At 68.3% G+C, this 44162-nt stretch carries 36 protein-coding genes (1 of these 36 only partly in view); 22 read left to right on the forward strand and 14 right to left on the reverse strand.

What is annotated here, in order from left to right; genetic code table 11:
* A protein-coding gene (locus tag RN51_RS17910; protein ID WP_156149067.1) for an HtaA domain-containing protein crosses the window boundary here: on the forward strand, positions 1 to 3386 show its 3' portion. It extends 13 nt beyond the left edge of the window; 3386 of the gene's 3399 nt are visible here — the last part of the coding sequence; the start codon falls outside the window, past its left edge; it ends in the stop codon at positions 3384 to 3386.
* Between the two features lie 73 nt (positions 3387 to 3459).
* On the opposite strand, the gene RN51_RS18785 is transcribed toward RN51_RS17910, so the two are convergent.
* A complete protein-coding gene (locus tag RN51_RS18785; RefSeq protein WP_052674554.1) occupies positions 3460 to 4773 on the reverse strand; it encodes a VCBS repeat domain-containing M23 family metallopeptidase in 1314 nt (437 codons plus the stop codon).
* Positions 4774 to 4928: 155 nt separating this feature from the next.
* Here RN51_RS18785 and RN51_RS03020 point away from each other — a divergent pair, with 155 nt between their 5' ends.
* Positions 4929 to 5243: a hypothetical protein gene (locus RN51_RS03020; RefSeq protein ID WP_045262568.1), complete on the forward strand. Its 315-nt coding sequence runs from the start codon at positions 4929 to 4931 to the stop codon at positions 5241 to 5243.
* A 3-nt stretch (positions 5244 to 5246) separates the two neighbouring features.
* On the opposite strand, the gene RN51_RS03025 is transcribed toward RN51_RS03020, so the two are convergent.
* Genes RN51_RS03025 through RN51_RS03040 form a run of 4 tightly spaced genes read right to left on the reverse strand, consistent with a single transcriptional unit; the run spans position 5247 to position 9542 of the window.
* Positions 5247 to 5852 carry a hypothetical protein gene (locus RN51_RS03025; protein WP_045262569.1) on the reverse strand — a complete coding sequence of 202 codons (606 nt, stop codon included), beginning with the start codon at positions 5850 to 5852 and terminating at the stop codon, positions 5247 to 5249.
* Positions 5853 to 5896: 44 nt separating this feature from the next.
* On the reverse strand, positions 5897 to 6721 hold the full coding sequence (locus RN51_RS03030) for an enoyl-CoA hydratase/isomerase family protein (protein ID WP_052674555.1): 825 nt from the start codon (positions 6719 to 6721) through the stop codon (positions 5897 to 5899).
* Complete coding sequence (locus tag RN51_RS03035) at positions 6718 to 8010, reverse strand: membrane protein (protein WP_045262570.1); 1293 nt, start codon at positions 8008 to 8010, stop codon at positions 6718 to 6720. Before RN51_RS03035 ends, RN51_RS03030 begins: the two co-directional genes overlap by 4 nt.
* Entirely contained in the window at positions 8007 to 9542 is a 1536-nt protein-coding gene (locus tag RN51_RS03040; RefSeq protein WP_052674556.1) for an amino acid adenylation domain-containing protein, read from the reverse strand. Before RN51_RS03040 ends, RN51_RS03035 begins: the two co-directional genes overlap by 4 nt.
* A 248-nt stretch (positions 9543 to 9790) precedes the next feature.
* On the opposite strand from RN51_RS03040, the gene purM reads away from it, so the two are divergent.
* From purM to RN51_RS03055, 3 genes are read left to right on the forward strand one after another with little or no spacing between them, the layout of a single operon-like run.
* The gene (gene purM, locus RN51_RS03045; protein WP_045262571.1) at positions 9791 to 10921 is read left to right on the forward strand and encodes a phosphoribosylformylglycinamidine cyclo-ligase; all 1131 of its coding nucleotides are present in this window, start codon (positions 9791 to 9793) and stop codon (positions 10919 to 10921) included.
* Between the two features lie 6 nt (positions 10922 to 10927).
* Positions 10928 to 12400, forward strand: a complete 1473-nt coding sequence (gene purF, locus RN51_RS03050; RefSeq protein ID WP_045262572.1) for an amidophosphoribosyltransferase — start codon at positions 10928 to 10930, stop codon at positions 12398 to 12400.
* The gene (locus RN51_RS03055) at positions 12397 to 13713 is read left to right on the forward strand and encodes a CynX/NimT family MFS transporter (protein WP_045262573.1); all 1317 of its coding nucleotides are present in this window, start codon (positions 12397 to 12399) and stop codon (positions 13711 to 13713) included. Before purF ends, RN51_RS03055 begins: the two co-directional genes overlap by 4 nt.
* 9 nt (positions 13714 to 13722) lie before the next feature.
* Here RN51_RS03055 and RN51_RS03060 read toward each other — a convergent pair whose 3' ends face one another.
* The gene (locus RN51_RS03060) at positions 13723 to 14757 is read right to left on the reverse strand and encodes a LacI family DNA-binding transcriptional regulator (RefSeq protein ID WP_045262574.1); all 1035 of its coding nucleotides are present in this window, start codon (positions 14755 to 14757) and stop codon (positions 13723 to 13725) included.
* 94 nt (positions 14758 to 14851) lie between these two features.
* Here RN51_RS03060 and RN51_RS03065 point away from each other — a divergent pair, with 94 nt between their 5' ends.
* From RN51_RS03065 to RN51_RS03080, 4 genes are all read left to right on the forward strand, one after another.
* Entirely contained in the window at positions 14852 to 16672 is a 1821-nt protein-coding gene (locus RN51_RS03065) for a glycoside hydrolase family 35 protein (RefSeq protein WP_082066310.1), read from the forward strand.
* Between the two features lie 266 nt (positions 16673 to 16938).
* Complete coding sequence (locus tag RN51_RS03070; RefSeq protein ID WP_045262598.1) at positions 16939 to 22128, forward strand: endo-alpha-N-acetylgalactosaminidase family protein; 5190 nt, start codon at positions 16939 to 16941, stop codon at positions 22126 to 22128.
* A gap of 203 nt (positions 22129 to 22331) precedes the next feature.
* Positions 22332 to 22565 carry a hypothetical protein gene (locus RN51_RS03075; RefSeq protein WP_052674557.1) on the forward strand — a complete coding sequence of 78 codons (234 nt, stop codon included), beginning with the start codon at positions 22332 to 22334 and terminating at the stop codon, positions 22563 to 22565.
* Positions 22562 to 22960: a type II toxin-antitoxin system VapC family toxin gene (locus RN51_RS03080; protein WP_045262575.1), complete on the forward strand. Its 399-nt coding sequence runs from the start codon at positions 22562 to 22564 to the stop codon at positions 22958 to 22960. Before RN51_RS03075 ends, RN51_RS03080 begins: the two co-directional genes overlap by 4 nt.
* Before the next feature lie 7 nt (positions 22961 to 22967).
* Here the strand turns inward: RN51_RS03080 and RN51_RS03085 are convergent, their stop codons facing one another.
* From RN51_RS03085 to RN51_RS03105, 5 genes are all read right to left on the reverse strand, one after another.
* A complete protein-coding gene (locus tag RN51_RS03085) occupies positions 22968 to 23888 on the reverse strand; it encodes a carbohydrate ABC transporter permease (RefSeq protein ID WP_052674558.1) in 921 nt (306 codons plus the stop codon).
* Positions 23885 to 24862: a carbohydrate ABC transporter permease gene (locus RN51_RS03090; protein WP_156149068.1), complete on the reverse strand. Its 978-nt coding sequence runs from the start codon at positions 24860 to 24862 to the stop codon at positions 23885 to 23887. The genes RN51_RS03085 and RN51_RS03090 overlap by 4 nt, the downstream gene beginning before the upstream one ends.
* A 90-nt stretch (positions 24863 to 24952) precedes the next feature.
* On the reverse strand, positions 24953 to 26266 hold the full coding sequence (locus RN51_RS03095; protein WP_045262576.1) for an ABC transporter substrate-binding protein: 1314 nt from the start codon (positions 26264 to 26266) through the stop codon (positions 24953 to 24955).
* 195 nt (positions 26267 to 26461) lie between these two features.
* Positions 26462 to 27283 (reverse strand): MOSC domain-containing protein, encoded by an 822-nt coding sequence (locus RN51_RS03100; RefSeq protein ID WP_045262577.1) that lies wholly within the window; start codon positions 27281 to 27283, stop codon positions 26462 to 26464.
* A gap of 127 nt (positions 27284 to 27410) precedes the next feature.
* Positions 27411 to 27596 (reverse strand): DUF3073 domain-containing protein, encoded by a 186-nt coding sequence (locus tag RN51_RS03105; protein WP_029259537.1) that lies wholly within the window; start codon positions 27594 to 27596, stop codon positions 27411 to 27413.
* 149 nt (positions 27597 to 27745) lie between these two features.
* Between RN51_RS03105 and RN51_RS03110 the strand changes: the two genes are divergently transcribed.
* On the forward strand, positions 27746 to 28291 hold the full coding sequence (locus RN51_RS03110; RefSeq protein WP_045262602.1) for a universal stress protein: 546 nt from the start codon (positions 27746 to 27748) through the stop codon (positions 28289 to 28291).
* Positions 28292 to 28357: 66 nt separating this feature from the next.
* Here the strand turns inward: RN51_RS03110 and RN51_RS03115 are convergent, their stop codons facing one another.
* The gene (locus RN51_RS03115) at positions 28358 to 28990 is read right to left on the reverse strand and encodes a PadR family transcriptional regulator (RefSeq protein WP_045262578.1); all 633 of its coding nucleotides are present in this window, start codon (positions 28988 to 28990) and stop codon (positions 28358 to 28360) included.
* Positions 28987 to 29826, reverse strand: coding sequence for a DUF4097 family beta strand repeat-containing protein (locus RN51_RS03120; RefSeq protein WP_045262579.1), 840 nt, complete (start codon positions 29824 to 29826; stop codon positions 28987 to 28989). Before RN51_RS03120 ends, RN51_RS03115 begins: the two co-directional genes overlap by 4 nt.
* A 156-nt stretch (positions 29827 to 29982) precedes the next feature.
* On the opposite strand from RN51_RS03120, the gene RN51_RS03125 reads away from it, so the two are divergent.
* The 3 genes from RN51_RS03125 to RN51_RS03135 all read left to right on the forward strand — a co-directional run bounded on the left by RN51_RS03125 (position 29983) and on the right by RN51_RS03135 (position 32147).
* On the forward strand, positions 29983 to 30780 hold the full coding sequence (locus tag RN51_RS03125) for a MerR family transcriptional regulator (RefSeq protein WP_045262580.1): 798 nt from the start codon (positions 29983 to 29985) through the stop codon (positions 30778 to 30780).
* Positions 30781 to 30927: 147 nt separating this feature from the next.
* Positions 30928 to 31302: a hypothetical protein gene (locus tag RN51_RS03130; RefSeq protein ID WP_231579196.1), complete on the forward strand. Its 375-nt coding sequence runs from the start codon at positions 30928 to 30930 to the stop codon at positions 31300 to 31302.
* Positions 31303 to 31307: 5 nt separating this feature from the next.
* On the forward strand, positions 31308 to 32147 hold the full coding sequence (locus RN51_RS03135; RefSeq protein WP_045262582.1) for a nitroreductase family protein: 840 nt from the start codon (positions 31308 to 31310) through the stop codon (positions 32145 to 32147).
* On the opposite strand, the gene RN51_RS03140 is transcribed toward RN51_RS03135, so the two are convergent.
* The gene (locus RN51_RS03140) at positions 32116 to 33642 is read right to left on the reverse strand and encodes an FAD-dependent oxidoreductase (RefSeq protein WP_045262603.1); all 1527 of its coding nucleotides are present in this window, start codon (positions 33640 to 33642) and stop codon (positions 32116 to 32118) included. The two genes, RN51_RS03135 and RN51_RS03140, sit on opposite strands and share 32 nt — an antisense overlap.
* A gap of 87 nt (positions 33643 to 33729) precedes the next feature.
* Between RN51_RS03140 and RN51_RS03145 the strand changes: the two genes are divergently transcribed.
* The 9 genes from RN51_RS03145 (at position 33730) to RN51_RS03185 (ending at position 44006) form a co-directional block, all read left to right on the forward strand.
* Positions 33730 to 34104 carry a fluoride efflux transporter FluC gene (locus RN51_RS03145; protein WP_045262604.1) on the forward strand — a complete coding sequence of 125 codons (375 nt, stop codon included), beginning with the start codon at positions 33730 to 33732 and terminating at the stop codon, positions 34102 to 34104.
* Complete coding sequence (locus tag RN51_RS03150) at positions 34101 to 34460, forward strand: fluoride efflux transporter FluC (protein ID WP_045262583.1); 360 nt, start codon at positions 34101 to 34103, stop codon at positions 34458 to 34460. The genes RN51_RS03145 and RN51_RS03150 overlap by 4 nt, the downstream gene beginning before the upstream one ends.
* A 183-nt stretch (positions 34461 to 34643) precedes the next feature.
* Positions 34644 to 35912, forward strand: coding sequence for an ABC transporter substrate-binding protein (locus tag RN51_RS03155; protein WP_045262584.1), 1269 nt, complete (start codon positions 34644 to 34646; stop codon positions 35910 to 35912).
* A gap of 4 nt (positions 35913 to 35916) precedes the next feature.
* The gene (locus RN51_RS03160; RefSeq protein ID WP_045262585.1) at positions 35917 to 36876 is read left to right on the forward strand and encodes a carbohydrate ABC transporter permease; all 960 of its coding nucleotides are present in this window, start codon (positions 35917 to 35919) and stop codon (positions 36874 to 36876) included.
* Positions 36869 to 37756 (forward strand): carbohydrate ABC transporter permease, encoded by an 888-nt coding sequence (locus RN51_RS03165; protein ID WP_082066313.1) that lies wholly within the window; start codon positions 36869 to 36871, stop codon positions 37754 to 37756. Before RN51_RS03160 ends, RN51_RS03165 begins: the two co-directional genes overlap by 8 nt.
* Positions 37757 to 37759: 3 nt before the next feature.
* A complete protein-coding gene (locus RN51_RS03170; RefSeq protein ID WP_045262586.1) occupies positions 37760 to 38815 on the forward strand; it encodes a LacI family DNA-binding transcriptional regulator in 1056 nt (351 codons plus the stop codon).
* Between the two features lie 42 nt (positions 38816 to 38857).
* Positions 38858 to 40039: a Gfo/Idh/MocA family protein gene (locus RN51_RS03175; RefSeq protein WP_197073170.1), complete on the forward strand. Its 1182-nt coding sequence runs from the start codon at positions 38858 to 38860 to the stop codon at positions 40037 to 40039.
* Between the two features lie 150 nt (positions 40040 to 40189).
* A complete protein-coding gene (locus tag RN51_RS03180; RefSeq protein WP_045262588.1) occupies positions 40190 to 40777 on the forward strand; it encodes a TetR/AcrR family transcriptional regulator in 588 nt (195 codons plus the stop codon).
* A gap of 16 nt (positions 40778 to 40793) precedes the next feature.
* Positions 40794 to 44006, forward strand: coding sequence for an efflux RND transporter permease subunit (locus tag RN51_RS03185; protein WP_045262589.1), 3213 nt, complete (start codon positions 40794 to 40796; stop codon positions 44004 to 44006).
* Positions 44007 to 44162 lie beyond the last annotated feature (156 nt).

Raw genomic sequence — 44162 nt, forward strand, 5'->3', positions numbered from 1 at the left:
CCACAGCATCCCCAGGGAGCGGACGCATACGCGTGCTGCTCGCCGCCTTCATCTCCTTCCTGCTCATCGCCGCCGGCGCGGTGATCGTCCCGCCCGCGCATGCCGCCGGTGCAACGGTCACGACCACAGTCGCCTCCGCCACGACCGCAGGCGTGAGCGTGCAGGTGCAGGCGACCGGTCTGCCCGAGGTCGAGGGTGCGTACGCGGCCCTCATCGTCAGAGGCACGGAGTCCGGGCTCACCGGTGGTGGCGGCTATGCCGCCTTCATGATGCCGACGGTCGCCGCGGGCGCGAGCACGTTCACGCTCGAGGCGCCGGCCGGCTCGCTGGACCGCGCGAAGACGTACGAGGTGCTCGTGTGGCAGAAGCACTCGAACCCGGACGAGACCACGATCTACGGTCGCGGTGACGTCATCATCTCGGACGGGCAATGGAATGCCGTGTTCGGCACCGCTCCCGCTGATCCGGGGACCGATCCTGGAACGGACCCCGGTACCGATCCTGGGACGAACCCAGGCACCGATCCTGGTACGGACCCCGGCACTGACCCCGGTACGGACCCTGGTACTGACCCTGGCACCGACCCCGGTACGGACCCCGGCGAGTCGCCGAAGTCCGCGGCACTCGAGGTGTTCCTGGCCGATGGCGCGACCCCGGCCGCGGGTGTGGTGCTCAGGGCAGGCGACAAGGTCGTCGTGAAGGGCTCTGGCTACGACCCGACGGCGAACCTCGGGACCGAGGGCCGCGGTGTTCCCATCCCGAAGCACCTCCCGCAGGGCACCTACGTCGTGTTCGGCAACTTCGCCTCGACGTGGCAGCCTTCGACGGGCGCGGCATCGTCGAACCGTTCGGTAGGCGCGCAGGCCTGGGCTCTGGCGGAGGGCGTGCTGAATCAGGTTCCCGCGCAGTACCAGAGCGCGATCCGCGCGCAGTGGGTCGACATCGCGGCAGACGGCACGTTCCAGGCCACTCTGACGCTGAAGGATGCCCCGGCCTCTCCCGGCACCTACGGCGTCTACACGTACGCCGCCGGCGGCGTGGTCAATGCCGATCAGGAGCGCAGCGTCGTCCTGAACTACGGCAACACCCCGGTCGTGACCTCGACCGTCAAGGCCGCGAGCACGACGGGCGGACTCACCGTCACGGCCTCCGCCTCCAAGCTCGACGCGGTCACCGGGGCGTACGTCGCGCTGATCGAGAAGGGCACGGAGGCGAACGTCACCGCCGGCAGCGGGTTCCTCGCGATGCAGTACGTGCGCTCGATCTCCGGCGGCGTCTTCACGGTGGACCTGACCGCCGCTGCCGACACGCTCGACCGCGCGAAGTCCTACGAGATCATCGTGTGGAAGCAGCATTCGATGCCGGAGGCGGGCACGATCTATGCGCGGAGCACCGTCACGGTGACCGACGCACAGTGGGACACGCTCTTCCCAGCAGGCCCGTCCGTGGCCACGACGGTCAAGACGGCGACGGCGAAGGACGGTCTGACCGTTACCGCGTCCGCCACGAATCTCGGCGAGATCCCCGGCGCCTATGTCGCACTGATCGAGGCCGGAACCGAGGGTGCCGTGAGCGCCGACGGCGGGTTCCTCGCGATGCAGTACGTGCCGAAGGTCACGTTCGGCGCCTTCGCGGTCGACCTCAACACCGCGGCGAAGAACCTCGACCGCACGAAGACGTACGAGGTCATCGTGTGGAAGCAGCATTCGATGCCCGATGCGAGCACGATCTACGCCCGCTCGACGGTGACCATCACGCCTGCGCACTGGGACGCGCTGCTCGATGTGAAGATTCCCGAGGTGCCGGAGACACCGGTCACGCCGACCAATCCGCCCGCGAACGTCCCCGGCGGTTCGCTCCGCTGGGCGATCTCCTCGTCGTTCACCGAATACATCACGAGCAACATCGCGAAGGGTTCCATCTCGGTCTCCGACGGTGCGACCCGTTCGGGAGGACAGTTCCAGTTCGGCCAGACCGTCGGGGGCGACTTCGATGTCAACACCGGGCTCGGCAGCGTCGTGTACCGCGGTTCGGTGCGCTTCATCGGTCATCAGGGTGTGCTCGATGTGACCGTGTCGAACCCGCTGATCCGCGTCACCTCGGCGAACGCGGCGACGCTGTACGTCACGAGCGGTGGCGCACAGGTCCCGTTCGCGACGCTCGACCTCTCGAGCGCGGCGCGCATCGCGGCAAACGGTGCAGTCACCTATACGGCGGCCCCCGCGGCGCTCACCGCCGAGGGGCGCGACCGCGTGCTGTCGGGCTACGGCACCACGCTGAATCCGGTGACGTTCACGATCGGCTCCGTCGCGGCGGCACCGGCCGGGTCGAGCGGCACAGTGGCTGCGGCGGTGGTGAAGCCGAAGACCACTCTCCCGGCGACCCCGCCGGCGACCCAGGGCATCGAGGCCGACGAGGCCAACCTCGCAGCACTCGCGTCCGGACAGCCGGCGACGGTGTCCGCATCCGGTTTCCAGGCGAACGAGCAGGGCATCAAGGTCGTCGTGTACTCGACTCCGGTGCTGCTCGAGACGGTGACCGCTGACGCGAACGGCGTCGCCACCTGGTCGGGTGCCCTTCCGGCGAGCCTCGAGGACGGCGAGCACACGCTCACGTTCCAGGGGTCGGTGAACCGCGGCCTCGCCTTCATGCTCAACAGGGCGACCACCGCGATCGGCGTGTGCACGGTGGAGGGTGCGATCCTCAAGTGGGGTTACAAGGAGTCGTTCCGCACCTACATCGAGGGCATCGCGAAGGGCGGCTGGACGCTGACCGACGTGGCCTACCAGTACCCCGACTACGTGTGGGAGAACGGCACGGGATCGTTCGACGACAAGACCGTCGCGGGCCTGGTCACCTACGGCGGCAGCATCACCTTCACGGGTCACGACGGGGCGCTGAACACGACGCTCGCGAACGCGGCGGTCGAGCTCGTGGGAGACAAGGGCTACCTCGTCTTCGACGTGACCGGCACTACGCAGGGCGGCGAGAGCATCGACCAGAAGGGCGTCCGCCTCGCGGAGTTCGCCCTCGGTGATGCCGCGGTCGTCGACGGCGTGCTGACGCTCGATGCGATCCCGACCACATTGACCGAGGCCGGAGCGTCCGCGTTCGGCACCTACGCCGCAGGCGAGGGGCTCGACCCGGTCACGGCCGTCATCCCGGTCGGCACGAACTGCGGCGTCGCCGAGGAGAAGCCCGAGGCCGACTCCGAGGTGACCGCCGTGGTGACCACCGCGAGCGAGCCAGCGGATGCCGAGGGTGCCCCGGTGTGGCCGTGGATCGTCGGCGGCCTCGTGGTCGTGGCGCTCGCTGCCACCGGCGGTGTGCTGATCGTCCGCCGCAAGCGCGCGGCGGAGGCCGTCGAGACGACCACCGAGGTCTGATCGCGGCGCGACATGCAACGGCCCTCCCCGCAGCGGACGCAGGGAGGGCCGTTCTCCCGTCACTTCGATGCGGTCAGACGATCAGGCGGTGGCCGTTCCAACCGTTTCCCACCTTGAGGGGCGCGCCGAATCCGGATCCGCCCAGCCCCGGGTAGAGCCAGAGGTCTCCGGCGGCATCGCGGGCGAGGACATCGGCGTAGCCATCGGTGCCCATATCCGCTCCTCCGGTGATCGCGGTCATACCGCTCCACCCGTTGCCGACCTGGCTCGGAGCGTTCAGAGTGGCCCCGTTTCCGGGGTACAGGCGGAGGGCGCCACTCGTATCGCGGGCGAGGATATCGCCCTTCCCGTCCGTGCCGAAGTCGCCGGCAAGGATCATGTCCACGGCACCCCACCCGTTGCCGATCTGGACGGCCGCGTTGAAGCCACCGGCGCCGTTGCCCGCGTACAAGTACAAGTTCTCATCGCTGCCGATGGCGACGAGATCGGCTGCGCCGTCGCTGTTGAAGTCGGCTCCTCCGGTGACGAGGCGGAAGGTACCCCACCCGTGTCCGACCTGCGACGCCTGAAATGTGTTGTTCCCCCCACCCCGGTAGAACCACAGGGTGCCGTCATCTCGCACAGCCACGATGTCACCATGTCCGTCGCCGTTGTAGTCACCGTGGATGAGAATGCGAGTGGTGTCCCACCCGGGTCCTAGGGTGACAGGGTTCCAGCCGCCGTTCCCATTACCGTTGTATGCGGTCATCTGTCCGGTAGTGGAGACAGCGAGCACGTCGGCTTTCCCGTCGCCGTTGTAGTCCGCGTTCAATCCGCTCGTGCCGATCGGTCCGGTTCCGAGGTACTGCAACGCAGTCACGGTGCCTTGGTAGCACGAGTAGTACTGGTTCGTGATGTTCGACCCGTTGCGGTAGATCTCGAAATGCATGTGTGCGCCCGTACTGTTACCAGTGCTGCCGACGGTTCCGATCCGCTGCCCCTGCGCGACCGTCGCACCGTTGGAGACGGTGAGTGAGCCATTGACCATGTGCGCATATCGAGTGGAGTAGCCGTTGGCATGAGAGATGACGATCTGGGTGCCATATCCGGTTGTGGCGTTTGAGTTGATCGCCGTCGTCACCTTTCCGGCTGCCGAGGCGTATACGGGCGTCCCACCGTTGCCGTTGATGTCGACTCCCTCGTGCGTCGGACGAGTGCCCCCAGGGCAACCGTCGACGATGTCGGCGACGTGGCCGCTGACGGGTTGCACAAATCCGGAAGCGGCGGACGCGGGTGATACAGGCACGAGCGTGCCGATCGCGATCGCGAGAGCTGTCCCCGCCGCGGCCAAGAGCCGACGAGATGCGGGCGGATTCGATGTGCGCGGTGTGCGCTTCAGGAGACTCATGGCCACAACGTAGCGAGGAGATCGGGCTCCTCGCTGTCCTCTCTTCGGCCTACAGACCGACGACTGCTCCTCCCTTTAAGCTGAGACGGACCGTGCCCCTCGACGGCGTCGGGACACCGGCACACAGCATCCGCCGGCGGTGGGACAATGGAGGTATGACGCCCACCGACTCCCACCAGACCGTCGAAGCGACCGTGCGCCGCGTGCCGCGGTACGGCGTGCTCATGGGTATCGGCGTCGTGGTCGGTGTGATCGCGGCTGCCATCCTCACCTGGACCGGCAGTTTCGACGAGTCGCAGGCTCTCGACATCGTCTACCCGCCCGGCCAGGTGTTCGGTTTCCTGCTGCTGTGGACGGTTCCGATCGGGATCGCCCTGGGTGGCGTCGTCGGACTGATCCTGGAGCGTCTCGCCCGTCGCCACGACCGGGTCGTGCGGGTCGACCGCGAGACCGTCGTCGACGAGGACTGACCGCTACGCCAACTCGGCGATCACCGGACGGATCGCGGCGTCGAAGGCCACGACATCGCGACGCAGACCATCGGTCACGGCGACCGTGAGAGCTCCGATCCACCAGATGCCGCGCTGCGAGAACGGCAGCACCTGCACGTTCAGCTCGAACGAGTGGGCTCGACGACCGACCTCGCGCTCGAACTCCGCGATCGCACTCGCATACGCACGGTAGGCATCGCCGCCGGTGTGGCTCTTCATGGACGCCACGTATCTGTCGTGAGCGGCGCGCGCGTAGAGCAGAGCCGACGTCGCGTGCGGTGCGATCGCCGCCATCAACTCCTCTGCGCCGCGGGCGGGCAGCGCGACGAGCGTGTCGAATCCGTCGACGAGTTCGAGGGGCACGTCCGAGGGGTGGGCGCGCGGCTCCACCGTCATGTCCCAGTAATGGCGCCATTGCGCTTCGAGATCGGGTGAGGCGTCAGCGGCGTCGGGGGCGCGGACGGCGAGCTCGCGCAGGCTCGGAAGGTCTTCCGGAACCCGGATCCCGAGCTGTTGCCGCAGTGCGAGCGCGACGAGCACCGGAACGCTCGCGTCTTCGCGGATGAGCCACTGCGGCTTGTCTGACATGGCCCCATCGTAGGCGGACGGTCCACGGCGGCGGCTCTCCGGGATCACATGTCGTCGGGTGAGAACTCGGGTGGACGCTTGGCGAGGAATGCCCGGATGCCCTCGTCACTGTCCTGATGCGTGAAGGCGATTCCGTACAACCGCGTCTCCTCCGCAAAGGCCGTGCTCCTGTCTTCCTGCACAGCGGCTCGCAGCGCCTGACGGGCCATCGCGGTGGCGGCGCGCGAGCGGCGTGGCCCCGACGAGAGAGCCGCGACCGCCTCGCGAAGGACGCTGTCCCTCGGCGCGAGACGGGTCGCGAGGCCGTGCGCCTGCGCCCCGACACCATTCAAGGCCCGACCGGTGAGCACCATCTCCGCCGCCAGTCCTGGCCCCACCCGCTCGACGAGTCGCCGAACTCCCCCGAAGCCGGGAAGGAGGCCGAGAGTCGGCTCCGGCAGAGCGAAGTGAGAATCCGGTGTCGCGTAGATCGTGTCGCAGGCGAGCGCCAACTCCAGGCCGCCCCCCACCGCGGGGCCGTCGACGCACGCGATCGTGGGCCACGGCGAATCCTCGATCTGCGACAGGAGCGACTTCGCCGCCAGGGCGATCCGTCGTCCTGCTGCGGCCGGGTCGTCGGACACCCGCGCGAGGTGCAACTCGCCGATGTCGGCTCCGGCGCAGAACGCGGATCCGGCTCCGCTGATCACGATGCCGGACAGCGTCAGGTGCTCGAGGGCGCGGACGGCACGACCGAGCTCGGTGAGCATGAGGGCGGACAGCGCGTTCCGCCGCTCCGGTCGCTGCAGCCGAATGTGGGCGACGGGGCCCTTCGTGATGACCTCGATCGTCTCGTAGCTGTGCTCCATGTTCTCCCGATCGCCGTTCATGAGTCCCAGATCGCTCCGAAGGCGGGGATCCCCTGCTGTTCGAGTCCTTCGACGATGGACCAGGTGGTGGTGCTGTTCGAGATGCAGATCACTGCTTCGGCTCCTGTCGTGGCGACGGCGTGGCGGGCGAGGGCGAGGAGGTCGGGCTTGCCGTCGGAGGCGGTGTCCCAGACGAGGGCATCGGGGACGGCCCTGCGGATCTCGGCGACCAGCTCGATCCCGTAGGTGTTCCGCGGAGCGCGTGCAGACCAGACCAGGTGTGCCGGCGCCGTGCCGGCGAGCAGATGCGGCAGGCACGGGCCGATGCCGCTGCCGGTGGCCACCCAGACCACCTTCCGGAACAGCTTGTCGATGTTGCCGACGCCGGCGGTCGGGATGCCCTTGACCCACACGTGTCGTGGCTTGTCGTCGATGAACCGGCTCGTCCAATCGCCGGCGCGCGAGATCGTCAGCCGGAAACCCGGTTCGCCGGGCGTCGGCACGTTCGCGAAGGAGTGCCATTCGAGCAGCGGATTGCGACTGATCGACGTGGAGGACCCGGCGAACGGGGTGACGCCGTAGTCGAACCGGGCGATCGCGACGTGGCTCGACGGTGTCGAGACGTCGACCGGGACCCTCCGCAGCCGCATCCAGGGGAGCGCGACGCTCACCGTCGTGGCGAGGAGGAGCCAGAGCCCAGCGGAGGAGAGCACGTGCAGGAGCGAGGCCCGCGCGTCGACGAGCGTCGCGACCGTCTGCACCCAGACGAGGACCAGCAGCAGCCAACCGCCCAACCGGTGCGTGACCTCGAAGGCGTCGTGCCATCGCGCACGCAGGGGCGGCAGGGCGGTGACGAGCATCGCGATGAGGACCGACGAGCCCAGGACCGCGGTGATCGCGAACAGAGGCGAGGGCCCGTCGGAGATCGCGAGCACGCAGAACGCGACGTACCAGGCGGTCGCGCTCACGGCGGCGCCGACGTGCACCCCGCCGAAGCTGTAGATCTTGCCGAGACCCCACCTCACGCGAAGCGGGGCCGTGGAGCGGATGCTCGTCGCCAGCCGGAACAGGGCGTTGATCACATACTGCTGACGGACGATCGCCGCCACGAAGACGTTGACACCGGCGACGACGAATGCCTGCTCCGCGGTCGGAGACGGATTCGCAGCCCACGCGACGAGATTCAGCAGGACGGTCGCCAGCGCGAGACGGTTGTACGGCCTGAGACGGCGGGACCGCCGCAGCTGGGACCACCGGCCCGGGACCGGCGGTGTGTCGAACGTCGCTGCGGAGAGTGAGACGCCGGTCATGCCACTCGCCTCGGTCGTGCGCCCGTATCGATCATGCGCAGCACCGCCGCGCGGTCGGCCTTGCCCCGTGCCGTCAGGGGGATCCGATCGACGGTGATGATGTCGGACGGCACGCAGTAGTACGGAAGCAGCGCGGCGACGGCGGCCCGTGCGGCCTCGGGGTCTGCGCTCGCCGGGGTGATCACGGCTCCGAGGCGTCGCGCGTCGAGTTGCACGGTGACCGCCGTGGTGCAGGACAGGCTCGTCTCCAGCGCCCGCGACACCGAATCGAGTTCGACGCGGAATCCGCGTACCTTCACCTGGTCGTCCGTGCGGCTCAGGTGCTCGAGTTCGCCGCGAGACGTCCAGCGGCCGACATCGCGGGTGCGGAACATCCGCCCGCCGTCGGCAGAGAAGGGATCGGGGAGATAGCGCTGCGCCGTCAATTCCGGATCACCGATGTACCCGAGGGTGACGCCGGCGCCGCCGACCCACATCTCGCCGATCTCCCCCGCGGGAACCGGTTGCTGTTCGTCGTCGAGCACATAGACCGTCGTGCCGGGAACGGGGGTCCCGATCGACAGTGCTCGGCCGGGAACATGCTCCACGAGGGTGTTGATGATCGTGATCTCCGTCGGCCCGCACGAGTTCAGGAAGCGATGCTCCGCCGCCCACTCGTCGGCCAGCGCCTGTGGGCAGCGCTCGCCGGCGACGACGACGGTGCGCGCGTGGCAGCGTGCGGACGAGAGGGTGCTCACGATGCTGGGCGTCGCGATGAGCACATCGACCTGCTCGGCGGTCTCGGCGATGTCGGAGCCGCGGATCACCAGAGTTCCACCGTTGACCAGCGTTCCGAGGATCTCCCACATGGCCATGTCGAACGCGATGTTGAGCACCTGGCCGACCGTCGTCCCTCGGCCGATGCCCAGATCACCCGGGGTATTGCGGAACAGGTTCACGAGGTTGCCGTCCGTGACCTGGACTCCGTTGGGCGATCCCGTGGTGCCTGAGGTGTAGATCACGGCGCAGACGTCCGACGCGCGCCGGTCCACGGATGCGCGCGTCATGACCGCTCCTGCGTCGTCGAGCTGCGTGTCGTCGATCAGGGCGGTGTCGATCACCATCGCGTCGACGGCGTCCGGCATGGCGTTGAGGAAATCCTCGGTCGTGAGTGCGACGCGCATGCGCGATGAGGCCGCCACTCGACCGAGCAGCATCCGTGGGGAGATCCGTGCATCCTGGGGGGCATACGCCGCGCCGGTCTTCAGCACGGCCAGGATGCCGATGACCATCGGGATCGAACGCTGCACGAACACGCCCACCACGTCACCGCGTCCGACGCCACGCGAACGCAGTCGCGCGGACAGTGTCTCGGCGGCTCGATCGAGCTCGGCGTAGGTCATCGCGGCGGACAGGTGCCGCACCGCCGTCTCGTCGGGCTGCCGATCGACGCGCGCTTCGAAAAGAGCGGTGACGGTCGAGTCCGGTATCTCGTGCGCGGCCGAACGCGCGGGTGAGGCCGCCGAGGCAGCACGGGCGATCGAATCGGTCATCGAGTGTCCTTTCCCTCCGCCCCGCATGCGGATCCCGTGGCCGGAAGGACGACGACGGATCGGGGCGTGAGCGCCAACGCTATGAAGCGCCTCAGCGGGGTGGGGGAGTTCTTTCAGAACGGTAAGGAACCGAGGGGTCTCGTCACTTCGGGCGTCATCATGTCGACCCCGAACCGGTCCGGACCGCCGAGGCTCCCGCCTCGGACTTCGCGGAGAGAGCGACCTGCTTCGGGCGGTAGGCTGGGGGCGTGGCTGCCTCCCCCACCAACCCCTATTCCGAAGCCGGCGTCGACACCGCTGCAGGTGATCTCGCCGTCGAGCTGATGAAGTCGTCCGTGCGCGCGACGCACGGCCCCGAAGTGCTCGGCGGTGTCGGCGGATTCGCCGGCCTGTTCGACGCCAGCGCGCTGCGCGACTTCCGTCGTCCGCTGCTCGCGACCAGTACCGACGGCGTCGGCACGAAGGTCGCGATCGCGCAGGCCATCGACAAGCACGACACGATCGGCCAGGACCTGGTCGGCATGGTCGTCGACGACATCGTGGTGGTGGGCGCGAAGCCTCTCTTCATGACCGACTACATCGCGTGCGGCAAGGTCTATCCGCAGCGCATCGCCGACATCGTGCGCGGCATCGCCGAGGCATGCTCCGCGACCGGCACGGCTCTGGTCGGCGGCGAGACGGCGGAGCACCCCGGTCTGCTCGGACCGCGCGACTACGACGTGGCGGGGGCGGCGACGGGTGTGGTCGAGGCGGATGCGATCCTGGGCGCCGACCGCGTGCAGGATGGCGACGCGGTCATCGCCGTGGCTTCCAGCGGACTGCACTCCAACGGCTACTCCCTCGTGCGGCACATCATCACCGGTGCCGGCATTTCCTATGGCGACAACGCCGCTGACTTCGGAACCACGTGGGGCGAGGCGCTCCTCGAGCCGACCCGCCTCTACACGCTTCCGCTCCTGCGTCTGATCGAGCAGCTCGGCGATTCGACGGGGGTGGGTGGCGTGCATGCGCTCAGCCACGTCACCGGCGGCGGCATCGCGGCGAATCTCGCGCGCGTGCTCCCGCAGGGGAGCTGGGCCGAGGTCGACCGCAGCACGTGGTCGCCGAGCCCGGTCTTCCGAGTTCTGAGCGACATCGCCGGTTCCACGCTGGAGTCCGCCGAGGGCACCTGGAACCTCGGCATCGGATTCCTCGCCGTGGTCGCCGCGGACAAGAAGGACGCCGCGATCGCCGCTCTCAACGCCGAGGGCATGCCCTCGTGGCAGGTCGGGACCGTGGGCTTCGGCCCGCGTCCAGCCGGTGAATTCGAACAGGGCGCCAAGGGCGTCGATGGTGGAGCAGTGCGCCTCGTCGGCGCCTATGCGGACGGAGCGAAGTAAGAGCCCATGTGCGGCATCGTCGGAATGGTGGGCTCGGCCCCGGTCAATCAGGACATCTACGACGCACTCCTGCTGCTGCAGCACCGCGGCCAGGACGCGACGGGCATCGCCACCGCCGAGGCGAACGGCGTGATGCACAACGCCAAGGCGCAGGGCATGGTCCGCGAGGCGTTCCGCACCCGCGACATGCGTGCGCTGCTCGGCAACGTCGGCCTCGGTCACGTGCGCTACGCCACGAAGGGCACGGCCTCGAACGAAGAGGAGATGCAGCCGTTCTACGTGAACGCCCCGTACGGCATCATCCTCATCCACAACGGCAACCTCACCAACACGCGTGAGCTCACGGCCGACATGGCCAAGCGCGACCGGCGCCACCTCAACTCGTCGAGCGACACCGAGCTGCTGCTCAACGTGCTCGCCGGTGAGCTGCAGAACACCACGTCGACCGTCGACCTCGACCCCGAGCGGGTGTTCGAGGCCGTGGCCCGCACGCACGAGCGCATCGAAGGCGCCTACGCGGTGATCGCGGTGATCGCCGGATACGGTCTGCTCGCCTTCCGTGACCCGTTCGGCATCCGCCCGCTGATTCTGGGCCGTCGTCCGTCCACCGTGCCAGGGGCCGAGGGCAAGGACGAGTGGGTCGTCGCGAGCGAGTCGCTGGTGCTCGAGAACGGCGACTACGAGGTCGTGCGCGAGGTCGAACCCGGCGAGGCGATCTTCATCACCAACGACGGCGAGCTGTTCTCCCAGCAGTGCGCCACCGCGGCGACGCTCGCCCCCTGCGCGTTCGAGTACGTCTATCTCGCCCGCCCCGACTCGGTCATGAACGGCATCTCCGTGTACGAGTCGCGGCTGCGCATGGGCGACAAGCTCGCGGACACGATTGCCAAGCACGTACCGATGGACAAGATCGACGTGGTCATGCCGATCCCCGACTCGTCGCGCCCCGCCGCGATGGAGGTCGCCCGCAAGCTCGGCATCGAGTACCGCGAGGGCTTCTACAAGAACCGCTACGTCGGCCGCACCTTCATCATGCCGGGGCAGGCGGTGCGCAAGAAGAGCGTCCGCCAGAAGCTCAACGCGATGTCGACCGAGTTCCAGGGCAAGAACGTGCTCCTCATCGACGACTCGATCGTGCGTGGAACGACCTCCAAGGAGATCATCCAGATGGCGCGGGACGCCGGCGCCGCCTCCGTCACCTTCGCGTCCGCTGCCCCGCCCGTGCGGCACCCGCACGTGTACGGGATCAACATGCCGTCGCGCCACGAGCTCATCGCGCACGGACGCACGATCCCCGAGATCGCCGAGGAGCTCGGCTGCGACCACCTCGTGTATCAGGAGGTCGAAGACCTCAAGGCCGCGATCACCGAGGGCTCGGTGCTCACGGATCTCGACATGAGCTGCTTCGACGGCCGCTACGTGACCGGCACCGTCTCCGACGAGTACCTCGCCTGGGTGGAGGGGTCGCAGACTTCATGACGATGCCGAGCGCACGACCGCTGTGGCAGGGTCGGGCTCTCGCACTCGTGGGGATCGTCCTGGTGGCGTTCTCGCTGCGTTCCGCGGTCGCCTCCCTGTCGCCGGTCATCGATCACGTCGCCGCGGACTTCCCGGTCTCGCCCGTCGTGATCGGTCTGATCGGGGCCGCGCCTCCGGTGTGCTTCGCGATCTTCGGTCTGCTCACGCCGCTGTTCGAGCGGCGGTTCGGTCTGGAGCGGATGGCGGTCGCCGCGATCACGCTGATGGCGGCCGGCATGCTCCTGCGCGGCGTCGCGCAGGACTCGACGAGCCTGCTCGCGGCCACCGCTCTCGTGTTCGCGGGTGTCGGCTCCGGCAACGTGCTGCTGCCGCCGTTGGTCAAGAAGTACTTCGCAGACCGGCTCGGCGTGATGATGACGGCCTACTCGACCACGCTCGCCGTCTCGACGTTCCTGCCGCCTCTGGTCGCGGTTCCCGTCGCGGACAGTCTGGGCTGGCGGGTGTCGCTCGGCATGTGGGGTGTGGTCGCCGCTCTGGCTCTGGTCCCCTGGATCACGCTGCTGGTGCGTTCACGCTCCGAGCCCGACGACCGCACGATGACCACGGAGCTGCTGGTCCCGGATCCGACCGACGGCGTGGACGACGTGCGCGACGCGGTGGCCGCATCCACCGGACCGATCACGACCCAGTCCGCCAACCCGAAGGCGTTCGGGCGGCTGTGGCGGCTGCCGCTGGCCTGGTCGCTCGCTCTGGTGTTCGGCACCTCGTCCACCATGGCCTACGTCGCTTTCGCGTGGCTGCCCACCATGCTCGTCGACATCGGCGGCGTCTCTCCGGCCACGGCGGGTTTCCTGCTGTCGTTGTTCGCCCTGGTGGGTCTGCCGTGCTCGATGCTCGTCCCCGTGCTCGTGGTGCGCTTCCAGGCGACCCGGCCCCTGTTCTTCGTGGCGGTGGCCGCGGGGCTGGTCGGTCTTCTCGGCCTGCTGCTGTTCCCGACCGTCGCCCTGCCGCTCTGGGTGGCGATCTTCGGCCTCACTGCCATCATGTTCCCGCTCAGTCTCGTGCTGCTCAGCATCCGTGCCCGCACTCCCGAGAGCGCGGTGGCGCTGAGCGGCTTCGTGCAGAGCATCGGGTACGGGATCGCGGCGACCTTCCCGCTTCTCGTCGGACTCCTCCACGAGACCACCGCGGGCTGGCAGGTTCCGCTGCTCGTCGTCGCGGGAGTGCTCGTGGCCTCCATCCCCGCGGGCATCGTCGCGGGTCGTCGGCGCACCGTCGAGGACGAGTGGGAGCGCCGGCACGGGCGCTGGTGATGCGCTCGATCAGCGCGCCGACCGCGGCGGGGCCGTCGAGGAACGCACGATGAGCTGCGGGTCGGTGGACGGCATCTCGCCGACCGCCTCGTGCCCTTCGATCTGGGCGATCACCCGGAGCGCGGCGGCCCGGCCCATCGCCTCGAAGGGCTGGCGGACAGTCGTCAACGCGGGGGAGGCATAGGCGGCGAGGGCGATGTCGTCGACACTCACCACCGAGACGTCGTCGGGAACGCTGCGTCCGGCTTCGTGCAGCGCGCGGATCAGGCCGAATGCCATCTCATCGCTGCTGACGAACACGGCCGTGGCTTCCGGGATGGCGGCGATCGTACGACCGGCGCGATACCCGGACTCGGGTGTCCAGTCGGCGGGGATCTGCGGCGGGGGCACGATCCCTCGGTCGCGGAGCGTCTGCTCCCACGCCTCGCTGCGCTGCTGCGTCTCGGTCCAGTAGTCGTCGCCCGAGACGTGCCACACGGTCTTGTGGCCGAGGTCGAGGAGATGCTCGACCGCGAGGCGGGCGATCGCGCGCTGATCGACGGCGAGCGGAGCATCCTCGTCGAGAGAGGTGCGCTCGCTGCGGGTCGCGGGCGTGCGCTCGGTGCGCGCCCTCATGGCCGGGCTCTCGAGTTCGAGCGGCACACCGAGGATGATGCCCTCAGCTCCCTGGCGCTCGAGTCGGTCGAAGGCTTCGAGGAAGGCCTCAGCCGACGCGTGATCGGCGACGGCTGCGGTCGAGACCGTGTATCCGTTCGCCGCCGCCGCCTGTTGGATGCCGACGCCGAGCGCGGCCGACGAGTAGCGGTCGGTGGAGACGACGATCACGCCCAGCACCCTGGTGCGACCGGAGGCGAGAGAGGCAGCGGCGGCGTGCACGCGGTAGCCGAGCTCCTCGACGGCTGCCAGTACTCGCCTGGCCGTGTCGGGGCGCACGTTGTCCTGCCCCGACATGACACGGGAGACGGTCTGCGTGGAGACACCGGCAAGTTGGGCGACATCGACCTGGCTGGGGGCGCGGTCGTCTCTCGGGCGACGAGGTGACATGTGCTCAATGGTAGCGATCAATCGGCGTGAATCCAGGAAGCGCGGAGTAGCGTGATGCGATAATGTGAACGCAAACACTCGTGCTTGGAGCGCTATGCCTGACCTTCTCGCCTCGGCTGTCGACGCCGCGTCCGTTGCCGTCGACACTCGGGCCTCCGTGCCGCCGATCGGCGCTCCCGCCCTGTCCTGGCGCGATGGGGAGATCCTTCGCGACGGCGTCGCGCACCGCATCATCGCCGGCTCGATCCACTACTTCCGGGTGCATCCCGACCAGTGGGAGGACCGCCTCCGCCGCCTCGCCGCGATGGGCGCGAACACGGTCGACACGTATGTCGCGTGGAACTTCCACGAACGCGTCGAGGGTGACGTGCGCTTCGACGGCTGGCGCGACATCGAGCGCTTCATCCGCCTCGCCGGAGAGGTGGGCCTGGATGTCTTCCTGCGGCCGAGCCCCTACATCTGCGCGGAATGGTCCAACGGCGGCATCCCGTTCTGGCTGTCCGGTCGCGTGGCTGCTCTGCGCACGAGCGATGCCGACTTCCTCGCGGCCGTCGACGCCTGGTACGACGAGCTGATCCCCCGCCTCGTCCCGCTGCAGGCCGCGCACGGCGGACCCATCGTCGCCGTCCAAGTCGAGAACGAGTACGGCTCGTTCGGCAGCGACCCCGCCTACCTCGCGCATCTGCGTGACGGGCTGCGTCGCCGCGGGATGGTCGAGATGCTCACGACCGCCGACGGCATCACGAGCGACATGATCGAGCACGGCAGTGTGCCCGGGGCCATGGCGACATTCACCTTCGGCACCGGCGTCGCGACGGCGGTGGAGCTGCGTCGTCACGGCGATGCGCTCATGTGCAGTGAGCTGTGGGGCGGGTGGTTCGACCACTGGGGGGAGCGGCACCACGTGCGTTCGGCCGCGAGTGCCGGCGGCACCATCGAGGAGCTGCTGCGTGCGGGCGGATCCGTGAGCCTCTACATGGCGCACGGAGGCACGAACTTCGGTCTCTGGAACGGGGCAAACCATGATCAGGTGCTGCAGCCGACCGTCACCAGCTACGACTCGGATGCGCCGATCGGTGAAGACGGCACCCTCACCGAGAAATTCCACGCGCTGCGGGCGATGTTCGCGCCCTTCCATGCGGCTGAGCTTCCGCCGGTCCCCGCGCCACCACGGCGACAGACTGCGGCGACGGCGGTGCTCGACCCCCGTGCGTCCCTGATCGAGCTGATCGCCTCGCTTCCCGTGACCGGCGACGTCTCGCCGCGACCGCGCACCTTCGAAGAGCTCGGCGCCGAAGACGGGCTCGTCGCCTACGAGGCTGACGTCTCCTTCCCCGCAGAAGCGACACTCACTGTCGACGGACTGCACGACCGGGCAGTGGTGTTCCTCGACGGCCTTCGGCTCGGCGTGCTGGAGCGTGACGGCGAGACCTCTCTCCCCCTGCCGCGCGACGGTGGTGCGGGCCGCCTTATCCTCGTCGTCGAGAGCCTCGGGCGTATCAACTACGGCCCCTACACCGGCGAGGGCAAGGGCATCATGCGCGGCGTGATGATCGGCCGCCGGCTGGTCAACGGGTGGACGCATCGCCTCATCCCGCAGGACGCTCCTGCGGCGACGTCCGCGTCTGCTGACGGTGCCGGCGACGGGGTTGCTGTGGCCTCGTTCGACGTCGCCGAGCCGCTCGACGCCTGGCTCGCCTTCCCTGGCGGCTCCAAGGGCATGGTCTGGTTGAACGGATTCCTCCTCGGTCGGTACTGGAAGATCGGGCCGCAGGTGACGCTGTATGCACCGGCGCCGCTGTGGCGGGCGGGTCGCAACGAGATCGTGGTGCTCGACACCGATGGGCTGGGCGCGACGGTCGAGATCCGCGAGCAGCCCTCCTTCGGCGAGACCGAGGAGTTCATCGGCTCCTGACCGCTCTGCTGCTGCTCCGAGACCCATCCTCCGCGCCGAGACCCATCGTCTCCGGCGGCTGTGAGGGTGGGTCTCGGCGCGGAGCGTGGGTTTCGCCGGCGCGGCGCTTCGAGACATGTTTGCGCTCGCTCAGCGAAAAGCCTTGATCTACATGGCCGCGTCCGCTTACAGTGATAGCGCAAACATCGATGTGGTTCGTCGATGATCACTTGCGACGCGCTGGGGCGTCTCTCCTCCCGGGCGTCGCTCCGATCGAGAGGCAAGACGTGTCGAAACCTTCCCGACCGCCCCGCGCCGCCGTCGCTCTCAGCTCCGTGCTGGCGACCGCGCTCGCAATCGGCGGTGTGCTCACCCCGGCGACGGCCGCGCAGGCCGCCGATCTCGTTCCGGTGCCGAAGACCGACTACCGCCTGCACGCGGTCTCGAGCGAGTCGGATCCGTACCCGGCGCCACCCTCGCTCGACGGCACCGCGCTGGGTGCCTTCGACGGAGACTTCGCGACGCAGTGGACCTCGCGCTACTCCGCGAATGCCCCGTTCCCGCACTGGATCGTCGTCGACCTGCAGCGCTCGCTCTCGGTGAAGGCCCTCGACTACTCGGTCAAGAAGGGGCAGGGCGTCGCCGCCAAGACGGTGGAGGTCTATGTCACCGACGACGCGGATGTCGCGCGCAACTCTCCGGCCGACGGCGGATGGGGTGCGGCTTCGGGAGCCGCGACACTGCACGCGCCCACCGCGAACGACGAGAAGCAGCGCATCACGCTCGACTCCGCCAAGGACGGCCGCTACGTGGCGTTGCTCGTGATCGACGCGCAGGGCACCACCGGGGGAGGGGCAGGCGAGATCGAGGTCCTCTCCGACGAGGCGCTGCCTCCTATCGTCACCGAACCGGAGACGCCCGACACCGATGAGACCGTCGAGATCGCCGACGGCGGTACGACGGCCATCGTGTCGACCGAGTTCCCCCGCATCACCGGATACCGGGTGGGAAGCGAGAGCATCGCCGGCCAGCGCAGCTCCGCGAAGACCTGGGCGGTGAACGGCACGACCTATCCGTCGACGACCACCTCGACATCCTCGGCGAACGGCGTCGATTACGTGTCGACGCTCACCGGCATCGACGTGACCGTGCGCAGCAGCATCCGCGTCGCGAAGGACGGCACCGTCGGGTTCGAGGTGACCGCCGTCGAAGGCGGAGCCACCGTGACCACGCTCGGACTCCCCGACAACGCGTTCCTCTCCGTGAGTGCCGCGGATGCCGGTGCAGCGCTCGACCGCACCGTGATCAGCCCCGACAGCACCAAGAACGCCGACGAGCACATCGCCCTCAACGCCTCGACGGTCTCCGGTCAGAAGGGGGCGGCCTTCGCCTTCCTCGGCAACGGTGCGCTCGTGGGCAGCGTCATCACCAACGCGACGACGCAGGCATCCGGCGGCACCGCCTCCTGGAACACGCGCCTGACCACGCGCGTGACCGAGGCTGCCGGACGCACCGCTGAGATCGGATCCAGCGCCTGGCTGATCCACCCGACCACCGCTGTGGACAGCCGCGTGACCACGTACGCCCTGCCGAAGGTCACGGTGCTCCTCGCCGCAGATCGCAACGGGGACGCGACGGTCGACTGGCAGGACGCCGCGATCCGCTACCGCGAGGTCGACACTCCGCGTCTCGGCGCCGACCGGGTCGCGGAGCGCGTCGTCAGCCGCATCCCGTTCAACTTCGCCTCGAGCGCGACGAACTACTTCGACCTCACCCTCGACAACACCAAGCGCATCGCGAACCAGACCGACGGCCTCGGACAGTGGGTGCTCAACAAGGGCTATGGCAGCGAAGGCCATGACTCCGCGAACACCGACTATGGCGGGAACTACAACGAGCGCGCGGGAGGGCTCAGTGACCTGAACAACCTCGTCGATGAGGGAGCGAAGCTCAACGCCGACATGAGCGTGCACGTCAACGCCACGGAGATGTATCCGCAGGCCAACGCGTTCGACTCCGCGATCATCGATGGAGCGGCGCCCTACAAGCCGGGCTGGAACTGGCTCGACCAGTCGTACTACATCAACCAGCAGGCCGACCTCGGCACGGGGCGCGTGCTCGACCGCTTCCAGCAGCTGCGCGACGAGGTCCCCGGTCTCAGCGGTGTCTACATCGACGTGTACTACTCCAATGGCTGGGTCGCCGAGGAGCTCGCGGACGAGCTGAACGCCATGGACCTCGAGGTAGCCACCGAGTGGGGTGACAAGTTCGTCGACAGCACGGTCTGGTCGCACTGGCCGAACGACCTCAGCTACGGCGGTGTGACCAACAAGGGCATCAACTCGACCATGGTGCGTTTCATCCAGAACGGGCAGGCCGACGTCTGGAACGACGACGCCCTGCTCGGCCAGCAGCGCCTCGTCGACGCCGAGGGGTGGGTCGGCAACCGCAACTGGGACGGCTTCGTCGACAACATCTGGACGCAGAGTCTGCCGACCAAGTTCCTGCAGCACTTCGACCTGCTGACGTACGAGGCCGGTGCGCAGGCGACTCTGACCGATGATGTGGCCGTGCGGATGGACGGCAGCACCAGGGTCGTCACCATGGACGGCGCGACGGTGCTGCGCGGCGACTCCTACCTGCTTCCGTGGCAGTCGCTGGCGTCGAACCAGGACGCCGGCTCGCCGGTCGATGCCGACAAGATGTACTTCTACTCCGCATCCGGCGGCGAGAAGACCTTCGGTCTCACCGACGCGTTCCGGGGCAACACCGCCTTCGACGTCTTCGAACTCGGCGATCAGGGACGCGTCAAGGTGGGCACGGCGACCGCGAACGACGGTGAGCTCACGCTCAGCGGCGACAAGGGCACAGCCTACGTCGTGGTGCCGCAGGGCGGTGCACAGCGCGCGGCGGTGGAGTACCGTGATGCGGGCCTCCACGACCCGGGATTCAACTCCGGTTCGCTCGATGTGTGGAGCCCGCAGGGCGATGTGACCATCGAGCGCACCGACCTCGGCAACGCGAAGAACGAGTCCCGCGGCGACAACATCGCCGTGTTCGGCGCCGCCGCCTCGTCGATCTCGCAGACCGTGACCGGGCTCACTCCCGGCCAGCGGTACGCGTTCTCGGCGCAGGTGCAGATCGATCCGACCGCGACCCGCGACGTGAGCGTCTCGGTCGACACCGGTTCCGGCGCGGTGACGCGCACGTGGAACCTCTCCCCGACGTACAACTACATGCGAGCCGACTCCAAGGCGGGCCAGTACTACCAGCGCGGCTCGACGTCGTTCCTCGCTCCGGCTTCCGGTGAGGTGAGGGTCTCGATCGGTGCCGTCGCCGGCGACGCGAAGGTGCGCGTCGACAACGCCCGCATCTCGACCGACACCACCGGCCCGTTCGCAGCCGGCACGGTGTACTCGAACGACTTCGAGGGCAACGAGGCGGGGTGGGGCCCGTTCGTGAAGGGCGACGCCAGCGGCATCGACGATCCGCGTACGAGCATCTCGCGCCGCCACGACCCGTACGCGAGCAGCGAGTGGCGGAACACGGCCAAGCCGTTCGATGCGGGCCCCCTGGCCGGTCTGGCCGTCGACACTACGCTCAACGGCGACCACTCGCTCATGTCGCACTCCGAGAACAGCGGGGTGGTCTACCGCACGGATCCGACCCTCGTCCCGCTGCAGGCCGGGCACTCGTACCGCATCGGCTTCGACTACCAGGCCGGCGCGAGCGGGGCGTACCGCTGGCTCACCGGCACCGATGCGGTGGCGGGTGGGAAGATCACCTCGACCACGCTCAGTCGCACCGGCATCGCACAGGCGCTGGAGACGACCGCGTTCTCGCAGGACGTGATCGTCGGCTGCGGCGACTACACCTGGGTGGGACTCGAGCGCGTGGGCGGACCGGACGTCGACTTCGTCTTGGACGACTTCACCGTCACCGACCTCGGCCCCACGGCCGGCGGAACGCCCTGCGCGACCGTCTCGGGCGAAGCGGGCGTCCTGAGCCCCGGAGCGCAGACCGCGTTCACGACCACGTTCACCAACAGTGAGTCGATCGCCGTGGAGAACATCGGCGTGCAGCTCGAGGTTCCGGAGGGCTATGTGGTCGAGGTCGCCGACGGCTCGTCGAACCTGTTCGACGAGGTCGCGGCGGGCGACAGCGTGGATACCACCTGGCTGGTCACCGCGCCGGCAGAGGCAGCCGGCACGACGGTCGGCATCGGGATCGCGGCGACGTACCTGGCCGACTGCGATGTGCGCACGGTCAGCACGACCCAGGAGGTGTCGGTGTCCTCACGGGCCCGCATCCCCAACGCCCAGGTCTCCGTGACGGCGAGCTCGGAGGAGACCTCGGGCGAAGACGGCGCGGCCGCGAACATGCTCGACGGCAACGCCGGCACGTTCTGGCACAGCCGGTGGAGCTCGGCGGCCACCTCGTACCCGCACGTGCTGACGTTCGACCTCGGTGCTGCCGAGAAGGTCGACGGCATCTCGTACCTGCGCCGAGGAGCCAACCAGAACGGGCCCATCAAGGGATACGAGGTCGCGGTGTCGACGGACGGACAGGCGTACACACCCGTCGCCTCGGGAGAGTGGAAGAACGTCGCCGAGTGGCAGGATGTGGACTTCGCGGAGACCACGGCGCGCTACATCCGTGTGACCGCGCTCTCTTCGATCTCGGGGACACAGTTCGCCGCGGTCGCGGAGATGGCCGTCTACGGCTCCTCCGCACCACGGGCCGGACACGCGCCGGCGACCCGTCCTGTGGATGACCTGAGCGCGTGCAACCCGGTGATCGACCCGAAGCTCGGGCTCGACGGCGACACCGTGCGTGCCGGCGAGACGGTGGGCATGGCGCTCACGGGCTTCGCGCCGCGGTCGACGGTGTCGGTCTGGCTGGATGGGACCAAGCTCTCGGATGCCAGGGTCGATGCGAAGGGTGCGTTGACGACGCGGCTGCTGATCCCCGCGAACGCCGAGGTCGGAAAGCACCGTGTCATCGTGCAGGACGCGGCAGGCACAGAGCTCGCGAGCGCACCGTTGAAGGTCAAGAAGGCGAAGCCGGGGAAGAAGGCGACCGTCACGGCCTCCATCGGCTCTGTGTCCGCCGGGGCGACGCTGACCGTGCAGCTGAGCGGCTTCGAGCCCGATGCGCTGGTGCAGCTGTGGCTCCACTCCGAGCCCGTCCGGATCGGCGAGGTGACCACGTCGGCAGAGGGCGACGCGGTCGTGACCGTCACGATCCCGGCGTCGACACCGGCCGGCGCGCACGCGCTCGTCGCGACCGATGCCCAGGGCGTCGAGCTGGCTCGGGGCGATCTCGCCGTCACAGCTGCGACCGGCAGTGGCAGCAGCGGGGGAAACCTCGCGACGACGGGCGCTGAGGGGGCGATCTGGGCCGGTGCGGCTCTCGCGGCCCTGCTCACCATGGGCCTCGGTCTGACCCTGTGGCTGCGGCGGCGTCGCCTGAGCTGACCAGCATCCGCACGAACGGCCCGGAGGCATCCCGCCTCCGGGCCGTTCGGCTGCGCTCCCGAGAAGGCTTCCTGCACGACAGGTGTCGATATCGGGCTCTCCCCATTCCTCGGAGCACTGCCCCTGCGCAGCGAGTCGGTCGGGTGTGACGAAGCAGGATGGCATCCGTAGCCGAGCGAGAGGAATGCATGCATACTGTAAGCGTGCCCCATGTACTGATCCGTGACCTCGACCCGACGATCCACTCGGTCCTCGCTGCACGCGCGGAGTCACGAGGGCAGTCACTGCAGCAGTACCTGACATCTGAGCTGGCGCTCATCGCATCGCGCCCCACGGTTCCGGAGCTCTTGGCCGCCCTCGGGGAGCGACCTGTCTCTCCGCCCATCGCGCCGGAGGCGATCGTCGCGGCGATCAGGGAGGGGCGAGCCGACCGATGATCGTCGTCGACGCATCCGTCGTGGTCGACGTCTTCTGCAACGTCGGTTCCACCTCTGCCCTCCATCGGCGTCTGACCGACGAAGTGCTGCTCGCGCCTGACCTGTTGCCGGTCGAGGTCGCGTCCGCGTTGCGCGGCCTGAATCGCGGGGGTGCGCTGACCGATGCCGCACTCGAGACCGCAGCCGTCGACCTCGCACGGCTACGCGTCGAGCTGCACCCCACCCTGCCGCTCATTCCGCGCATCCTGGCACTCCGCCACACCATGACGGCCTACGACGCCGCCTACGTCGCGCTCGCGAGTGTGTTCGGGTGCCCGCTCATCACGCATGACCGAAGGCTCGCGCGTGCAGCCTCCGGCCATTGCGCAGTCGAGGTGCCTGTCATGCCCGACTGACCCGGGATCAGCCCTTCACGGCGCCGGCGGCGAGGCCGGAGCGCCAGTACTTCTGCAGGGCGAAGAACAGCAGCACGAGCGGGATGACTCCGAGCAAGGCGCCGAGCATGACGGCTCCCTTGTCCGGGGCGAAGTAGCTCACCATGCCGTAGAGCCCGAGGGTCACGGGCTTCAGATCCTGACTCGAGATCATCATGAGCGGCAGGAGGAAGTTGTTCCAGGTGGCCACGAAGATGAACAGGAAGATCGTCACCATCGCCGGACCCAGAAGCCGCATCACGATCGTGAAGAAGATGCGCGCCTCGCCGGCACCGTCGATGCGGGCGGCTTCGAGCAGCTCGGTCGGCACCGACGACTGGGCGTAGACCATGCCGAGGAAGACGCCGAAGGGCGACACCGCGGAGGGGATGATGATCGCCCAGACGGTGTTGGTGAGTCCGAGCGCCTGGAACTCGATGTACAGCGGCACGGTCAGCAGTGCGACCGGGAGCAGCAGCCCCGCCATGATCACACCCACCGCGATGCGCTTGCCGGGGAAGGCGAACTTCGCGATCGCGTAGCCGGCCATCACCGCGAACAGGGTGCCGATGACGCCCGCGCTCACGGAGTACAGCATCGAGTTGCCGACCCACCGCCAGAACAGGCCCTGGGTCCAGTTCATGAGGCTGTCGTAATTCGTGTCGAGGTTCCAGTCGGCGAACCAGAAGCCGAAGGTCGACGTGAGGTCGGTGTTGTTCTTGGTCGACGCGACGATCAGCCAGTACACGGGCACGAGGAAGTACAGCGTGGCCACGACGAGCGCGATGATGCCGAACGCTCGAGCGGCCGGTGTGGGGGCGATCGAGGGTGGCGGGGCGTCCACGTCGCGCGGGGGGCGCGGACGTCGACGCGGCGATGCTCCGGTGGTGATGAGGCGCGTGGTGGTCATGCGTCGCCCTTCCGGCGCTGCAGCAGCGCGTACACGATCGCGAGCACACCCGCGATCAGAGCCATGAGCAGGGAGTAGGCCGATGCGGGGCCGCTGCCGGACGGCGAGATCTCGCCCATCATCGTGTTGTACGTGAGCATCATGGGCGTGAAGTCCTTGCCCATCCACGAGTTCGCTGCCTGCAGCACGACCGGCTCGTTGAACAGCTGGATGGTGCCGATGATCGACAGCAGCACGGCGAGCAGCGCGGCTCCTCGCACCAGCGGCACCTTGATGCGCATCGAGATCTGGAAACCGGATGCCCCGTCGAGGCGCGCGGCCTCGTACAGGTCACGCGGGACGGCCTGCAGCGCTGACAGGAAGATCAGCATGTTGTACCCCGTGTAGGTCCAGGTCGTCATGTTCGCCATCGAGAACAGGATCGTTCCCGGCGCCATGAAGTCGGTGCCCTGAGGGAGGAACGGGAGGAAGGGTGAGACCTCCGGGGTGTAGAGGTACAGCCACATCATCGCGGCGATGATGCCGGGAACCGCATAGGGGAGGAAGAAGGAGAGCCGGAAGAGGGTGGGGCGGCGCACGATGAAGGAGTCCAGCAGCAGGGCGAGGCCGAGAGCGACGAGGATCATCACCGGGATCTGCAGCGCCGCATAGAGCACCACGCGACCCATGCCGGTCCAGAAGGCGCCGTTGGTCGCGGCGGTGATGAAGTTCTCCAGACCGACGAACGTGTCGACGAGCTCACCGCCGCCGTAGAGACCGTCCCCGGCGGGAACCTGTGCGAAGAACGACGACCGGATCGACACGATGATCGGGACCAGGAAGACCAGGACGAACAGCACCGCGAACGGCGTCATGAACAGCCAGCCCGTGAGGCCTTCTCTCCGGGTTCCGAATCGGCGTCTGCGGGCCGGATCCGCGGGGGTGCGCGGAGGCGCTGTCGACGCAGCGCCTCGCGTCTCGGTCACTGTGACCATGGTGTCGCCTCTCGATGTCAAGACGACGGCGGAGTGCACGATTGCGCGTGCACTCCGCCGTCGATCATCCGATGATGCCTTCTCGCCCGGTCACTCCGCGACCGGGAGGCCGAGGTCCTTCAGAGAGGCCACTGCCGTGTCCTGCGCCGTGGTGAAGATGTCGGCGACCGTCGCGGTGCCGGCCACAGCTGCCGCTGCGGTCTCGTTCATCTTCGACAGCGTCGAGAACCCCGGTGCGTAGGGGAAGTCGGGGTTGAGGTTCTCGGTCGCGGTGCCGAGCTCGGAGAGCACGTCCTGTCCGCCGAACTGGCGCAGCATCTTCTCGGGGGTCTCCACCTCGCCCTTCGCCGCGACGACGAGGCCCTGCGACGCGAGGTCGTCGACCTGGGTGTTGAACCAGTCGTTGAACTCCATCGCCTCAGCGGGGTGCTCGCAGCCCTTCATGACCGAGACACCGGAACCGCCGTCGGGGCCGCTCATGGCGCCGGCGCCGAAGTCGGGGAGCTGGGCGACGCGCCACTGTCCTTCTGCGGGGGTGCCGTCGAGCGAGTCGAGGAGGAATCCCGCCTCCCACGCCGCTCCGACGTGGCCGATGAGGCTGCCGTCGTTGAGCGCGGCGGTGAAGCCCTCACCCCAGCGCTCGGTCGCGAGGGTCTGCTTGCCGTCGAGCAGACCCTGCCAGAACGCGGCGACGCGCTCGGAGCCCGCGCCCTCGGCGTCGACCTTCCACTCGTCGCCCGCGGTGCTGAACCAAGTGTCGCCTGCCGCAGCCGACTGGGCGGCGAGCCAGTTCTGCGCCTCGTCGGGGGTGAACGCGGTGACGTACTTGCCGGCAGCTGCTGCCGTCGCCGAGTCCGCCGTCAGATCGTCGAGCGTCTTCGGGGCATCGAGGCCGAGTGCCTGGAACTCGGCCTCGTTGTAGAAGTACACGAGGGGTCCGGTGTCCTGGGGGAGGCCGACGATGGCGTCGCCGACCTTCATGCCGCTGAAGGCTCCGGCCGAGAAGTCGTCCTCGTACTTCTTGGCCTCGTCCGCCACGTCCTGCAGCAGGCCCTTGACGAACAGCTGCGGCACCTCGGAGTAACCGGTCTGCGCCAGGCACGGTCCGTTGCCCGCCTTCACGTCGGTCTCGAGCTTGAGGATCATGTCACTCGACTTGCCGTCGAACTTGGTCGCCTTGACCTGGATGTCGGGGTGCTCGGCGTTCCAACGATCGACGATCTCGGACGTCGGGGTCATGCCCTCCCCATCGGGGAGACGGTGCAGGTACTCGATCGTGATGGGATCGCCGCTCGCCCCGCTGTCCCCGGAGTCGCCGGATGAGCAGGCTGCGAGGCCGAAGGCCGACACCGCGCCGACGGCGACGATCGCGGCGGTGCGGGTGAAGCGAGGGGTGATTGCCATGCTGTTCTCCTCTTTGAGGTCATGTTCCTGCGGATCGCCCTGGGCGGGGGACTGGCACCGTGGCGCCGTCGATCACATGCACATCAAATCAGAAAATGTTTGCGCTCACAAGCCTGAGATGATGACATCACAGGCGCAATCGCGGACGATAAAGGGAGCGCTGACATCGAGCATCCGTCCGGGTGGACGTGCAGCTCAGTCGACGCGAACCTCGTCGCCGACGCGGACCACTCCGCCACGCCGAGTGCTGTTGTCATCCGCATCGGGCCAGCCGGGAAGAAGCAGGCGTCCGAGGGTCGGTTCCTGCTGTCCGAAGGCGCCGGTGAGTGTCGTGAGCACCTTCGCGTCCCGCCGGCCGTCGTCGGGGTTCGCGTGGGTCGCCAGGCAGCGCACGATCGGGCCCGCGGTGAGGAAGCCCAGCTCGCCGATGTGCACCTCGCCCGCCCAATCGAGTTCGCTCCAGGGGGCGGCGTCGTCGATCACGACGTTCGAACGGAAACGCCGATCGTCGATGCTCATCCGGAGAGCTTCGCCCAGCGCGCGGACGCTGCCCCGACTGTGCACCGACACGTAGCCGCGCGACCGATCCTGGAAGCGGGACGTCTCGCCGTCGCCGACGAGGACGAGGGGGAGGCGGCCCGGTCGTCGCAGCCGACGCCCCTCGGGGGTCGCGAGAACGAAGTCGGTGATGGCATCGGCGAGCTCGCGCCGTCCCTCGTCGTCGATGCCGGCGTCGACCAGCGTCGCGCCGGCGTGCTCGATGTGGATGCGGCGCTGCCGGTCGTCGTAGCTCGTGCGCAGAGCGGCGAGAGAGGGGAAGTCCTGGAGAGCGAGCCCTTTGGCCTTCGGCCAGTAGTCAAAGCCGTCCCGGTCCTCCGGCTCGGTCGCGTCCGCGAACCGGAACGCGAGGACGCGATCGCCGTCGACTCTGCCGTCCGGCTGCACGGTCAGGGAGTCACGCGGTTCGGGAGTGAATCCCTTGATCGGGTGACGGTAGAGGGCGACGACGCGGGCCATGAGGAGATCCTCTCAGCTGCCGACCCCAGGGCACGACAGACGGCGCTCTGTCACCGAGCGGTCTTCTCGGCGACAGAGCACGACGAAACACCCGCAGGTCGTGCGGGTGTGACGAACCGAGAGGCGGTCAGGCCTTCTCTAGTTCGTCCTCGTCTTCGTCGGCATAGTCATCAGCCCACTTGTCGACATATGCGTCTTCGTCGGTCGGGTGACCCAGCTCGCGCTCGAGAGCGGAGTAGTTCACCGACGGACTGTACGCCTTGAGTTCGCGGGCGATCTTTGTGTGTTTCGCCTTCTGACGGCCACGGCCCATGCTCGAGACCCCCTCACGATTTCAGCGACGGGCGGTTGAGGCCCGAGGCATTTCACGACACCGGTTCGAGGCCGGTAAGAGTAGCATTCAGAATAGCACGCGGGTTAGCCCCTCTGGCTGACGCCAGGCTGGTGAAGGGAACGATCTTCATGACCGACAACACCTCCACTCCGTCCGATGAGGCTGCACAGAACGCGGCGCTGCAGAAAGCCGTCATCGTCGGCATGCAGCTGGACCAGGATCGACACGTGATCGACGAGGCCGTGCGCTATGCGCGATTGCTGAACGCACCACTGGTGGTCGCGCACGTCGATGTGACCCGGTTCGTCACGTACGAGGACCCGGACGGCTACGTGCATTCGGCTCCGATCGACATCAACTTCGACGCCGGCGCTGCGGAGTTCGAGGCGGTCGAGGCGGCGGCCGCCGGCATGCTCGCCGGTACGGACATCACCTGGACGGCGCGGCAGCTGGTGGGAGACCCCGCCCTGGCGATCAAGCAGCTCGCCAACAAGCTCGACGCGCAGCTGATCGTCGTCGGCACCCGCAAGCGCGGCATCGGCGAGTCCATCAGGGAGTTCTTCACCGGGTCGGTCGCCGCGCGTCTGGCCCATCGTCAGCATCGCTCCGTCCTCGTGGTACCGCTCGGGGAGTCGGTGCCGGACGAGCAGAAGGAGATCTGGCCGGACAAGTAGTGGTTCCGGACGCACGAAAGGTGTCGGCATCCCAGGTGGACGCCGACACCTTTCGTGTGACGGGGGTCAGGAACCGGAGCTGGAGCCGCTCAACGCGACGGTGATGCCGCGTGCTGCGCTGTCGAGGGCCGTCTCGAGCTCGGTGACGACCGACGGCGACAGCGTGCCGCCCTTCGCGACGTGAGTCCGCAGGTCGGTGCGCACCCTCGCCCGGAAGGCGTTGATCACGGCATCCGCGCGGTGCATCTCCTCGCGGCTGACGAGACGGGAATCGTCGGTGGCCGTGCGTGGACGGTTCTTCGCCGCACTGCGCTCGTCCTTCTCCGCCGCAGCCAGGTCGGCGCGGAGGCTCTTCATCGCATCCTTGACGCTCTGGCGCACCTCGCTCGCGATCAGTCGCACGGAATCGGTCAGCCCCGCCTCGATGCCCGCGAGGTCGCCTTCCCGTGAGGCGAGCTCCGCCCGACCGGCCTCGGTGATCGAGTAGATGGTGGTGCGGCCGTCGACCGTCTTGGTGACCAGGCCCTCCTCCTCGAGCTTCGCGAGTCGGGGGTAGATGGTGCCGGCGCTCGGCGTGTAGGTGCCACCGGTGCGATCGGTGAGCGACTGGATGATGCCGTATCCATGCTGGGGTGCCTCGGCGAGGAGCGACAGCAGGTACAGGCGCAGGTCGCCGTGGGAGAAGACCGCGGGGCTCATGCTTCCCACTCCGGGTCGTCGGCGATCGACGCGGGGGAGCGGCGCAGCACGGTCACCCCACCGGAGACGGAGTTCGCGCGCAGGTCGACGAAGCGCCCCGCGAGTTCTCCGGTGGTGCCGGTGTAGTTGCTGGGGCCAGAGGTGCTGCGCTCGACGCCGTCGATCAGCAGACGTCCGCTCAGCGACCGGATCACGTAGTTCGCGGCGAGCGACTCGTCGAGGCGCACGGTGGTGCCGCCCGACACCGAGTTGACGGTGATGGTGTTCACGTCGCCCGCGGCATCGACCAGTGTGGAACCGGAGACGATGTCGACCGTGGCCCGGCGGACGGCACCCGTGACGGCCACGTCGCCCGACACGCTGTTCGCGCTGATCGAGCCGGTGAGTCCGCGCACCTGCACGTCGCCGGAGACGGAGTTCACGGTGAGGTCGCCGATCAGGGTGTCGACGATGATGTCGCCGGACACGGTGTTGAGGCGGGCGTCGTTGCGGAGGCCCGACACCAGGGCGCCGGCACTGACGACACCGAGGTTCAGCGCGATCGAGCGGGGGACGGCGACGCTCACCTCGGCGCGGGGGCCGCCCGAGCCGAAGTTGCGGAACACTTCGAGGAAGTTGTCCCAGCCCAGCTGTGGGTGGTCGATCTCGACCTCGCCGTCGTGGGACTCGATGCGCAGGTCCTTGGTGGTGACGCCGTGCACCTCGATGCGGATGCCCGGTTCGTCGTGGGCGATGATGTCGACCTGTCCGCCGACGAGGCCCACTTTGAGGCGGGTGACGGATTCGATGTCGATGACACGTTCCTCGCCGGGGGCGATGAGCCACTTCTCGGTCATGTCTGCTTCTCCTGGGTTCGCGGTCACGATATATCGTGTGTCGTCACCATAACACGATATATCTCGTTCCTGTCAAGGAGTCTCTTCGAGAAAGAGTTGACCTTGACGGTGCGTCAACTTCTACAGTCGAGGTGTCCCGCAACGGAAGGAGAGGCGATGAGCAAGGACGACTGGTCGATCCAGGAGATCGCCCGACTGGCAGGCACCACGAGCCGTGCTCTTCGCCACTACGACGACATCGGGCTGCTGCCGCCGTCGCGCATCGCGCCCAACGGGTATCGGCACTACGACGGGAAGGCTCTCGTGCGTCTGCAGCGGATCCTGCTGCTGCGGGAGCTCGGACTCGGGCTGGCGCAGATCGCGGAGGTGCTGGGCTCCGCATCCACCGCGGACGCCGGGGCGATCGAGGCCTCGGCTCTGGAAACCCATCTCGCGCTGCTGCGCGACGAACAGACCAGGCTGGCGCGCCAGATCGCGTCGGTCGAATCCACCATCACGGCATTGAGAGGAGGTGAGAACCTCATGGCAGAGAACATGTTCGACGGTTTCGACCATGCGAAGTACAAGGACGAGGTCGAGGAACGCTGGGGGAAGAAGGCCTACGCCGACAGTGACAGCTGGTGGCGCGGTATGACCGACTCCGCACGCGGCGAGTGGCAGCAGCGCGTGTCCGACCTCGGACGCGACTGGATCGCGGCGGCGGAGAGCGGTATCGATCCGTCTTCCGCCGAAGCCCAGGAGATCGCGCGACGCCACGTGGAGTGGCTCACGGGCATCCCCGGCACACCCGCCGCGGTGCCCGGAGGCGACGTGAAGGCGTACGTGATCGGGCTCGGTGAGATGTATGTCGCAGACCCGCGTTTCGGCGCGAACTACGCGACGTCGTCCGGCGGCACCCACGGCGCGGAGTTCGTCCGCGACGCCCTTCGCGTCTACGCGGAAGACAACCTCTGAGCCGTCCATCCTCCGGTCGCGATATGTCGGCTGCAGCCACCCGTGCAGCGGTCATGTCGCGACCGGAAGCGCGTCCCGTGCGTACCGAACGCGCGCGACCGACGCAAGGGGGCGATCGCAGGGCACTCCCGGGCGTAGGGTCGGGGCATGGCTCACGGACCCCGGCGCATGGACGCGGCGCCGCTGTTCGTCGCCGCGGCCACCGCGTACGGAGCGAACTGCGCTCTCGGCGCGTCCGTCGCAGTGCGGGTCGTCGACACTCGGAACTTCCGGTGGTTGCACCACCTGCTCTACATCGTCACGTGCCTCACGACCGCTCTGGCGCTGAGTGCAGGGCTGTGGGGCCGCCCGCGCCGACAGAGCCGTCGCGCCGCGCTCGGGATGCTCCCCGCCGCCCTGCCGCTCGCGGCGATCCCGTATCTCGGCACGCACGGTCGACGGCACCCGTTGGTCGCCCTCGCTGCCGCGCCCTTCATCGTCGCGGGGCTGCTGCTCTCGCGATCCACCGCCGACCGGAAGTGACACGCATGGAGCTGCTCGACGCCATCCGCCGCCGCAAGACCACCAACGGCGCGTTCCTGCCCGATGCCGTCTCCGAAGAGCATCAGCGCATCCTCCTCGAAGCTGCCGGGCGCGCGCCGTCGCAGCTGAACAGTCAGCCCTGGCGATTCGTCGTGATCGAGAACCGTGACACGATCGAGCAGATCGCCCGCATCTCCGGCGAGAGCATGACCGAGGCGATGTCGAACGGCACCTTCTTCGAACGCTACAAGCCATATTTCCGCTTCAGCCAGGCCGAGATGGAGGAGAAGCGCAGCGGCATGCTTTTCGACAAGCTGCCCGCAGCGCTCCGACCGTTCACGAGTCAGGTGTTCACCAAGCGTGGGCAGACGCTGATGAACACGTTCGGGGTGCCCAAGACCCTGGGCGCCGAGAACAGGAAGCTCGTCGCAGGGTCGCCTCTGCTGCTCGGGGTCATGCTCGATCGCAGCGAGTACCGACCGGGGCAGCTGTCGTCCTTCTACTCCGTGTTCAGCATGGGTGCGGCGATGGAGAACGTCTGGCTCACGACCGTCGAGCTCGGCATGGGCATCCAGTTCATCTCGTTCCCGATGGAGGTGCCTGGGCGATGGGACGAGATCGTCGAGCTGCTGCGTGTGCCCGACGACCTCGAGCTCATGGCGGTCTACCGGCTGGGCTACCTGCCGCCCGAGCAGCGCCGTCCCGCGATCGACTGGTCGAGCAGCGAGCGCAAGCTCGTGTCGCAGTACGTGTTCCGCGAGAACGGCGACACCCCGCAGCAGGGGTGGGATGGTCCACCTCCCGCGGGCGATGTCACTCCGGGTCCGCCGACGACAGGGGCGTGAGGTCGCGCAGCGCCGGACCCTCGATGCGGGTGCCGTCCGGGGCGAAGCGCGATGCGTGCAACGGGCAGTCCCAGGTGCACTCCGCGTCGTTCCAGCGGAGGACTCCGCCGAGGTGCGTGCACACCGCACCCACCGCCCGTGTCACGCCGTCCACGGTGGAGACCGCGACAGGACGACCCGCGCGATTCGCGACCACTCCTTCGCCCTCCGCCGGCTGAGGCACGGGTGTGCGGCGCCGTTCCGCATCCACCCACCCGGAGGCGAGGGCCGCCGCGACCTTTCCGCCCTCCACGGCTCCGCGACCGAGGTCGGCGGGAACGGTCAGGCGCGTCCCGATCGTCGTGATCCACGTCGGGCGATCGCGGCGAGGGGTGCCGAGGATCTCGGAGGTGAGGCGCTGGGCTGCGGCCGGGGCGTTCGACAGGCCCCACTTGGCGTAGCCGGTCGCGAAGCGGATGCGACCGAGCCCGCGGGGCATCGCGCCGACGAACGGGATGAGATCGTGCGACTCATAGTCCTGCGCCGACCACCGATGCGTCTCCTCCGCGCCGGGGAAATGCAGCTGCGCCCACGCGACGAGGTCCTCCACTGCGGCTGCCTCGCTGTCGGACCTGCCGACCGGATGGCCGTTGCCTCCGACGACGAGGCGGGCCCCGCTGCCGGGGCCATCCGCCACCGTCACGGGACGGATCGACCGGGTGGGTCCGTCGACCGAGAGGAACGTGCCCTCGGGCACATCGCCGGGAACCCGGAACGACACGCAGTACGACCGCAGCCCGCGCACCTTGGCGAAGTAGAGCCCGCGGTCCGTGATGGGCGTGCCGGTCGCGAGCACGATGTGTTCGGCGAAGAGCGGTCCCTGTGCGGTGTCGACGCGCCCGGCGAGCGCCCGCGTGCCTGTCGCCCTGATGCCGGTGTGCAGAGTCCCGCCCGAGGCGAGCAGCTCCGCGGCCAGCGCCACCGCGACGGCGACGGGATCGATGGCGACCTGATCGTCCAGGGCTACTGCGGCCGCCACGGGGAACGGGGTGGGCGGGAGCTCGGTGGGCGACAGCACCCTGGCCGGCAGACCCGCCTCACGAGCAGCAGCATGCTGCTCGTCCACCGTGCCGAGGCCCTCGGGGCCCTGAGCGTAGGAGTGGTCCGTGTGGCGGGTGAACGGAACGCCCGAGAGCTCGGCGAACGCGAGCAGCCATTCCATTCCCGAGCGGTTGGCATCCACGTAGGCGCGCACCAGCTCTGCCGGATGGTGTCGACGGATCGTCGCGAGCTGTGCGCCCTGCAGCAGGGACAGCTTTCCCGTGTTCGCGCCGCTGGCGAGCTCGGCGATCCCGCCGGCATCGATCACCGCCACGTCGAGGCCCGCTCTGGTGAGCATGACCGCCGTCGAGAGCCCGGTGAGCCCGGCGCCCACGATCACGACGTCATGGCGCGCGCCGGACTCGAGAGGTGTTCCGGTCGGCAGGGTCCGGTCGAACTTCCACAGGGGATTCATGCGCTCAGTCAACGCGGCCCGCATCACGGTATCCACCGCCTTGACATCCGGACGGTCCACTGCCAGGCGGCGACTACAGTGGCGGACGTGAACCTTCGCCGCATCCTCCTGGTCGCCGCCGGCGGCACGGTGGGCACGGCGGCACGGCTCGGGCTGGGGCTCATGCTGCCTGATGCCGGGGGCTTCCCTGTGGCCGTGCTGGTCGCGAACGTCGTCGGGGCACTCCTGATCGGACTGCTGGCCGCGCGCCTGCCCGCCACGGCCGAGCTCCGACTCGCGCTCGGCACCGGCGTGCTCGGAGGTTTCACGACGTACAGCGCCTTCATGACCGGCACTCTGTCCCTGTGGGCGGACGAGCCTGTCGTCGCGGTCGCCTATGCGGTCGGCAGCCTTGCGCTCGGGCTCGCCGCGGCGGCTCTGGGCCTGCGCATCGGGCGGCCGCGCGCGGGAGGGGCCGCATGACGCCGCTCCTGTTCATCGGTGCAGCGCTCGCCGGAGGGGTGGGCGCAGTGCTGCGCTACCTGGTCGATCTCGGTGTGGCCCGGCTGGTGGGGCGGCGTTTCCCCTGGGGCATCCTGCTCGTCAACCTCACCGGCTCGTTCGCGCTCGGACTCGTCACCACCGCGCTGCCCGAGGCGGCGTTCCTCCTGGGGGCAGGGTTGCTCGGCGGGTACACGACCTTCAGCACGGCCATGCTCGACACGGTGGCACTGTGGCGCGACGGCGAGCGCCCGGCGTCGGCGTTCAACGCGGTCGGGATGCTGCTGCTCGGCCTGCTCGCCGCGGCACTCGGGCTGACTCTGGGCGCCGCACTGTAGTTCTCCGACCTTTCGAATCGCGCAAACGGTCGTATCCGCGGCCCGGATCGAACCATTCGCGCGATTCGAACGAATCGGTGGTTGCGGGGGTCGGGGACCTCGGGGTAATGTCCTTGCTAATCGATTAGCGCTAAACGATTAACACTCGGAGAACGCGCCCGTGCACTGTCGAAGGAGACACCGATGCCCCGTACGACCCGCCGCGCTCTCGGCGCCCTCGCCGCGTCAGCCGCAGCCGTCCTCGCCCTCAGCGCCTGCTCGTCCGGAACGGCAGGTGCAGAATCCGACGGCGAGGTCACCCTGAGCTACGCCATCTGGGACGAGAACCAGAAGCCCGCGATGGAGGACATCGCCGCGGCATTCACGAAGGAGCACCCGAACGTCACGATCGACATCCAGGTGACGCCGTACAAGGAGTACTTCACCAAGCTGCAGACCGCCGCGACCGGCGGTTCGGCGGCCGACGTGTTCTGGATGAACGGCCCGAACTTCCAGCTCTACGCCTCGAACGGTCAGCTCGCTCCCCTCGACGACGGCGGGATCGACGCGGCCGATTACCCGCAGGGCCTTGTCGACCTCTACACCTACGACGGGAAGCTCTACGGGGCACCGAAGGACTTCGACACCGTCGCCCTCTGGTACAACAAGGCACTGTTCGACGCGGCCGGTGTGGAGTACCCCTCGGCGGGGTGGACGTGGGACGACTTCACCGCCGCGGCCGCGAAGCTCACCGACCCCGCCAAGGGACAGTTCGGAGTCGCGGCAAGCCAGTACGGGCAGGAGAACTTCTACAACTCGATCGCGCAGGCCGGTGGTGAGGTGATCTCCGCCGACGGCACGAAGAGCGGCTATGGGTCGCCCGAGGCACTCGCCGGCATAGAGCTGTGGACCGACCTGATCGCCGCAGGGTCTTCGCCCACGGCGCAGCAGATGACCGACACCAACCCCGAGGACTTCTTCCTCTCCGGCAAGGTCGCCATGTTCCAGAACGGCTCGTGGGCGGCCATCGCCTATGCGGACAACGCCGACATCGGCGGCAACGTCGACGTCGCTCCGCTTCCCACCGGAGCAGAGGGCAACCAGAGTGTGATCCACGGCGTCGGCAACGTCGCCAATGCCAAGAGCGCGCACCTCGCCGAGGCCAAGCAGTTCGCCGAGTTCGCCTCCGGGGAGCAGGCGGCGAAGATCCAGGCCGAGACCGGCACCGTGATCCCCGCCTTCGACGGCACTCAGCAGGCGTGGGTCGACGCGCTGCCGCAGTACGACCTGCAGGTCTACATCGACGCGCTCGACAACGCCGTGCCCTACCCGGTGTCGAAGAACACGTCGGCCTGGACGAGCATCGAGAGCGAGGTGCTCTCCCAGGTCTGGTCGGGCGCGGTCGCTCCGAAGGAGGGTCTGCAGGATCTCTCCGACCAGATGCAGGCGGCACTGGACGCCGAGCAGGAGTGATCGCATGACCGTCATCGCGCCTCGCGCGGTCGAGACGGCGGAGCGGATGCCGGCGACCCCGGCATCCGTCCCCCGCCGTCGCCGACGGAGCCCCGGAGCCTCGGCCTGGTGGGCGCTGGTGTTCCTCGGCCCCACCGCCGTGGGCATCGCCGTCTTCTACCTCTGGCCGACCGTCCGCACGCTCATCATCTCGTTCACGAAGTCCGGCCCGTTCGGCGGGGCCGAGTGGGTCGGCCTCGACAACTACACGCGCCTGTTCCAGGACCCCGAGCTGATCGGAGCGCTGCGCAACACCGCGATCTACACCGTCATCGCTCTGATCGGCATCCCGCTCGCGGTGGGCATCGCCGCGCTGCTGAACACCACGGGGCTCAAGGGGCGCAGCGCCTATCGCACGCTGTACTTCATCCCCGTGGTCACCATGCCCGCCGCGATCGCGCTCGTCTGGCGAATGATCTACAACGGTGACTACGGCGTGCTGAATGCCGCGCTCGCCGCCGTCGGCATCGAGGGGCGCAGCTGGCTCACCGATCCGAACACCGCCCTGATCGCAATCGCGGTCGTCGGCATCTGGGCAGGACTCGGCACGAACATCGTCATCTTCCTGGCCGGGCTCCAGGGCATCCCCGACACGATCATGGAGGCGGCAGACCTCGATGGAGCAGGGCCCGTGCGCAAGTTCTTCTCCATCACGATCCCGCTGCTCTCGCCGTCGATCTTCTTCGTCAGCGTGATCAGCGTGATCGGGGCGCTGCAGGTGTTCGACCTCATCTACATGATGCTCGGACGAAGCAACCCCGCGATGCCGAACACCCGCACCGTCGTCTATCTCTTCTACGAGGCGGGCTTCCTCGATAACGACCGTGGCTACGCGGCCGCCGTGGCGTTCCTGCTGCTGGTGATCATCCTGATCCTCACGATCGTGCAGTTCCGTCTGCAGAAGAAGTGGGTGCACTATGAGTGACGTCTCGCTCGACACACGCGCCATCGTGGGCGCGAAGCCCGCGCGCTCCGGGGCGGGGAAGCCCACGAACCGCGGTCTCTGGATCGTGCACCTCGTGCTCGCTCTCGGTGCCGTGCTGATGGTCTTCCCGTTCGTCTGGCAGCTGCTCACCTCGTTCAAGACGCTGTCGGACTCGGTGCAGGTGCCGCCGTCGTTCCTGCCGCGCGAATGGGTGTTCACCAACTTCGCCGAGGTGTTCGACTCGATGCCGTTCGCGCAGATGTTCCTCAACTCGGTGTGGCTCACGGTCGGGCGCACGGTGGGACAGGTGGTGCTCTGCACCATGGCGGGCTACGCGTTCGCGCGCATCCCCTTCCCCGGTCGCAACGCCCTGTTCGTGGTGTTCCTCTCGGTGCTGATGGTGCCGTCGCAGCTGTACCTGCTGCCGCAGTACGAGATCATCCAGTCGCTCGGCTGGCTCAACACCCTGCAGGCGCTCATCGTGCCCGGCATCTTCAGCGCCTTCGGCACCTTCCTGATGCGGCAGTTCTTCATGTCGATGCCCGCCGAGCTCGAGGAGGCCGCCCGCATCGACGGCGCGAATCCATGGCAGACCTTCTGGCGCATCATGGTTCCGCTCGCGAAGCCTGGCATCATCGCACTTGTGGTGTTCACTGTGCTGTGGTCCTGGAACGATCTGCTCTGGCCGTTGATCGTGACGACCGATCCCGCCAAGATGCCGCTGTCCGTGGGCCTGTCGCAGCTGGTCGGCATCCACGGCACGGACTACCCGGTGCTGATGGCGGGCGCGCTGCTGGCGACACTGCCCATGCTGGTGACCTTCATGGTGCTGCAGCGGCAGTTCATCCAGGGCATCGCGTTCAGCGGATCGAAGGGCTGAGGCATGGCGAAGAGCGAGCATCAGGTCCCGCGTCGTCCGACCCTCAGGATGGTCGCCGAGCGGGCAGGAGTGTCGACGGCGACGGTGTCGTACGTGTTCTCCGGCCGCTCGGGCGCGAACGGGGCCGGCGTCGCCGAAGCCACGGCGGCGCGGGTGCTGGCGGCCGCCGAGGAGCTGAACTATCGGCCGAACAGCGCGGCGCGGGCGATCCGCACCGGACGCAGTGGCATGGTGCAGCTCTCTCTGCACATGCTGAGCGACCCCTGGTCCCTGGCCGTGGCCGATGCCGTGAATGCCGAGGCGAACAGGCACGGGCTCACCACGCTGATCCTCGCGGACGGCGACTGGCACGCGGCCCTCGACCGGGTCGAGAGCGACGTGGCATACCTCGACGGTGTTGGGCTCGACGACGCGGCGCGGAAGAACCTCGCCGACCTCGTGCGCCGCGGACAGCGCCTCGTGGTGTTCTCCGAGCATCTGGACCCGGACGGCTTCGACGTCATCCGCTCCGATGCGATCCCCGGCTGTGAGATCGCGATGGATCATCTGCTGGAGACGTACACCGCGATCGGGTGCATCGCCGCGGACGGGGCGGTGCGGCTCGCCCACGAGCAGGTGACCCGCTACACGCCGTATGTCGAGAAGCTCGCCGCCGCCGGCATCGTGCCCGACCCTGCGTGGACGGTGACCTACGCCGACACCCAGGCGAGTGCCTTCACCGCTGCGGTCGAGCTGCTGTCCGGCGAGAACCGGCCGAACGCCGTGTACGCCACGACCGACTTCGCCGCGATCGCCACGATCAACGCCGCGCACATGCTCGGCCTCCGCGTGCCGCACGATGTCGCGGTGGTGGGTGTCGGCAACACCCCGGACGCCCGCCTGATCGCTCCCACCCTCACCACCGTCGGCCCGACCGACTTCTACGAGCGGCAGGCGCGCATCATCGTCGACCGCGCGCTCGAGACCGACCCGGCACCCGGGCGCCTGCACGAGTTCGCATGGACGCTCTTCCCCGGCGGATCGACCGACCTCGACGCCCCCGCACCGCGGGCCCGTTGACCTCGGCGTCCCGCACAGACTCATCACACAAGAAGGACCATCGTGGATCTCCAGATCGGCATCATCGGCTTCGGCGCGCGCTCGACCCTTCAGGAAGAGGTGCATCGGCCCGGCCACGGCTCGCGCATCACCGCCGTGTGCGACCTCGCCCCGCGTGCCCGGGAGGACGCCCGCCTGCTCGTGCCCGACGCGCTCATCACCGATTCGCTCGACGAACTGCTCGCCTCGGGCGTCGACGCCGTCATGGTGCTCACCCCGGACGACACGCACGCCGCGCTCAGCATCCGGGCTCTCGAAGCGGGGGTTCCCGTCTTCTGCGAGAAGCCTCTCGCGATCGATCTCGCCGACGCAGACCGGATGCTCGAGACCGCACGCCGCACCGGTACCGGCCTCTACATCGGCCATAACATGCGTCACATGCCGGTGATCACGCTGATGCGAGGGCTGATCCAGAGCGGACGCATCGGGCAGGTCAAAGCCGTGTGGGTGCGGCACTTCGTCGGACACGGCGGCGACTTCTACTTCAAGGACTGGCACGCCGACCGTCGCCGCACCACGGGACTGCTGCTGCAGAAGGGCGCCCACGACATCGACATCATCCACTGGCTCGCCGGTGCGTACAGCGAGCGAGTCTCGGCGATGGGCGCGCTGAGCGTGTACGGCGACATCACCGATCGGCGTGACCGTACCGGGGAGCGGATGCCGGACTGGTTCAGCATGGACAACTGGCCGCCGACCGCGCTCACGGGACTGCACCCGGTGGTCGACGTCGAGGACATCTCGATGGTGAACATGCAGCTGGAGGGCGGCATCTTCGCGTCGTACCAGCAGTGCCACTTCACTCCCGACTACTGGCGCAACTACACCGTGATCGGCACCGAGGGGCGCATCGAGAACTTCGGCGACGTGGCCGGCAGTGAGGTCAAGCTGTGGAATCGGCGTCATGCCGGGGCAGCGGCGGCCGACGAGACCTTCATCGTCCCGGAGGTGCCAGACGCGGGTCACGACGGTGCGGACGCCCTGCTCGTCGCGGAGTTCCTGCGCTTCGTGCGCCACGGGGGTCTCACCGAGACGTCGCCCGTCGCGGCGCGCGAGGCCGTGGCTGCCGGCATCCTCGCGACCGCCTCGCTGCGTGGCGACGGCTCCGCGATCGAGGTCCCGCCGCTGGACCCCGAGCTCGTCGCCTACTTCGAACGCGGGCAGGTCGAGGCCGCGCTGGTCTGACCCGGCCTTTCGAATCGCGCAAATGGTCGTATCCGCGGCTCGGATCGAACCATTTGCGCGATTCGAAACCCCGGGGGGTTCGCCGCCTCCCAGCGTCTTCACAATCCTGAAATGTACAAACGTACATGTACGGATGTCCAAGGGGGCGGGATGAGGCACGGGGAGCGTCGGCGACGTGACCCTGAGGCGCGCCGTCGTGAGATCGTGACCGCGACCGCCGAGCTCATCGTCGAGGTGGGCGCCGATGCCGTCACGCACCGCATGGTCGCCGCGCGCGCCGAAGTGCCGCTCGGGGCGACGACCCAGTACTTCGACACACTCGACGACCTCAGAGCCGCTGCGTTCCGTGCACTCGCGGAGGAGGTCGATGCCCGCCTCGATGGAGTGCGTCAGACCATCGCCGAGCGCGGCGACACCCCCGACGTGATCGCCGCCCTGGTGTTCGAGAGCATGGACGACCACCATGCCGTGCAGGCCGACCGGGCCGTGGTCACCGCGGCCGTGCACGACCCCCGCCTGCGCGATCTCGCCCGTCACCTGTCGGACCGCCTCGTCGAACTCCTGACGCCGACCTATGGCGAAGACCGCGCCAGAGCAGCGATGATCTTCATCGACGGCGTCATGTGGAGCATGCAGATCCGCGACGACCGCCTCACCCAGTCCTTCATCGAGTCCGCACTGGCGCGGATCCTCGGAGACGACGTCTCCCCACCCTCCGCAGCGACAGCCACACCCTGACACCGAGGAAACCGCCTTGTCGAAACTCGCCATCCTGAGCCTCAAGAACCGCGCGCTCATCGCCCTCATCACCATCGTCGCGGCGGTGTTCGGAGGGCTCGCACTCACGAACCTCAAGCAGGAGCTCATCCCCTCGCTGGAGCTGCCGGCGCTCGTGGTCATGACGACCTACCCCGGTGCATCGCCCGAGGTCGTCGAGAACGACGTGTCCACCCCGGTGGAAGCGGCCATCCAGGGCGTGCCCGGTCTGGAGTCGACGACGGCGACGAGCACGACCAATGCGTCGATCGTGCAGGCGATGTTCTCCTACGGCACGAACCTCGCCACGGCCGAGCAGAAGATCCAGCAGGCGATCAACCGCATCTCCTCGCAGCTTCCGGAGGATGTGACCCCGCAGGTGCTGTCGGTCTCGATCGACGACTTCCCCGTGATCCAGGTGGCCGTCACCGGATTCGAGGATGCGGACAACGCGCAGGCCCAGCTCGAATCCGTCGCGATCCCCGAGCTCGAAGACGTCGACGGCGTCAACGCAGCCGAGATCGTGGGCGGGGTCGGCCAGCGCATCAGCATCACGCCCGACGTGGCGAAGCTCGCTGCTGCCGGCCAGAGCACCTCGGCGATCAACGACGCACTCGACCAGAACGGCACGCTGTTCCCCGGTGGCGACATCACCGAGAACGGGCAGACCCTGACGGTGCAGACGGGCGCGAAGATCACCTCGGTCGAGGAGATCGCGGCGCTTCCGCTGGTCGGTTCCGACGTCACCATCGGCGATGTCGCGACGGTCGTGCAGGAGTCCGACCCCGTCACCTCCATCTCGCGTGTCGACGGCAAGGATGCGCTGTCGATCTCCATCACCAAGCTCCCGGCGGCGAACACCGTCGAGGTGTCCAACGGCGTGATCGCCGCACTCGACACGATCGGCGATGCCTTCCCCGACGCCCAGTTCACGGTGATCTTCGACCAGGCGCCGTTCATCGTGCAGTCGATCGAGACGCTCGCCACCGAGGGAATGCTCGGCCTGGTGTTCGCGGTGCTCGTGATCCTCGTGTTCCTGATGTCGGTGCGCTCCACCCTCGTCACCGCGATCTCCATCCCCACCAGCGTGCTCATCACGTTCATCGGTCTGCAGGCGTTCGGCTACTCGCTCAACGTGCTCACGCTCGGTGCGCTCACGATCGCGATCGGTCGAGTGGTCGACGACTCCATCGTCGTGATCGAGAACATCAAACGTCACTACGTGGGCGATGCCGACAAGGGTGATGCGATCCGCCTCGCCGTGCGCGAGGTCGCCATGGCGATCACGGCGTCGACCATCACGACCGTGGCGGTGTTCCTGCCGATCGTCTTCGTCGGCGACATGGTCGGCGAGCTGTTCCGGCCGTTCGCGATGACCGTGACGATCGCGATGGTCGCCTCGCTCCTGGTCGCACTGACGATCGTGCCGGTGCTCGCGTACTGGTTCCTCAAGCCCGGCAAGCCGTTGCTCGACGAGCACGGCGATGCGATCGACCCCGAGCACCCGGATGCCCCGCCGACCCGGCTGCAGCGGCAGTACCGTCCGATCCTGGACTGGACGCTCAAGCACTCCGGCCTCACGGTGATCCTCGCAGTCGTCGTGCTCGGCGCGACGCTCGCGGCAGCACCGCTGATGAAGGTGAACTTCCTCGGCGACTCCGGTCAGAACACCATGACGATCACGCAGGACCTCGGCCCGACGGCGAGCCTGCAGGCCAAGTCAGATGCGGCAGTGGCGGTCGAAGACGCCCTGCTCGACATCGACGGCATCGAGCACGTACAGGCCTCGATCGGCACCAGCGGCTCCGCCCTCAGCGATGCATTCTCGGGCGGTGCGGGCGTCACGTACTCGGTGCTCACCGACTCGAACGCCGACCAGGAGAAGCTCCGCGCCGATGTGCAGGACGCGATCGATGGCCTGGGCGACGACGTCGGCGATGTGGCGGTCTCGGCCTCTGCCGGCTTCGGATCGAGCGACATCGAGATCACGGTCAGCGCATCGAACTCGGACGACCTCCAGACGGCCACCACCGCGCTGGTCGAGGAACTCGACGGCAAGGACGGCGTCGGACAGGTGAGCGACAACCTCGCCGCGTCGCTGCCGTACATCGCCGTCGTGGTCGACCGGGAAGCCGCCGCGCAACGTGGACTCTCCGAGGTCGCGGTCGGTGCCATCGTCTCGGGCACCATGCGCCCGCAGCAGGCCGGATCCGTCGAGATCGACGACACCGCGCTGACGGTCTACATCGTGACTCCGAACCCGCCGACCACGGTCGACGCGCTCAAGCAGCTGACCATCCCGACGCCGACCGGCATCGTCCAGCTGCAGGACATCGCGACCGTCGAGCAGCAGAACGGACCCACCTCGATCACCACCGAGCAGGGCCGTCGTACTGCGACCATCACCGTGCCGCCGGCGTCCGACAACCTCGCCACGGCCACGCAGTCGGTGAACACCGCGCTCGCGGCGGTCGACCTGCCCGACGGTGCATCCGCCGAGGTGGGCGGTGTCGCGTCCCAGCAGGCCGACTCGTTCTCGCAGCTGGGACTCGCGATGCTCGCGGCCATCCTGATCGTCTACGTGGTCATGGTCGCGACGTTCAAGTCGCTGCGCCAGCCGCTGCTGCTGCTCGTCTCGGTGCCGTTCGCGGCGACCGGTGCGATCCTGCTGCAGATCATCACGGGTGTGCCGCTCGGCGTCGCATCGCTGATCGGCGTGCTGATGCTCATCGGCATCGTGGTGACGAACGCGATCGTGCTCGTCGACCTCGTGAACCAGTACCGGGAGAAGGGGCTGTCGACGATCGAGGCGGTCAAGGCCGGTGGCGAGAAGCGTCTGCGCCCGATCCTCATGACAGCGCTCGCGACGATCCTGGCTCTGACTCCGATGGCGCTCGGCATCACCGGCCACGGCGGCTTCATCTCGCAGCCGCTCGCGATCGTCGTGATCGGCGGTCTGATCTCGTCGACCGTGCTGACGCTGATCGTGCTGCCGACGCTCTACAACCTCGTCGAGGGTGCCAAGGAGCGGCGTGCTGCCCGCAAGGCAGGTGGTTCCGATGCCGGTGCGGCGCCCGCTCCGGATGCTCCGGCCGGTCCCGCAGCACCTGCCGCAGCGACGGGCCCCGGTTCCCCGGTGCTGATCGACGCGTCCGGCCTGCCGCACGCGCCGCAGCTCACCCGCCGCGAGCTGCGGGAGCGCGGGGAGTAGGTCGCGCCTCCTGGCCCGCCCGGCCGAAACGGAGACCATGTGTGCCGGCCTCGGCGAGTCCTCATCCGACTCGCCGGGGCCGCGCCATTCGGTCTCCGTTTTCGCGGAGGAGAAAGGCGTGGGTTGGGCGCGGGGGCTGGGGGCTATGAGGGTGCG

Source organism: Microbacterium oxydans (assembly GCF_000956405.1).
GTDB classification, from domain to species: Bacteria; Actinomycetota; Actinomycetes; order Actinomycetales; family Microbacteriaceae; genus Microbacterium; species Microbacterium oxydans_C.

What these genes read in the sequence shown, in the direction of transcription:
- RN51_RS03120 (WP_045262579.1), bottom strand. Translation starts at nt 29,826, where the DNA reads ATGACCGAGAAGTGGCTCATCGCCCCCGGCGAGGAACGTGTCATCGAC.
- RN51_RS03125 (WP_045262580.1), top strand. Translation starts at nt 29,983, where the DNA reads ATGAGCAAGGACGACTGGTCGATCCAGGAGATCGCCCGACTGGCAGGC.
- RN51_RS03040 (WP_052674556.1), bottom strand. Translation starts at nt 9,542, where the DNA reads ATGACCGATTCGATCGCCCGTGCTGCCTCGGCGGCCTCACCCGCGCGT.
- RN51_RS03115 (WP_045262578.1), bottom strand. Translation starts at nt 28,990, where the DNA reads ATGAGCCCCGCGGTCTTCTCCCACGGCGACCTGCGCCTGTACCTGCTG.
- RN51_RS03060 (WP_045262574.1), bottom strand. Translation starts at nt 14,757, where the DNA reads ATGTCACCTCGTCGCCCGAGAGACGACCGCGCCCCCAGCCAGGTCGAT.
- RN51_RS03065 (WP_082066310.1), top strand. Translation starts at nt 14,852, where the DNA reads ATGCCTGACCTTCTCGCCTCGGCTGTCGACGCCGCGTCCGTTGCCGTC.
- RN51_RS03020 (WP_045262568.1), top strand. Translation starts at nt 4,929, where the DNA reads ATGACGCCCACCGACTCCCACCAGACCGTCGAAGCGACCGTGCGCCGC.
- RN51_RS03155 (WP_045262584.1), top strand. Translation starts at nt 34,644, where the DNA reads ATGCCCCGTACGACCCGCCGCGCTCTCGGCGCCCTCGCCGCGTCAGCC.
- RN51_RS03090 (WP_156149068.1), bottom strand. Translation starts at nt 24,862, where the DNA reads ATGGTCACAGTGACCGAGACGCGAGGCGCTGCGTCGACAGCGCCTCCG.
- purF (WP_045262572.1), top strand. Translation starts at nt 10,928, where the DNA reads ATGTGCGGCATCGTCGGAATGGTGGGCTCGGCCCCGGTCAATCAGGAC.
- RN51_RS03085 (WP_052674558.1), bottom strand. Translation starts at nt 23,888, where the DNA reads ATGACCACCACGCGCCTCATCACCACCGGAGCATCGCCGCGTCGACGT.
- RN51_RS03055 (WP_045262573.1), top strand. Translation starts at nt 12,397, where the DNA reads ATGACGATGCCGAGCGCACGACCGCTGTGGCAGGGTCGGGCTCTCGCA.
- RN51_RS03170 (WP_045262586.1), top strand. Translation starts at nt 37,760, where the DNA reads ATGGCGAAGAGCGAGCATCAGGTCCCGCGTCGTCCGACCCTCAGGATG.
- RN51_RS03030 (WP_052674555.1), bottom strand. Translation starts at nt 6,721, where the DNA reads ATGAACGGCGATCGGGAGAACATGGAGCACAGCTACGAGACGATCGAG.
- RN51_RS03100 (WP_045262577.1), bottom strand. Translation starts at nt 27,283, where the DNA reads ATGGCCCGCGTCGTCGCCCTCTACCGTCACCCGATCAAGGGATTCACT.
- RN51_RS03110 (WP_045262602.1), top strand. Translation starts at nt 27,746, where the DNA reads ATGACCGACAACACCTCCACTCCGTCCGATGAGGCTGCACAGAACGCG.
- RN51_RS03150 (WP_045262583.1), top strand. Translation starts at nt 34,101, where the DNA reads ATGACGCCGCTCCTGTTCATCGGTGCAGCGCTCGCCGGAGGGGTGGGC.
- RN51_RS03130 (WP_231579196.1), top strand. Translation starts at nt 30,928, where the DNA reads ATGGCTCACGGACCCCGGCGCATGGACGCGGCGCCGCTGTTCGTCGCC.
- RN51_RS18785 (WP_052674554.1), bottom strand. Translation starts at nt 4,773, where the DNA reads ATGAGTCTCCTGAAGCGCACACCGCGCACATCGAATCCGCCCGCATCT.
- RN51_RS03135 (WP_045262582.1), top strand. Translation starts at nt 31,308, where the DNA reads ATGGAGCTGCTCGACGCCATCCGCCGCCGCAAGACCACCAACGGCGCG.
- RN51_RS03025 (WP_045262569.1), bottom strand. Translation starts at nt 5,852, where the DNA reads ATGTCAGACAAGCCGCAGTGGCTCATCCGCGAAGACGCGAGCGTTCCG.
- RN51_RS03160 (WP_045262585.1), top strand. Translation starts at nt 35,917, where the DNA reads ATGACCGTCATCGCGCCTCGCGCGGTCGAGACGGCGGAGCGGATGCCG.
- RN51_RS03140 (WP_045262603.1), bottom strand. Translation starts at nt 33,642, where the DNA reads ATGAATCCCCTGTGGAAGTTCGACCGGACCCTGCCGACCGGAACACCT.
- RN51_RS03035 (WP_045262570.1), bottom strand. Translation starts at nt 8,010, where the DNA reads ATGACCGGCGTCTCACTCTCCGCAGCGACGTTCGACACACCGCCGGTC.
- RN51_RS03080 (WP_045262575.1), top strand. Translation starts at nt 22,562, where the DNA reads ATGATCGTCGTCGACGCATCCGTCGTGGTCGACGTCTTCTGCAACGTC.
- RN51_RS03095 (WP_045262576.1), bottom strand. Translation starts at nt 26,266, where the DNA reads ATGGCAATCACCCCTCGCTTCACCCGCACCGCCGCGATCGTCGCCGTC.
- RN51_RS03180 (WP_045262588.1), top strand. Translation starts at nt 40,190, where the DNA reads ATGAGGCACGGGGAGCGTCGGCGACGTGACCCTGAGGCGCGCCGTCGT.
- RN51_RS03105 (WP_029259537.1), bottom strand. Translation starts at nt 27,596, where the DNA reads ATGGGCCGTGGCCGTCAGAAGGCGAAACACACAAAGATCGCCCGCGAA.
- RN51_RS03165 (WP_082066313.1), top strand. Translation starts at nt 36,869, where the DNA reads ATGAGTGACGTCTCGCTCGACACACGCGCCATCGTGGGCGCGAAGCCC.